A 57671-nucleotide genomic window follows, 5' to 3' on the forward strand; every position below is an offset into this window, starting at 1 on the left:
GTCGCGCCGGATGATCTCGTTGCCTCCGATCTGATCTATCCCAACCGAAGCGGCGAGACCTATTCGGTGAAATACAATCCGAACCATCGCTGGTTCTATTTCCCTGAAATGACGCCGGACGAGGCCCTGCTGCTCAAATGCTATGATTCCGCAACCGACGGCCGCACCCGCTTCGGGCCGCATACCGCCTTCGTCGATCCGACCACGCCGCAAGATGCTGCGCCGCGCGAAAGCATCGAGGTGCGCACGCTGGTCTTTCACAAACCGTAACAATGTGTGATGGCGCTGCCGGGTGCCGCCCGGCGGCGTTTGGAACCTTAGGGAACAAATCCACGTTTGCAGCGCCGGGCAGGGCAACCGGGAGCGGTGCCGTGCGCGCGCAGACCACGCTATTCTTTTCTCTTGCCAGTTTTTCTCTTTCCACTTTTTCCGTTGCCCAAGCTGAAAGCGGGCTCGCCTCCTATTACGGCTACGCGAAAGCCGGCAAGGGCGGTGAGCTGACCTGCGCGCACCGGACGCGCCCGTTCGGCAGCGTGCTCAGAGTGTCCTATGGCAGCCGTTCGATCCAGTGCCGCGTCAACGATCGCGGCCCCTTCATTCGCGGCCGCATCGTCGATCTCTCGGTGCCGGCCGCCCGCGCACTCGGCATGATGAGCGCCGGCGTCGTGCGAGTCTCCGTGGAATAGGCCAGCCCGCGCGCTATAGTGCCGCCGAAAGCAGGGGGGCGCTATGGCCAGGATCAGGGTGGGACTCGTCGGCTGCGGCTTCGTGTCGGAGCTGCACATGTATGCGTTCCGGCGCGTCTATGGCGTGGACGTCGAGGTCGCGGCGGTGGCCGCGCGCGGCGATCACGTCGTCGACTTCGCCGCACGCCATGGCATCCCGCACGTCTATCGCAGCTTCACCGAGCTGATCGCGGACGCGGATATCGACGTCGTCGACATCTGCACCCCGCCCAACCTCCATGCCGGGATGATCGTTGGCGCCATGCAGGCCGGCAAGCACGTCATCTGCGAAAAGCCCTTTGCAGGTTATTTCGGCCGCGAGGGCGATGCGCAGCCGATCGGCAAGCACGTGCCGAAGGCGCTGATGTATGAGCGCGTGCTCGAGGAGATGGACGCGACGCGAGCCGCGATCGAGCGGTCCGGAAAGCTCTTCATGTATGCCGAGGACTGGATCTACGCGCCCGCGGTGACCAAGACCGCCGAGATCCTGAGAGCGACCAGGGACAAGGTCCTGTTCATGAAGGGTGAGGAGAGCCATTCCGGCTCGCATGCCGCCCACGCCGCGCAATGGGCGATGACCGGCGGCGGCTCGCTGATCCGCATGGGCTGTCACCCGCTCTCGGCCGTGCTCTATCTCAAGCAGGTCGAGGCCAAGGCGCGCGGCGAGACCATCCGCGTCGCCAGCGTTACCTGCGATGTCGGCAACGTCACCGCCGGGCTGAAGCCGGAGGAGCGCACCTACATCAAGGCCAATCCGGTCGACGTCGAAGACTGGGGCACGCTCACCGCGACGTTCTCGGACGGCACCAAGGCGACCGTGTTCTCCGGCGACATGATCATGGGCGGCGTGCGCAATCTGGTCGAGACCTACACCAGCGGCGGCTCGCTGTTCGCAAACATCACCCCCAACAATCATCTGATGAGCTACCAGACCAGCGAGGAGAAGCTCGCCTCGGTCTACATCACCGAAAAGGTCGATCGCAAAACCGGCTGGCAATATGTCTGCCTCGAGGAGGAATGGACGCGCGGCTATTTGCAGGAGATCCAGGATTTCATGGAATGCGCGGCCACCGGCCGGCAACCGCTGTCGGACCTCGCGCTGGCCTACGAGACGATCAAGGTGAACTACGCGGGGTATTGGGCCGCGGAGGAGGGGAGACGGGTGGTGTTGTAAGGCAGACTGCTGCCGCAAGCACGCTGCAACCCTTCTCCCCTTTGGAAGAAGGTGGAGCGAAGCGCCGGATGAGGGGTTCTATCCGCCCGCAAGACTGCTCGTGAGGATGGAGACCCCTCGCCCGTCTCGCCGCTATCGCGCCGAGCCACCCTCTCCCGCAAGGGGAGAGGGTGCACTGTGCACTGCCTTCCCGGCGAGCAAAGCTGAGCTATGCCCCGTAGGTCGATCCCTTCGGCAGCGGAAACACCGGGTCCCGCGTGCGGATGTTGCTCGGCCACACCACCGAGATGTGCTCGCCGGCGTTCTGCATCACCACCGGCGTCGAGCGCTCGTTCTGGCCGGAGAGCGGCGTGCCGGGCGGGTAGAATCTCACGCCATAGCCCTGGATGGTGCCGCCGGAGGGGATGTCGACGTCGAGCGCCGCCTTGCGAATGGCCTCGGGGTCGAAGCTGCCGTACTTCTCCTTGGCGACCGGCAGCACGTTGTTCAGCAGTATCCAGGTCTGGTTGAAGCCCATCGAGCAATGCGGCGGCACGTCGGTAGCGCCGGTCTTGGCCTTGTAGCGCGTGACCATCGCATTGATCAGGTCGCCCATGCCAGGTGCGAGCTTGGAGGGATCCAGCAACTGCGCCGGCACCGGGTCGATGTTGCAGAAATTGTCGATGTCGGCACCGAAGGTGGCGCGCAGCTTGTCGAGCTGGCTGTAGCCGGCGCCTGCGCCGAACAGCATCTTGAACCGCAATCCGCTCTCGCGCGCCTGGCGCAGGAACAGGGTGATGTCGGGGTTGTAACCGGCATGCGAGATCACGTCGGCCTTGGCGCGCTTGATCTTCGTGACCAGCACCGAGAGATCGGGCGCCGATGCCGAATAGCCTTCACGCAGCACGACCTGAATGCCGGCTTCCTTGGCGTAGGCCTCGTCGGCGGAGGCCACGCCGACGCCATAGGGGCCGTCCTCGTGGATCAACGCGACCTTGACCTCCTTCGGGTCCATGCCGAGCTTGGCTTTGGCATGCTCGTTGATGAAGCTGGCGAAGGCCTGTCCGTACTGGTCGGAATGAATCTGCGCGCGGAAGACGTATTGCAGGTTCTTGTCCTTGAACACGGCGGTCGAGACCGCGGTCGTGATCCAGAGGATCTTTTTCTGCTGCTCGACCTTGGCGGCGAGCGGCACGGCGTGCGAGCTCGCATAGACGCCGTTGAGGATGTCGATCTTCTCCTGGCTGATCAGGCGTTCGGCCTCGTTGATCGCAACGTCGGGCTTGCTCTGCGAATCCGCGGCGAGCGGAGTAACCTTGTACTTGCCGCCGACACCGCCTTTCTCATTGACGAGATCGATGGCGATCTGCGCCCCGACCGAAGAGGCAACCGAGCCGCCGGCGGCGAAGGGGCCGGTGAGGTCGTAGATCAGGCCGATGCGTATGTTCTCGGCCTGCGCCTGGGCGCGTGTCCAATCGAGGCTGAGTGCGGCGGCGGCAGCCGCCGAGGTCTTCAGCAGCTGCCTGCGTGAAGTCGGCATCCTATCCTCCCTCAAAACCGTCGTTTGATCTTGTTGTTGTTCGCGAAGTATGGGGAGCGGGCCGGCGGAAAGTCAACATGGCGAAAGTCGAGGTCGGTCGTCCGCGGCATCGAACGCAAGTGCGAAATGAGCGCCAACGGACCCCGCTCGGCGATAATGCAGCGATGCGATTCCGCCCGTCACAGCTTCAAGCGGCGGGCCAGATAGCGCGCGGTCTTTCCGCCGGCTTTGGCGACCTGTTCCGGCGTTCCCGATGCGACGACACGGCCGCCTTCGTCTCCGGCGCCGGGTCCGAGATCGATGATCCAGTCGCTGTGGGCCACGACGTCCATGTCGTGCTCGACCACGATCACGCTGTTGCCGGTGTCCACGATCCGCTCGAGCTGCGCGATCAAGCGCTCGATGTCGCGCGGGTGAAGGCCGGTGGTCGGCTCGTCCAGGACATAGAGCGTATGCCCGCGCTGCGGTCGCATCAGCTCGGTCGCGAGCTTGATGCGCTGGGCTTCGCCGCCGGACAGTTCGGTGGCGGACTGGCCGAGGCGGATATAGCCGAGGCCGACCTCGCGCACGACCGACAGCGAGCGGTTCAGCGTTGCATCGCCCTCGAAGAACGCGAAGGCCTCGTCGACGCGCATCGCCAGCACGTCCGCGATCGATCGCCCGCGGATCTTCACCTCGAGCGTCTTGTCGTTGTAGCGCGCGCCCTTGCAGGTCGGGCAGGGGGCGTAGACGCTGGGCAGGAACAGCAGCTCGACGCAGACGAAGCCCTCGCCCTCGCAGGTCGCACAGCGGCCTTTGGCGACGTTGAAGGAGAAGCGTCCGGCATCGTAACGGCGGGATTTTGCCTGCGGCGTCGCCGCGAACAACCGCCGCACATGGTCGAACAGGCCGGTATAGGTCGCAAGGTTGGACCGCGGCGTGCGGCCGATCGGTTTCTGGTCGACCACGACGAGACGGTTCACCTGGTCGAGGCCGGCAACGATCCTGCCGCCCAATGTCTCGACCGTCGCGGCCAGACTGTCGTCGTCGGAATCGGCAGCAAGCGTGTGGCCGAGATGCGCGGCCACGGTCTCGACGAGGAATTGGCTGATCAGGCTCGATTTGCCGGAGCCCGACACGCCGGTGATGCTGGCGATGACGCCCAGCGGAATGTCGATGTCGAGGCCGCGGAGATTGTTGCGGACCGCACCCCTGATCTTCAGATGCCCTTTCGGCTCGCGACGAACGGCCGGCAGCGGCTTTCTCGGTCGCGAGAGATAATGGGCCGTTCGCGATTGCGCGATTTCACCGAGCCCTGCCGGCGGCCCGCTGTAGAGGACGAGGCCACCGCCTTCGCCGGCGTCGGGCCCGACGTCCACCAGCCAGTCGGCGTGCCGGATCACCTCGATCTCGTGCTCCACCACGAAGATCGAGTTGCCGGCGTGCTTCAGCCGGTCCAGCGCCCGCAGCAGCGCCTCGGTGTCGGCGGGATGAAGGCCTGCGGAGGGCTCGTCGAGCACGTAGACGACGCCGAACAGGTTGGAGCGGACCTGGGTCGCCAGGCGCAGCCGCTGCAGCTCGCCCGGCGACAGCGTCGGCGTGCTGCGTTCGCAGGCGAGATAGCCCAGGCCAAGGTCGAGCAGGACGGCGAGGCGTGCCGACAGGTCCTCGCAAATGCGCCGGGCAACGACGGTCTTCTCCGATCTGTCCGCCGAAGCTCTTGCGAATGGCTTGACCAGCTCTTGCAATTGCTTGAGCGGCAGATGCGACATTTCGGCGATGTTGAGGCCGGCGAACTTCACCTTCAGCGCTTCAGGCTTCAGCCTTGTGCCGTGGCAGGTCGGGCAATCCCGCGTGATCATGAATTGCGCGACGCGGCGTTTCATCATCGCGCTCTCGGACTTGGCGTAGGTCTGCATCACGTAGCGCTTGGCGCCGGTGAACGTGCCCTGATAGCTCGGCTCTTCCTTGCGGCGCAGGGCGCGCCTGACCTCGGCGGCGTCGTAGCCGGCATAAACAGGCACGGTCGGCTGCTCGTCGGTGAACAGAATCCAGTCGCGATCCTTCTTGGGCAGCTCCCGCCAGGGCTTGTCCACGTCGTAGCCGAGCGTCGTCAGGATATCCCGGAGGTTCTGTCCCTGCCAGGCGCTCGGCCAGGCCGCGACGGCGCGCTCGCGGATCGTCTTGGTGTCGTCGGGCACCATGGACTTCTCGGTGACGTCGAGCATCCGGCCGATGCCGTGACAGGTCGGGCAGGCTCCCTCCGGCGTATTGGGAGAGAACGCCTCGGCATAGAGCATCGGTTGCCCCCGCGGATAATCGCCGGCGCGGGAATAGAGCATCCTGAGCAGGTTCGAAATGGTCGTGACGCTGCCGACCGAGGACCGCGTCGTCGGCGCGCCGCGCTGCTGCTGGAGCGCCACGGCCGGCGGCAGGCCCTCGATGTCGTCGACTTCGGGGATTTGCATCTGGTGGAACAGGCGCCGCGCGTAGGGCGATACCGATTCCAGATAGCGCCGCTGCGCCTCGGCGTAGATCGTCCCGAAGGCGAGCGAGGATTTCCCTGAGCCCGACACGCCCGTGAACACGACCAGCGCATTGCGGGGAATGCGCACGTCGATATTCCTGAGATTGTGCTCGCGCGCGCCGCGCACCCGGACGAAGCCGTCGTCCTGCATCAGATCGGGTTGTCTTGGTCGATCGTCCATCTCGCCTCCTCCGGCTCCCCTGGGGGATCAACGGCAGGATCGCAGCATGGATCCCCGGATGCCAGTGGGCACGGGTGCAGTCTGCGCGGAGCGAAGGCCCGTCGCGGTGGCAGCGAAGGGCCTTGGAGCGAGTGCCGGATCGCTGGTGCCGGCCGGCGCCGACCCGAGCCTCAGACGATGAAGTCGCTCGCCTTGAGATCGGCAGCACGGACACCATCCAGCGTGATCGTGTCGTTGGCCGTCAGCTGGATCACCGCATGGCCAGCACCGTCGTCGCTGATCAGGCTCTTCAGATCGGTCCAGCCCGCAAAGCCGTAAGCGTGAAGGTCGATCACATCATGCTCCCGAACCGTACTGCCGACGGCCATATTGCCCTGATTGAAATCGTTGATCACATCTTGGCCCGAGCCTGTCCCGAATACGAAAAGATCGTTGTTCGGTCCGCCCCAGAGTTGATCGTTGCCGCCGCCGCCGTCGAGGAGATCGCGGCCGCCCGTGATAGAGCCGGGCGCGGTCGGGGCATAGATGCGTGCATCGCCATACAGCCAATCGCCGCGCTCGCCGCCGAGAAGGATATCGTTTCCGCCATGCGTATTGCCCGACATGTTCGAGGCGTCTCCGGTGAGCGCGATGGACGTCGAGTCGGGATTGCCATCGACGGTCGCGATCAGGATGTCATCGCCTCCCCGGGCGTTGTCGCTCATGTAATGCGTATCCCCCTCGAGGGAGGCTCCTCCCGAACGGGCTTCGACGCCGACGGTGTAGATGAGGATGTCGTTGCCGCCAAATGTGTTGCCGCTCATGGCGTAGAGCGCGTCCCCCGACATCGACGCTCCGCCATAGATGCCGGCCTGGGTCACGTTGAGGATATCGTTGCCGCCATGGGCATTGTCGCTCATGACGTAACCGGTGTCGCCGCCGAAGGAGCCAGACGCTCTGCTCCCCATCACTGCGATGATATCGTCATTGCCTCCCCTTGCATCGCCCGACATCGTGTTTCCAGCGTCGCCCAGTACAGAGAGGCTCGAATATCTCGTGTGCGAGGCATCGACGTAGATCGTGTCGTTGCCGCCACGGGAGTGACCGGACATCGTCTGCGCATCGCCGTCGATATACGTATAGGTGCCCTCGCCCTCGACGTCCGCGACGAGCAGGTCATTTCCCCCGCGAGAGCGCCCCTGGAGGTCTGCGTCGTCACCCAGCAAGGTCAAGACGCCGTGACCCGCACGGACCGTGGCTATCATTACATCGTTCCCGCCGTGGGCGTCGGTTGGCAGGCCCGGATCTCCAGAAGCGGTCACAACTTGCAGGTCGCCGACGCTGACGATGATCGTGTCGTTTGGCATGCGGCGCATCGCGCAACTCCCACTTGATGTTCGGGCGCGCTCGGAGAGAGCATCACGCTTCTCCCGCCACGCCACGGTCTGCTGCGTGACCTATCTTCGTTGCATTAATGGCGGAGATTTGCCCGAGGTTAGGAGAAATGCGATCAGCGTGTCGTCATGCTGTTTCAGAGCGCCAATGCAAGCACGCCGCGCATGTCGGCGTGCTTGCTCGTGCACGGTTCCGCTCAGCCCGGCCCCGCCCCCTGCGTCGCCGTGTACACGGCGTAGAGCGACTGGCTCGCGGCCATGAACAGGCGGTTGCGCTTGGGGCCGCCGAAGCAGACGTTGCCGCAGACTTCCGGCAGGCGGATGCGGCCGAGCAGCTTGCCCTCCGGCGACCACACGGTGACGCCGCTGTAGCCAACGGCGCGGCCGGCATTGCTGGAGGCCCAGAGATTGCCGTTGACGTCGCAGCGCAGGCCGTCCGGCCCGCATTTGACTCCGTCGACCACGCAATCGCTGAACTTCCTGTGGTTGGACAGCTTGTTGTCGCTGCCGACGTCGAACACGAAGATCTCGCCCTTGCCGCCGGGGCCGGTGTCGCCGGGTCCCTTGCCGGTCGAGGCGACGTAGAGCTTCTTGTAGTCGGGCGAGAAGCACAGCCCGTTCGGATCCGGCACCTGGTCCTCGGTGACGACGAGGTCGATGCGGCCCGAGGGATCGATGCGATAGCAATTGGTCGGCAGCTCGCGCTTGCCCGGCACGAAGCCGGCCGGCTGGCCGATCCTCGGGTTGAGCTTGCCGGCCGGATTGCTCGGGCCGCCCGCGACATCGGGCTCGCCTTCGTAAAGCTGGCCGCCATAGGGTGGATCGGTGAACCAATAGCTGCCGTCGGGATGCGCGGCGATGTCGTTCGGCGAGTTCAGCTTCTTGCCCTGATAGGAGTCGGCGAGCACGGTGGCGGTGCCGTCATGCTCGTACCGCGTCACCCGTCGCGTCAGGTGCTCGCAGGAGAGCTGGCGGCCCTGGAAGTCGAACGAGTTGCCGTTGGAATTGTTGGAAGGCGTGCGGAACACGCTGACGTGGCCGTCGTCCTCGGTCCAGCGCATCTGCCGGTTGTTGGGAATGTCGCTCCACAGCAGATATCGTCCCTGCGCGCTCCATGCCGGGCCTTCCGCCCACAGCAGGCCGGTGTGCAGACGCTTGATCGCGGTGTTGGGCTGCGCGAGATCGTTGAAGGAAGGGTCGACCGCGAGGATGTCGGGGTCCCAGAAATAAGTCGTCGGCGCGCCACGCGGGCTGAAATCGCGCGGCGGGGTGGTGATGGTGGTCGGCGGTGCGGCGGGGCCGGTCTGGGCCAGCGCAGGGCCGGCGACGGTGGCCGCGGCGCCAAGCGCAAGGCCCCGGACAAGTGTTCGTCGTGAAAGCGCAGCGTCCTGCTCACGCTGTTCTTGGCGTGTCATCGCGTCCTCCCAGTGATGTTCGGCTGGCCGGTTGATCCGGCCGAGCAACCGGAGGTTAATGCGGTCCAGCGCCGGTTGCGAGGGCGGAAATCGGATTCGCGCGATGTCGCGGCCGCAATCCCGTCATATTCGAATGCGCTCGAAAGGGACGCGCTTCGCGTCCGCCTTGTGACATTTGCAAGGCTCGAAAATGTTCCGCGGGCTTGAGCAAAAATTTGCTTGCGGCAAAGCGCAGCATGCAACGCATTCGGCCGGGTTCAAGTCATGATTTTGCGCGCATTGCCCCGCAGACCCCGTCCGGGGGCGATGAACGGAGTTAAACGTGGCTGGCGTCATCGTATTGATCGTGTTGCTGGGGATCGCATTCGCGGCCGGCTATTTCACGCGTGAATTCATCTCCAACAAACGACGTGCGGAAGCCCGCCGCTGGCGCGAGTATTCCGAGCCGGATTGGCTCCCGGCCAACGCGCCAGCCAATACCAACGAGATCGCGAGCGCCATCACGGCCGTACCCGTGGTCAACGGCGAGCTCGGCCAGATGCTGAACCGCTGGGAGACGAGGGCCCGCGCCCGCCGCGCGGGGTAGGGGCGGCTACGGCGCCTTGTCTGTGTCGGCCTCTGTCAACCCAGCGTCGCAAAAATATTCCACTTTACCGAAATTCGGTTCGGCGTATGTGTCGTGCATCCCGGCTCACTCAAGAGGGGCGATCATGAGGTCGTCATTTTCGCGAGCCGGGTCTGCGGTGGACGCGGCAGCGTCGGCGCGAGAGGTGCGGGCAGGGCGGGTAGTCCCTGTGAGCCCGTAACCGCGTGCGGACGACGGCGCTGCCAGGCTTCGTCTCGCTGTAAGTTTCCGGCTCCGTCGACAGGGCTGGGAATACTGCGGCGACATGGCGGGCCGCGCGTACGGCAAAACCGTGTGGTCCTGGCCGTCGTTGCCACGGTCAAGTTCTGCGGAGGTGCGAGCGAGCCCAACCGGGCGGACTGCATCATCCAATTCGCGGGGCGAGGGAGGCCAGAGGAAAGTTCGGCTCCCGGGAGAGCACGGCATAAGCCGTCCGACCATCGCGCAGGGAAGGCCGAGTGATCGGCACCACCTGTATGCTGCTGTGCGGTTCTTCCTGCGTGCGCATGTCGCGCAGCGGACCGCGGGTGCGAGCTGGCACCCGGCCTTCCCTGCGCCCTCTTGGTCTTGAGGGTGGAGTGATCAAGCAAAGCTCGGGCGAGTTCAGCCGCGAGAGCGATAAGGCGTGTCTGCAAGCGAGATGGTGCGGGAAGCGCGATGCGGTTGCGTCACACTCCGTCATTGCGAGCGCAGCGACCTGTCCGCCGAAGCCTTGGCGAAGGCGGAAGCAATCCAGAAATCCATCCGCGGAGGCAGTCTGGATTGCTTCGTCGCAAGGGCTCCTCGCAATGACGTGCAGGGCGCGCGTCCCTCTCCGTTCTCGTGCCCCGGACGCAGCGCAGCGCCCCCGGCGATGCGAAACATCGTCCGGGGTGGTGCGCTGCAGAGCCGGGGCCCATCTCGCCGTATTGTGGGTGTGGCCCTGGGTCCCGGCTCTGCGCCGCAGCGTAAGAACGGCGCAGCGTGTCCGGGACACGGAGACCAAGCCCCCAACCAGGTCAGCCCCCTTGACCATCTTTTGGCGTTGCAGTTGCTGCCATTTCTCGTCTAGAAACAGGCCACAGAGCCTCCCGGCAACCAACCGTCAACGGTTTTGACCGAGGATTTGTGGGCTCAAAAGGGTCTGGCAATGCTGATTCGCGGCCACATCGAGGGGATTTCGGGGGAGGTGGCTCTGGCCGCCGCCACGATCCCGGCCGCGCTGCTGCCCACCCTCCTTATTGGCGGCCTTCTTCTTACTTGCCCCTGAGGGCCGGCTGGGCGCTACGCGCCTGGGCACTCAGGGGTTGGTCGAGATCACCGGACACCTCAGGCGCCCAGACCATTGAACGGCGCAAAAGCTCAAAAGGAATTTGAAATGGCCACCGCGAACAAGTCCGACAAGGACCGCGTCATCATTTTCGACACCACGCTGCGCGACGGCGAGCAGTGCCCCGGCGCCACCATGACCTTCGAGGAAAAGCTCGAGGTCGCCGAGTTGCTGGACGATATGGGCGTGGACGTCATCGAAGCCGGCTTCCCCATCACCTCGGAAGGTGACTTCCAGGCCGTCAGCGAGATCGCCCGCCGCTCCAAGAACGCGGTTATTGCGGGCCTGTCCCGTGCGCACCCGGCCGATATCGACCGCTGCGCCGAGGCGGTGAAGTTTGCAAAACGCGGCCGCGTCCACACCGTGATCGCGACCTCGCCACTACACATGCGGGTGAAGCTGAACAAGACCCCGGAGCAGGTGATCGAGACCTCGGTCGCCATGGTCGCGCGCGCGCGCAACCAGATCGACGACGTCGAATGGTCGGCCGAGGACGGCACCCGCAGCGAGATGGATTTCCTGTGCCGCATCGTCGAGGCCGTGATCAAGGCCGGCGCGACCACGGTGAACATCCCCGACACCGTTGGCTACACGGTGCCGGAGGAATACACCCACTTCATGAAGACGCTGATCGAGCGCGTGCCGAATTCGGACAAGGCGATCTTCTCCGTGCACTGCCATAACGATCTCGGCATGGCGGTCGCCAACTCGCTGGCCGGCATCACCGGCGGCGCGCGTCAGGTCGAGTGCACCATCAACGGCATCGGCGAACGCGCCGGCAACGCCGCGCTCGAAGAGATCGTGATGGCGATCAACGTGCGCAACGACAAATTCCCCTATTGGAACAAGATCGACACCACCCAGCTCACTCGCGCCTCGAAGGTGGTCTCGGCGGCAACCTCGTTTCCCGTCCAGTACAACAAGGCCATCGTCGGCCGGAACGCGTTCGCCCATGAGAGCGGCATCCACCAGGACGGCGTGCTGAAGGACGCTTCGACCTACGAGATCATGCGTCCCGAGATGGTCGGCCTGAAGCAATCCTCGCTGGTGCTGGGCAAGCATTCCGGTCGCCATGCCTTCGTGCACAAGCTGGAGGAGATGGGCTACAAGCTCGGCCCGAACCAGCTGGAAGATGCGTTCACGCGGATGAAGGCTCTGGCCGATCGCAAGAAGGACATCTACGACGAGGACATCGAGGCGCTGGTCGACGAGAAGATGGCGGCCTCCCACGACCGCATCAAGCTGACCTCGCTGACCGTGATCGCCGGCACCCATGGCCCGCAGCGCGCGACCATGAAGCTCGACGTCGACGGCCAGATCAAGATCGAGGAGGCCGAGGGCAACGGTCCGGTGGACGCGGTGTTCAACTGCATCAAGCGCCTGGTCCCGCACGAGGCCAAGCTCGAGCTGTACCAGGTCCACGCGGTCACCGAAGGCACCGACGCGCAGGCGGAGGTATCGGTTCGCCTCTCGCAGGAGGGGCGTTCGATGACGGCCCGCGCGGCGGATCCGGATACGCTGGTGGCCTCGGCCAAGGCCTATCTCGGTGCGCTCAACAAGATCGTCATGAAGCGCCAGCGCGACACGGTGAGCACCGCGGCGGCGAGCTGACGAGCGAAGTTCGCCATTCCGGGGCGATGCGAAGCATCGAGCCCGGAATGACGAGATTCCGGGCTCGGTCCTGCGGACCGCCCCCGGAATGACGGCCAAGGTGATGCCTGCCCTGCTAACGGCCAATAGCAGCGGAAGCCGCCGGGCTGTATTGATACTGTCGGCATGAGGATAGGCCGCTCGGCACGCCGGCGGCTCAAATAAAACAACAGGGAGAGATTATGCGCACCTTCGCGATCGCTGCGTCCGTCGCGGCATTGGCATTTGGCCTGACCGGCCCCGCACTGGCCCAATCGCCGATCATCATCAAGTTCAGCCACGTCGTCGCCACCGACACGCCGAAGGGCAAGGGCGCGGAGAAATTCAAGGAGCTCGCCGAGAAGTACACCGGCGGCAAGGTCAAGGTCGAGGTCTATCCGAACTCGACGCTCTACAAGGACAAGGAAGAGCTCGAGGCGCTCCAGCTCGGCAGCGTGCAGATGCTGGCGCCGTCCAACTCGAAGTTCGGGCCGCTCGGCATCCGCGAGTTCGAGGTGTTCGATCTGCCCTACATCCTTCCCGACCTGAAGACGCTGCGGAAGGTGACGGAAGGCCCGCTCGGCACGAAGCTGCTCAAGCTGCTTGATGCCAAGGGCATCACGGGACTTGCCTATTGGGACAACGGCTTCAAGCAGATGAGCGCCAACAAGAAGCTGGTGACGCCTGCCGACTATCAGGGCCTGAAATTCCGCATCCAGTCCTCGCGGGTGATCCAGGCCCAGTTCAAGGCGCTGAGCTCCCTGCCGCAGGTCATGGCGTTCTCGGAAGTCTACCAGGCGCTCCAGACGGGCGTGGTCGACGGCCAGGAGAACACCTGGTCGAACATCTATACCCAGAAGATGCACGAGGTGCAGAAGTACATCACCGAGACCAATCACGGCTATATCGGCTACGTCGTGATCGTGAACAAGAAGTTCTGGGACGATCTGCCGGCCGACATCCGCGACCCGCTCACCAAGGCGATGAAGGAAGCGACCGACTTCAGCAACACGCAGTCGCAGAAGGAAAACGACGACGCGCTGGCCGAGATCAAGAAGAGCGGCAAGAGCGAGATCGTCAAGCTCACGCCGGAGCAGGACGAGGCGCTGCGCAAGGCAATGGAGCCGGTCTACAAGGACGCCGCGGGCCGTATCGGCCAGCCGCTGATCGACGAATTCCTTAAAGAGGCCAAGACCACGACGAACTGATCCATCCGAACGATCAACGAAAGGCTTCCGTGCGGTCTGCACGGAAGCCTTTCTGATGCGAATGATTTCCGATCGCGGTTGGAGGTAAAATCGGCCGTTACATCCCGGTAAAGAAGCGCTCCCTGTCCAAGTTGTAATTTGCGTGTCAGCCGCACCGAGCCCATCTTGATGGACATCCTTCCAGAGGAGGTTCGGATGAGGAAGTTCACCATCGCCGCCATCGCCGTGCTCAGCATTGCCGGCTCGGGCGCGGTCTATGCCCAATATCATCGCCCGTGGATGGAGCACGTCCGCCACATCCGCATGAACCCGGAAGACCGGGCCGCCTTCGTCGACGCGCGGATCGCCGCCGTCCATGCCGGGCTGAAGCTCACCGCCGATCAGGAGAAGCTGTGGCCGCCGGTCGAGGCCGCCGTGCGGGAGTTCGCCAAGCTGCGCATCGACCGCGCCAATGCGCGGATGAATGCCGGGCCGGGCGACGCCGACAAGCCCGAGGATCCGATCGCCCGCCTGCGCCAGCGCGCCGAGGACATGGGCGCCAGCTCCGCGGCCCTGAAGAAGATCGCCGATGCCGCCGACCCGCTGTACAAGACCCTGGACGAGGGCCAGAAACGGCGCCTCGCCGTGCTGACCCGCCACCGCGGCCCGTTCGGCGGCGGCGAGGACGGCCCGCGGCACCGCCACCACTTCATGGAACGCGGCATGGACCGCATGATGGAGCGGGGCATGGGCCACCATGACCGTTTCGACCGCGACGGGGGTTCGGACCGGGACCGCGAGGGCCGACTCTAAGCCATCGGGGATTCTGCGACGATTAACCTTGGCGAAGCCGCTGGAATCCAGCGGCTTTTCGCTTTTGTGGGGATGTTGGCGAACCCTCGTTGAACCCCTTGGAAAACTTGCGTCCGGTCGCTTGCCAGACCCGGATCGCTTTGCTAAACGACCGGCCTCGCAAGGCAATTGACCGCCTTTCGGGCGCATAGCTCAGTTGGTAGAGCAGCTGACTCTTAATCAGCGGGTCCCAGGTTCGAGCCCTGGTGCGCCCACCACCCTTAAGCGATTGGCCCGCAAGGGCTTTTTTAAATTCCGCGACAGAACAAACTGGGTCTCGTGCGACGCTTTTGATGGTCGTACGTCGCACGCCGTGCGACGAGCCGGATCATTAGGGCCGAAGCTCATCCACCGCTGAAACGCGCAGCAAAATGAGACCTACTGGTCTGCGTTCAGCTCCTCATGCCTTCCTTCCGCACCTGCAATTCAAGCCTGTCGATACCGGAATCGGCACGAGCCGCATCGCGGGCGCGGTAGTGCTTCACGATAGTCTGCGCGCTTCGGTATGAATGCCCGGCGCCGTTGACGAACATCAGGGCCGGGCAAGGCTTAGACGCCATGCTGTCTCATGGCCATTGCTGTCGCGAGCGGTCTGCGCATCCAGCCATTCCGCTAATGCGCGCTTGCGCTGATCGACCGCTCGAGCGCGCTGCGCCTTATTCTCCTCATCGAGAGGAAAGGGGCGAACAGCTTGTCGACGTTGGCGGTCGACACCCAATGGCGATAGGTAGTCTCGTCGTAAGGCTCACCATTGTCCTCGTTGACCACGAGTTCGGTGGGACCTTATCCAGTTGAAGCCGAAGCTTGAGTTCCTTTATTCGTGCATGCGAGGCGTTTAGCCGTGCGCTGAGAAACGACCTCAGTCGCGAAAACATCCTGCGGCAGGCGCTGTCGATCAAAGACTTGGAATTGCCGATGCTACTGCCATGTGTGCTCGACTAACATTCAGGGCTTCAGGCTGTCCGGCTTCGTGCTCGGTGCCGAGTGGCGCCTGCGAACGCGCGCGACTTCGGCCGGGTCGGAAGCAGGCAGAGCTGACCGAGAAACGTTTTCCCGAAGCTCAATCGCTGTCTGACAGGTTACGACTCGCGCACTTGTGCCAATAAGATGGTCTCTTCAATCGTAACGCAATCCGTGCGGGTCGGAGGGGGACGCTCAGGATATTAGCCAATGTCAGTGTCGACCTGTATTTTGATCTGCTGGCAGCTCTTAGAAGTCGCCGTCAGATCGCGTACAACGTGGCGTTCGAGGACAACCAGAGCAGCAGGGAACCTCACCGCGCTCTTGCTTCCAGGACAACGCCGGATCGGCAGCTTCAGTCGTGGCTACGGCCGGCATTGGAAAGCAGCAGGCGGACGCGAAGACCCCTCGGTTCGTTGTCGAGCAGCAGCAGCGTTCCTCCATGCGCGGTCACGATTGCCTGCGTGATCGCGAGGCCGAGGCCAAATCCCGCCGTTTCGTCCATGGTGCGGGCTTCTTCTCCTCGCACGAAGGGTTCCAGCATCGCCGCCTTCTTCTCATTGGGTATTCCAGGGCCGTCGTCGACGACGTCGATGATAATCTGATCTCCGGCGATCAAGAGCTCGACGCGGACTTCGGTTCCGAAGCGCGTGGCGTTTTCGACCAGGTTTGTGACCGCGCGAATGATCTCGTCCGGCCGGACGATGAATGCGGCTCTGTCCGGACCGAGATAATGCACCGCGTGGCCGCTATCGGAAAACTGGTCGCAAACCATCTGGAGCAGCGCGGCAACGTCGACCAGTGTCGGTCTGGCAGCGCTTTCACTGCGCAACAAGGAGAGCACCGACTCCAGCATCGACTGCATCTGATCGAGATCGCGTACGGTCTGCATGCGCTGGGCCGCGTCCTCGATATATTCCGAGCGCAGCCGCAATCGCGTGATCGGGGTGCGCAGGTCATGGCTGATGGCGGCGAGCATGCGGTTTCGCTCGTTCATCAGCGCCGTGATGCGCTCGCGCATCCGGTTCAACGCCCTGGCTGCGGACTTGATCTCCTCCGGCCCGTTTTCCGGCAACGGCGGCGAGGACCGGTTCAGGCTGAAATTCTCCGCGGCGCGCGCGAAGGCCAACAGAGGCGAGGACAGGGCGCGGCCGGCCCATATGCCGAGCAGCGTGACGCTCGCCACCAGGAACAGCAGCGTGGAGGTCCAGAGGCCGCTGACGAAGGCCGGCATCTTGGACGATCCGATCGTTGCCTCGAGCACGTCGTCGCCCGCCAGGTAGAACCACACCCGGTCCTGCTGCGCGCCGGTGCCGGGAATGAACTCGGCCCGACCGCCAAGCGCTGACGGGATGGACATGGGCGTCCGCGCCGGCAGCGGCGTCGCGGACGTGGAAACACTTTCCCGCAGTTGCAGCTTGAGGGCTGGAAAGGTCCGGCTGATGCTATCGAGGACGACCGCGCGCTCGGCCTTGGGCGTATTGCCGATGATCTGGGCGATCAGCTCGAACTGCTCGACCGGCGCATCGGTCAAGAGCTTCGGACGGCTGAGCAGGAAATACCCGGCAATCAAGACGTGGATCAGGACCAGCGAGACCAGTACCAGGGCCGCGATCTGGCCGCTGATCCGCCTGAAGCTGAACAGCGCCAGGATGCCGGCGGTGCGGCTCATGCTTCCTCCACCACCGGGGTGAAGACGTAGCCGCCGGTGCGGACGGTCTTGATGATGGATGTCTCTTCCGTGCGGTCGAGCTTGCGGCGCAGCCGGCTGACCAGCACGTCGATGCTGCGGCCAAAGCTGCCGCCGGGACGGCCGCGCGTTATGCTCAGGAGATTGTCACGGGTCAGGATGCGGCCGGCCCGTTCGCAGAAAGCCTGCAGCAGATCGAACTCGGCGCTGGTCAGCGGCACCTGAGCGCCCTCGGGGTCGCGTAGCTCCCGCAGGCGAAGATCGATCGTCCACCCCTGGAATTTGAGCCGCGTCGCCGTGGAACTGGTCGTACGCTCGCTCGATTGCCGGCGCAGAACGGCGTTGATCCTGGCAACCAGCTCGCGCGGGTTGAACGGTTTCGGCAGATAATCGTCGGCACCCATCTCGAGGCCGAGGATCCGGTCGAGGTCCTCGCCCTTCGCCGTGAGGATGATGATCGGCGTCATGGATTCCATGCGCACGCGGCGACACAGGCTGAGGCCGTCTTCTCCCGGCAGCATCAGGTCGAGCACGATCAGATCGACCTTGTTCTGCGAGAGGTAGCGGTCCATCTCCTTGCCGTTGGTGACCGCGCCCGCCGAAAACGAATGCTCGCGCAGATAGCGCGAGATGAGGTCGCGGGTCTGCCGGTCGTCTTCGACGATCAGGATGTTCTGCGTGCCGTTGGTCATGACTGATATCGCATCGGGTGTCCCGATCGTTGGTCGATTTGCGGACGATTGTCTCGTCCGAAGAACTACGGTCATGTTGCAATCCTAGAATTAGTCACGGCTCAAAGCCACTACGGGGTCGAGGAAAGCGGCGCGGCGGGCGGGGAAGAAGCCGAAGGCAACCCCGATACCGGTCGAGGTCAGGAACGCCGCCGCGATCGAGAACATCGAATAGGTGACCTGAAACCCCGGGATCGCGAAATTGATCGCCGTGCCGAGCAGGAGCGCGATCAGAATGCCGGCGATGCCGCCGATCGACGAGATCAGCGTCGCCTCCACCAGGAACTGCTGGAGAATGTCGCTGCGCCTTGCGCCCACCGCCATGCGCACGCCGATCTCGCCGATCCGCTCCGAGACCGACACCAGCATGATGTTCATCACGCCGATGCCGCCGACGACCAGCGAGATCACCGCGATCGCGGCCACGAGGAAGGCCAGCGTCTGCGTCGTGCTGGTGATGGTGCGGCGGATGTCGTCGGTGTTGAGGATGACGAAGTCCCTGGTGTTGTGCCGCTGCGTCAGCAGCGTGGTGACCGCATCCTGTGCCAGCGCGGTCGAGATCTCGTCGCTGATCCGGAGCAGGATGCTGCGAAGCGAGCGGTCGCCCGTGAACTGCGCCTGCACGGTGGTGTAGGGAAGATAGACCGAGAGGTTCTGGTTCGAGCCGAACCCGCCCTGCTGCTGGGCAATGACGCCGACGATGCGACAGGGCACCTTGCCGAGCCAGATGACGCGACCGATCCCTGCGGTCTGGTCGTCGGCGAAGAAGGTCTTGCGGGTGTTGTCGTCGATGACGACCTGCCGCTCGATGTTGCGAACCGCATCGGCGTCGAACAGGCGTCCTTTCGCGAGCTTGGCGCCCTTGACCAGGAAGTAGCTCTCGCCGACGCCGTTGACCAGCACGTTCGATTCGTTGCCGCGGTAGCGGATCGTCGTGCTGGTTGAGACCGTCGGCGTGACCCCGGCAATGAAACTCTGCTGACCGAGCGCGCGGGCATCGCCGAGGACGAGCGTCTTGATCTTGCCGGCGCGCGCGTCGCCGAAATCCTTTCCCGGAAACACCTCGATCGTGTTGGTACCGAGGCTCGAAATGTCGGACAGCACCTTGCGCTGGGAGGCGTTGCCGAGCGCGACCACGGACGACACCGCGGCGATGCCGATGATGATTCCGAGCATGGTCAGGAACGCGCGCAGCCGGTGTGCGGCCATCGCCACCAGCGCCATCCGCGAGGCTTCCCGCAGGCGCCGCAATGCACCCGGCCAGCCGTGACCGCTCTCCCACGAACTCCGGGAGGCCGGTGGCGACAGTTCGGAAATATCTGCGGTTTCGGTTCGGCGGTCGGCTGCGATCCTGCCGTCCCGCAGTTCGATGATGCGCTCCGCCCTTGCCGCGACGTCGGCATCATGGGTGACGATGATGATCGTCCGCCCCTCGCGGTGCAGCTCCTTCAGAATCTTGAGAACCTCCTCGCCGCTGCGGCGGTCGAGCGCGCCGGTCGGCTCGTCTGCCAGGATGACCTCCGCGCCGTTGATCAGCGCGCGTGCGATCGAGACGCGCTGCTGCTGGCCGCCCGACAGCTGGTTCGGGCGATGGCCGCGGCGGTCGTTCACGCCCAACCTCGCCAGCAGCTTTTCGGCGCGCGCGCGGCGCTCCCTGGCCTTCATCCCGGCATAGATGGCGGGGATCTCGACGTTTTCGGCGGCCGAGAGGTCGCCGAGCAGATGATAGCGCTGGAAGATGAAGCCGAAATGCTCGCGGCGCAGCGCTGCCAGCGCGTCCGCGTCGAGCTCCGAGACGGTCTTGCCGGCGACGCGATAGGTGCCGGAAGTCGGGCGGTCGAGGCAGCCGAGGATGTTGAGCAGCGTCGATTTGCCGGAGCCCGACGAGCCGATGATCGCCACCATCTCGCCGGGCTGGATGTCCAGCGAGAGATCGTCGAGCGCGACCACGCTGCTGTCGCCGGCCCTGAACTCCCGCCGGACGTTCTCGAGCGCAATGATGGGGTCGGCCATCTCAGGGACCTCCGGACGGGCCGCCGGGCATGCCGCGCGATGCGGTCTGCTCGCTGGCTTCTCCGGTGACGACCCGGTCGCCTTCATCGAGGCCGGACCTGATCTCGACCGTCGTGCGGTCATTGAGTCCGGTCTTGACCTCGCGCTCGTGCACGTCACCCGACGCATCGAGAGTGCGGACGGTGCTGCGGCCGTCGGATTTGCGCATCAGCGCGAGCGCGGGGATGACCTTCACGCGCTTGGCCTCACCGGTGATGATGTGCACCTCGGCGGTCATGTAGGTCCGCAGCGAAAGATCCTTGTTGGGGACGTTGAAGACGCCGATGTAGTAGATGGCGGTGCTGGTGGAGCTCGACGAACTCGTGCTCGAGCTCGACGTGGTGGTCGAAGAGAAGCTGGCGTCGCTTTTGATCGATTCGGGGGCCGGCTCGATCTGCTCCAGCCTGGCCTCGTAGCGGTGATCCTGGTCGCCCAGGATGGTGAAGTAGAGGGGTTGTCCCGGCTTGACCTTGACGATGTCGGCCTCGGAGATCTCCGCCCGCACCGTCATGGTCTCGAGTTGGCCGAGCACGACGATGGTCGGCGCGGACTGCACCGCGTTGACTGTCTGCCCCTCCTGCACCACGGTGGCGAGCACCGTGCCGTCGATCGGCGCGGTGATCCTGGTGTAGTCGAGGTTGACCCTGGCCGTCTCGACGCTGGCTTCGGCTCCCACGATCAGAGCTTCGAGCGCGGCAATCTGGGCACGGGTCTGCCTCACCGTCGAATCCGCGCTGTCGAAATCGCTGCGCGAGGTGGCACGCTGCGCCAGCGTCGCCTGCTGGCGCGCGAGGTTGGCTTCCGCCAGCACCAACGCGGCTTCCTTCTCGAGCTTCTGAGCCCGGTAGTTCTTGAGCGAAGCTTCCGAATTGCGCAGATCGTTCTGCTTGGTGACAGGGTCGATCTGGGCGATGACGTCGCCGGCCTTGACCGTGTCGCCGACGCGGACATTGAGGGCGGTAATCCGGCCCGACACCTGCGCGCCGACGGCGGTCAGGCGCGCCGGCTTGAGCGTGCCGCTCGCGAGCACCTCCTCGCGCAGATCGCTGACGGTGACCAGCGCAGTGATGTAGGACTGCGTCTTGCTCGACGTCGCCGGAAAGCGCATGGCGGCCACCACCCCGGTTGCCACGACGGCAACCACCGCGGCGGCAATCTTCACGCGCCTGGCGGTGATGATATCGGTCACTTTGCCGTCTCCCGGAAGTGTGGTCCTGTGTTGGTGTCCACGATGATCGGCGTCGATGTGTCGACCGGATCGGACCAACCGCCACCGAGGGCCTTCGCCAGGGAAATGTAGTCCTTGGCCGCGGATACCTTGCTCTGGATCAGCGAATCCTCGGCCGAATAGAGCGAGCGTTCGGCGTCCAGCACGTCGATGAAGCTCGCGCTACCGGTCTCGAACAGCGATCGCGACAGCCGGGCGGCCTCGCGATAGTTCTTCGCCGCCTCGGCCAACTTGACCCCGCGAACACGCTCCTGCGAAATCGACACCAGCGCGTTCTCGACGTCTTCAAGCGCGGTGAGCAGCGTCGAATGGAACGTCGCGAACGCCTGGTCGCGTTGCGCCTCCGCGATCTTGACCGTCGCCAGGCGCTTGCCCGCGTCAAAGACCGGCACTGTGACCGAGGGGCCCACCGACCAGCTCACGCTGGAATATTTTGCGAGATCGCCGGCACGCAGGGCAGAAGTGCCGACGGAGCCGGTGAGCGACACCGCAGGATAGCGGTCCGCTTCGGCCGCGCCGATCTTGGCGGTTGCCTCCGCCAGCTTGCGCTCGGCGCTGGCGACGTCGGGGCGACTCTTGAGGAGATCGGCGGGCAACCGCGTGGGCAACGGCATGCGCGGAGCAGGCACGGGCGCGGACCGTGCCATCAGCAAAGCGACGCCGTCGGGCGGCCTTCCGAGCAAGATGCCGAGCCGATGAATATCGGCCGCAAGCGCCGCCTGATAGGTCGGAACGTTCGCTTCCGTGCTCGCCGCTTGTGCCGTCGCCCTGGCGAGATCGACGGCGTTGCCGCTGCCGGCCTCGTATTTGCTGCGGGTGAGCTTTTCGGTGTCGCGCTGCGAGATCGATGTTCGCCGCGCCAGCGCGATCCGCGCCTGGTAGCCGCGCGCCTCCACGTAATAGGCGGCAACGTCGCCGATCAGCGTGACGAGGCTGTCGCGCAGATCCTCCTCGGCGGATTCCTGCCCCCGGACCGCCGCCTCGACGGTCCGCTGCGTGCCGCCGAACAGGTCGAGCTCCCAGCTCGAATCGAAGCTCGCTTGGTGCAGCGTGTAGGGCGCTGTGTCGACGATGGCCGAGGCGGAGCCCGCGCTGCTCTTGTTGTCGGTCACCGAGGCCGAGCCGCTGACGGAGGGAAACAGGCCTGCGCCGGTCTGCTGAACCGTTGCGCGCGCCTCGCGCACGACCGCCTTGGCTTTGGCAACATTGGGGTTGGCTTCGACGGCCTGTTCGATCAACTGGTTGAGCAGGGGATCGCGCAGGCGCATCCACCAGCGACCCAGCGTGCCGGATTGACGCCGGGAAGTTGGTTGTGCGCTCCAGTGCGACGGCATGACCAGCCCGGGCGGCCCGGCATAATCCGGCCCGACGGCGCAGCCAGCCAGTGCGGCAGCCAACATCAGCGCGACGCAAGCCGATCCGGTGCGCGACAGGGCGGCGCGCAACGGGGACGGCGTCGAGTGATGGTTCTCCTCTGCGGATAGCGCGGGAACGGCGACGAACAAGTGTGACGGCATCAAATCGGCTGAGATCCATGAGCCTTGCCGCGGGACGTGCGGTGGCCCATTGGCCTTCGGAAGGGTAGGATGTACAGGCCCCCAGTAGCCGCGCGATCGTGGCCTTTCGGCAGCCGGAATGTTGCTGGATGTAAACAGATGTTGCGGGGCATCTCGCGCCGCCGCACGGTGCCTGTCAGGCAAGACATCGATCCTGTTTCGCCGCTGCGTCAATCGCTCTCTGCAAAAACATTCCTATTTACCGAAATGCGGTGGACGCGGCAGCGTCAGCATGAGGTGCGGGCAGGGCGGGTAGTCCCTGTGAGCCCGTGGCCGCGTGCGGACGAACGGCGCTGCCAGGCCTCGTCTCGTTTGTAAGTTTCCGGCTCCGTCGACAGGGCCGGGAAAACTGCGGCGAAATGGCGGGCCGTGCGTACGGCAAAACCGTGTGGTCCTGGCCGTCGTTGCTACGGTCAAGCTGTTTGCGGAGGTGCGAGCGAGCCCAACCGGGCGGACTAAATCATTCAAATTCGCGGGGCGAGGGAGGCCAGAAGGAAAGTTCGGCTCCCGGGAGGGCGCGGCATAAGCCGTTCGACCATCGCGCAGGGAAGGCCGTGTGTTGGGCTTCACCTGTATGCTGCTGTGCGGTCACCACGAGATCGGAACTCTCTGCGTAAATCCACCCAGGTCCGAGTCCGGGTTCAGGGGTTGACGGTCGAGCGGCCGGTTGCCGTTCTCGCGTGCGAACGATGTGCCGGGTGGCAAGGCGTAGTCGGTGAATTTGCGCTCTCCCGGAAGCACTTCGGTCCCGCCATCGAGCCACGAGCGTTTGCTCACGTAGACGCGCGTATGCGGGCCGGACTGGTACGACCGGTTGGGGCCGTGCGGACCATACTCGTACACGACCTCGTGCGACGCTTGTCGTTGCTCGCGCTTGCGGGTGCTTGCGGCCTGGACGGAGAGGGTCGAGGAAAGGAGGACGACCAGCATCGTCCTGGTTACGACAAGCGCGTTCATCTGCAAATGCCCCATGCGAATTCTCGATGCGTCGCCTCTCGCACCGGCGTGAGAGGCTGTAAAGAACTCTGCCGTTGCGCGATGTTGCTGCACGTGCGGATGGTGGCGCTCCCTGCGCGGGCATCGGCATGCCGGTCGTTCGCCGATGAAGCCTCGTGCGCTCGTCATGATGGACGCACTCGAGCGACTGATCCGCAAATCAATCTCAACGACTGGAAACAATCCAGAAATCTCAAAGCCACATCTCGGCCACAGCGGTCTCGTCTCAGAGCAGGAGGTGCTCTTGAGGTGTGGAATGTCGGTGTTGCGGGCCTTGCTGATTGCAGTGATGACGAGTGGCGTATGCGTTGCGAGCTCAATTTCGCTCGTGCTATTAGCGCAGCCGGCGGCCGCGCAGGGGGTGGAGACTATCGTGGTGGAGGGCAATCGCCGCGTCGAGGCCGCGACGATCCGCTCCTATTTCAGGTCCGGACCGGGCGGCCGCCTCGATCAAGCCGCCGTCGATGACGGACTCAAGGCGTTGATCGGGACGGGCCTGTTCCAGGACGTGAAGATCGGTCAGTCCGGCGGCCGTCTCGTGGTCGCGGTGGTGGAAAATGCCGTGATCGGGCGTGTCGCCTTCGAGGGCAACAAGAAGATCAAGGACGAGCAGCTCTCGGCCGAGATCCAGTCCAAGCCGCGCGGGACCTTCTCGCGGGCGCTGGTGCAATCCGACACGCTGCGCATCGCCGAGATCTACCGACGTTCGGGTCGGTACGACGTGCGCGTCACGCCCGAAATCATCGAGCAGCCGAACAACCGCGTCGATCTCGTCTTCACGGTCGAGGAGGGCGCCAAGACCCCGGTCAAGTCCGTCGAGTTCATCGGCAACAGCGCCTTCTCGGCCTCGCGATTGCGCGACGTCATCAAGACCCGTGAGAGCAACCTGCTCAGCTTTCTGGGCAACAACGACGTCTATGATCCCGACCGCGTCGAGGCCGATCGCGACCTGATCCGCCGCTTCTATCTCAAGAACGGCTTTGCCGACGTCCAGGTCGTCGGCGCACTCACCGAATACGATCCGGAGAAGAAGGGCTTCCTCGTCAGCTTCAGGATCGAGGAGGGGCAGCAATATCGGGTCGAATCGGTGAGCTTCCGTTCCAGCATCGTCAATTTCGACGCGGGCGCGCTGCGCACCTACTCGCGCGTCAATGTCGGCTCGCTCTACAACGTCGAATCGATCGAGAAATCGACCGAGGAGATGCAGATCGAAGCCTCGCGCCGCGGTTATGCCTTTGCCGTAGTTCGTCCCGCCGGCGACCGCAATTTCGAGGCGCACACCGTCTCTGTCGTGTTCAATGTCGATGAGGGGCCGCGGACCTATATCGAGCGCATCAACCTGCGCGGCAACACCCGCACGCGCGATTACGTGATCCGCCGCGAGTTCGACCTCTCGGAAGGCGACGCCTACAATCGTGCCCTGGTCGACCGTGCCGAGCGGCGCCTCAAGAATCTGGACTACTTCAAGAACGTCAAGATCGTCACCGAGCCGGGCTCCTCCAGCGATCGCGTGATCCTGATCGTCGATCTCGAGGAAAAGTCGACCGGCGACTTCTCGGTTTCGGGCGGCTATTCGACCACCGACGGCGCGCTGGCCGAAGTCTCGATCTCAGAGCGCAACCTGCTCGGTCGCGGCTTTTACGGCAAGGCCTCGGTCACCTACGGTCAATATTCCCGCGGAATATCGCTGTCCTTCGTCGAGCCGTATCTGCTCGACTACAGGCTGGCTCTGGGCTTGGACACCTATTGGCGTGAGCAGAAGTCCAACAGCTACACGAGCTACGGGGTGACAACCCTGGGATTCTCGCCGCGCATCGGTCTTGCCTTGCGCGAGGACCTGTCACTCCAGCTGCGCTATTCGCTCTATCGGCAGACCATCTCACTCGCCAGCGCCTACAACAATTGCAACAACAACGCGGCGAATTCCTCGCTGGCCTTCAACCCGACGCCGGCCTACATCCAGAATGTGCTGGGCGGTGTGGACCCGACCAATTCCACGGATTCCGGCGTTTATGGATACGGCTGTTATGGCGACGGGGAGTCGAGCCTGCCGGTTCGCAAAGAGCTGGCGAACGGCGCGACCTGGACGTCGGCGCTCGGCTATACGCTGACCTACAACACGCTCGACAACACCAAGAACCCGACGGACGGCTTGCTGATCGACTTCAAGCAGGACTTCGCCGGCGTCGGCGGAGACGTAGCTTACCTGAAGACCGCGTTCGACACCAAATATTACACGCCTCTAGTGTCCGAGATCGTCAGCGTTATCCATCTGCAGGGCGGCCTGTTGAACAAGATCGGCGACAAGGATCTGCGCATGCTGGATCATTTCCAGATGGGGCCGAACCTCGTGCGAGGCTTCGCTTCCAACGGCATCGGTCCGCGCGACATCAGCTATTGGAGCTTGGGCGCGAGCGGCGATGCGATTGGCGGCACGAAATACTGGGGCGCGTCGATGGAGGTGCAGATGCCGTTCTGGTTCCTGCCCAAGGAAGTCGGCCTGAAGGGCGCGCTCTACGCCGATGCCGGATCGCTCTGGGGCTACCAGGGCCCGACCTCGTGGTCGGCCACGGGCGAAGTCAATACCAAGGCCTGCCCGACCTGCGGACTGCAATATGACGACAGCAGCGTGGTGCGATCGTCGGTCGGCGTCGGCCTGATCTGGGCCTCGCCGTTCGGGCCGCTGCGCTTCGACTACGCCGTGCCGCTGACGAAGGGCAAGTACGATACGGTTCAGGAGTTCAGGTTTGGGGGTGGCACTTCGTTCTAGCTGGACGCCCGCCGCTGCATGTCGAGAGAGGACTAGGAGAGAGCCGCGAGCATTGGCAGGCCAAGGAGATCCCGCGAAAGCGAATCACTCATATGGGCGTGGCGGAGCTCGAAGGCAGTCCAGGCCATGATCGTCCTTGTCGATGGTCATCGTGGAAGGTCATCGCCCCGTCGAACGCCAAGTTCGCATGAGCAGGCGGCGCAGCATCGATGCGGATGTTGGTGTCGGAGAAATTGGACACGCGGAGCTGCGCGACTGCGGCCTTGCCGTGCGGGGGCTGGACGATCGCGTTCGCGGTGCCGGAGCATCGCCTGGCGCTCCGCGCAGCCTCGCACCGCGCTGGCGGCCCTTAGTTCATCATCGCAAGCGCCGGACGCCGGCCTTCGCTGGGCTCGATGATGCCGGGGAGATCGGTGGCCTCGCCGGCGATCAGACCCGACATCTGCCAGAACAGGTACGCAAGGCGAGATAACACCATCCGCTCGCGCTCGGCAGCAACGGTCCCGTCAGGAATCGTCACGGTCTCCAGGCCGACTATTTTCTTGAAATCCGGCCAGATCATCATTGATTGTGCGATCACGGAATAGCAGCGTGGATCGTCGTCGCTCTCGTCGGGCGCCGGTGGCAAGCCCGGATATTGCGCCGGCGCGGCGTAGAACTTGTAGGCGCCATAGCCGAGCTGGAGCAGGAGCTTTTCCGGAACTGCGACATCGGCCGCAAAGGATATCAGCCGTGCTTCGTTCAACACGTCAGGCTCGATCGCGCTGAGGTCCGGTGCGCGGAGCGCCGAACAGAAGGAGAGATCGCGATTGTGCTCGCGGAGCAGATTGGCCAGCGGCTGCTGTTGTTGCACGGTGTCGGTGAGCAGGATGATGGTCTTGAGCATCGTGAGGTGTCCGTCAGAGGAGGAGGTGGCGAGCGGTCATGAGCGCTTCGTCGGAAGCGTGGCAGCGAAGAAGTCGTTGGCGATGCGCTGTCCCGGCGCGATCTCCAGGACGCGGCAGCGCGCTTGGGCGGCGGCCTCGCGCGCGGCACCGACGTCTTCCTGCCAGGCGCAGAGCGACAGCTCGAGCCGGCTGTACCCGCCGCAATCGGCGGCATAGGCGCCGGTCACGGCCTCCACAGTCGCGGCCACCGCGCCGGCATCGCTGGCCGAGACGTTGCGCAGGATTACGGCGATGCCGTTGCCGGTCCCGGCTTTCGAGGTCATCACCATGAAGGCGTCGCGGGCGCCGGTGCGGCCGGCGCGACGGGCGACACGCACTATGCTCGCAAAGCCGGGATCGGGACCGAGCTCCAGCGTCGTCGTCTGCTGGTCATGCAGGATCGTGGCGCGCGAGGCGCCGAGGTCGCCTTTCAGTGCGTGATAGGATCGCGGCAGCCATACGGTGTCGAGCGGCACCTGCGACGACGTCAGGCTCCAGGCCTGATCGAGCAGATAGCCCTCCCAGATCGCAGGATAGGACGCGGCGAGTTGCTGCCACGTGCGCAGCATCATCTCCGCAGCTTTGGTGCGGCCGAGATAGAGCGTGCGCGCCGACATCTCCCAGCGACTCCACTTGTGCAAGGCCAGGTCGCAGCCGAGGAAGGACGGCAGCAGCGGCGCCTCGCGCAGCACCGCGCCGGCTTCGACGAACAGCAGCGGCTCGCGATATTTGTTCCACATCCGCATCATGAACTCGGCCTTTTCGAAGCAGAGGATGCGGTCGCCGAGCTGGGCTTCGACCGGCTCGATGTGACAGGCGAGGTCAAGCCGTTCGAGCGAATGCTGGAGCGCGAAGACCGCGGTTGCGTCGCCGCCGCGCGGATAGCAGGAGACGATCCGCGGACGCAGGGTCGATGAATCGACGGCGGAGAGGAATTTCGACCAGCCGATACCGCCCCACCACATCTCGTGCGGTCCGTCCGCGCCGCAGGGGCCGACAGTGCCGAACTCGGTCAGCTTGGACTTGAGGAAGTCGAAGCCGGGGTTCTCGCCTCTGGGAATGACGACGGCGCAGCCGGGATTGAGCGAGCGGTAGATCAACTCGGCGGCCGCGCCGCTTGGCGGCTCCCGCAGAATGACGACGCCGTTGCGCCGCCCCTCGCTGACGCCATCCAGCGTCGGTGCACCGTACCGGCTGACCAGCCAGGCCAGACGGTCGTGCTGCGCCTCGCCGAGCCGGATGCCGCCGGATTGCAGTAGCCGATCAAGATTCGCGTGCGTCCCGTCCGTCAATTCCGTGCCCCTCGTGCCAACCCCTTGGACTTCAACGGTCCTGACGGCGCGATCAGGCGCACTATTTGGGGCCGGATCGGAGCGGCGTAATCGCCACGGAGTAGATCGCAATGTCCTGCGCCATCGCGGCGACCGGGATCAGGAGGCATCCGTCCTCGGTCTTGGTGCTATAATGGCTGCCGGTCCGCTGCAGACCGGCGAAGATCAGGCTGTCCTCCGCAAGGCCGGTGACGTCCTGGCTCTCGGCTGCGTCGCGAGAGTCGTCGCCCTGCTGCACTGTCACGCCGTGAAGAAGGCCATCGGGCGCGAATGTGGCCAGCGGCAGTGCGATCATGGTCACCACCATGCTCCGCGACAGGGCAATGCGCAGGCGCAACTCGCCGAGGCCGTTGTGGTGAAGCGTCACCGTCTCCAGTGTCGCTTCGCCATTCCCGCGAAACAGTCCGACCTGGACCTGGCCGCAGGGCCTGTCCTCGAAGACGTCGGCCGGCAGGCGGTTGGCGCCAAACAGCGTGTAGAGATAGGAGTGGGACGCCGATAGCCGCGCAAAGCAGCCTGCGAGCCACATCGGCGGTGCCGATGCCGTGCAGGCGGCTGAGAGGCCGCGGGCGGTGATCTGCCGACGGATGAAGTCGCCGTCGATCATTGGTGCCAGCGCACGGGTGCCGAGATTGACGTCGTGCTTCAGTTCGCCCAGCAGCGCCAGTTCGTCATCGTCGGGCAGCAGCAAGAGGCGCCCCAAGGTTGCCGCGCACCAGCGTGCGGCGACGTCGGGTGTCGCATAGGGGCTCAGACCAAAATCGAGGGCGGCGTCTTCGGCGGTTACTGCAAAGGCGAGAGCGCCGGCCTGGATCTCGGCGGCCAGCGCGATCTGGCTTTCGGGGCGCGGATTGATCTCGCGCAGAACCTGGTTGCCGTCATAGTCGCGCACCGAGCCGTCGGCGGAGCAGCAGATCTGCTCCAACAGCGCCACGTTGCGGATCAGCATGCGCTTGGCGTGAGGGGTGACCACGAGGTCGGAGATGAATCCTTCGGCGCTGTCCTCCTCGGCGAGGTCGTCGAAGGCGTCGTCGAGCGACATCAGATAGGCGCCGTGGAGGCGGATGCCGATGCCTTCGAGGTCGAAGATGCGACGCAGGGCCTTCTGCACGCTGCCGGAATAGCCGAGATCGGCGAGGACGAGATCGGTGCAGTCATCGAACCCAGGTACGGCTTGACGCAGATAGGCGAGCAGCCGCGCGCGCAAGTCTGCGGCAAGCTCGACGATTTCGGCTGGATTCATCAGTTCCGGAAGCGCCTCGGCGAGTTCCTCGCCGGAAGCGATCCCGTCCGGGAAGCCGGCAAAGAACGCGGCGACGCTCGCCGGCATGACCTTGAGCATCTCGCCGAATGTCCGCGCGTCGATCTTGAAGACCTTGCTGAGGAGATCGATGAGCGGCTGCATCGTGTCCGCCGAGGCGATCAGGCTGACGCGGCGGTTGATCTCGATATAGGCCGAGGTCATGCCGTGCAGCCGCTGCCAGATCTGGTGCGACAGAAAGCCGTCCCGGCCGAGGAAGCCGAGGGCGAACTTTCGGCCGGGACCTGTGACCTCTTCGCAGCGCCGCGCAACAAAGACATCGAATGCCTTCATCACCGGGCCGAGCACTGTCACTCCCAGATGGAACGCCGGCGACCTCTCGGCGCTGCGCGCGGCGACCATGCGCCGCAGCGTACGTGCGCCGTGATCGAGTCGAGACGGCGCACCCGTGCACAACAGCTCGAACAGCGCGGTCTCGCGCTGAAACTTCGCAGCAAGCTGGGCGGTGGCCTGCGGATAGTAGCGCGGGCGAATGCCGTGGCGCGTCGCGCCCCTGATGTCGGCCCTTTCATTGTCGCCGACGTGGAAGGAGGCGCTGGGGTCGATGTTCTGCTCGAACAGATACGTCGCGAACAGCGACCCGCTCTTGCTGCTGCCGTGGTCGCAGGATGCGTAAAGAAAGTCCCAGCTCAGCCCGGGATGAGAAGCCCGCAGCAATCGCGCCATCCGGTCGGAATCCCAATAGGTGTCGGAGATGAAGCCGACACGGTAGCCCGCGCGCTTCATGTCCCGATATTGCCGAAGCATGTCCGGATTTGCGTGGCAAAGCTCGATCTCCGCCGCAAACTCTGACTCGACCAGATCTATCAGATCGCCGCGCGCCCGACCGAAGAGCTTGAACGGGAAACAGGAATAGATCTCTTCGATGTGCACTTCGCCCACGCCGCGTTTCTCCTTCGCGATCCGGCGTGCACGCGCTTCGGCCTGGATGCGATGCTGAACGAAACTCGCGGAAGCATTGGGACATGATCGTGAAATGCTCGAAAGCTCGTAAGTCCTTTCAAACACACCATCTGGAGTCGTGCAGGCGCGAAGTAGAAACGTATCGAAAACATCGAACGACCAAGCAGAAACAATTTGCGCGCGGCGCGCTGCGCCAGTCGTTGCGATCGTCATGCCAGCAATCTCCGCCAATCAGAGCGATTAACGTGCGTGTGCGTGAGGTCAGGCGCCACACGCGCGAAAAAAGTTCACGCGCGATTCGAAATCGTGCTCGTCGCGACTGACAAGTTCAAAAAAATCGCTAGGTTCGAAAATGGTGATTCGGAAAAAATTGCCGGGTGCAGAAGTCGTCTCGCGTTCATTCACACTCGGAAACAATTGTCTCTTCATGCATCAAGTGCGTGTCGCGTCTGATCACCTAGGGCCGCGTAATGTCAGCGTTCTTCTCTCGACGACATCTGCTCAGGATGAGCGATCCGCCATGGCCCGAGACGATGTGATGATTGCGCGTACGACGCCCAAGATGATCGCGCGACCGGCAATAGCTGCCCGGTACTCGGCAAAAAAGACCCAGGTAACATTTTGAAAAACAACGGAAATTTATCGCCTGGATTGCTTTCGCCCCGCGTTCAACGCGTGGAAGCCGTGTGGCATTGGCGCCGCCGGCATTGCGGGTTGGAGGTTGCGGGATGAGTTACGCTGCTGAGGTCTGGGCTCCTGCCGAGGCCGAGATTGCGACGACGGTGCCGGCTGAAGCGCCGGTGCCGATGATGCCGTCCGCGCCGCTCGCGCCGGATGGCGCGCCCGATGCCGATGTCGTCTACGACGAGGACAGCGAACTCCTGGACAAGCTCGCCACCGGCGACGAAGTCGCATTCCGCATGCTGGTCGAGCGTCACATCGATCGCGCTTATGCCATTGCGCTGCGTATCGTCGGCAACGCCGCGGACGCCGAGGACGTGGTGCAGGATTCCATGCTCAAGATCTGGAGCCATCGCGGACGCTGGCAGCACGGCCGCGCCAAATTCTCGACCTGGCTCTACCGTGTCATCTCCAATCGCTGCATCGATCTGCGTCGCAAGCCGCGCACCGAGAACGTCGAGGCCGTGCCGGAAGTCGCCGACAATCAGCCCGGCGCCGTCGAGCTCATCGAGCGTAGCGAGCTGAACGACATGCTGGAGCTCGCGATGCAGCGCTTGCCCGAGCAACAGCGCGTCGCGGTAATCCTGTCCTACCACGAAAACATGAGCAACGGCGAAATTGCCCAGGTTATGGATACAACCGTCGCCGCCGTCGAGTCGCTGCTCAAGCGCGGCCGCCAGCAGCTTCGCCAGCTCCTGCGCAAGCACGAGCGGGACATCCGCACCGCGTTTACCGACTGCTAACCATAAAAATCGCCTCGCCAAGTTTTTCGCGCCTGATCTCATTGCGCTCCGCCGTTTGAGCGAACGGACGGGGCTGCGGTCCGCGTCGTCGTCAGTCGATTTCAACGATGTGGCACGCCATGCCCATCAGCACAGGAGCTCTCAATGCCCGTAATCAGCACCAATACCGCCGCCAATGCGGCGGTCCGCTATCTCAACATCAACGCCGCGCAGGAGAGCAGCTCGCTCTCGAAGCTGTCGAGCGGATCGCGCATCACCTCGGCATCTGACGACGCTGCGGGCCTTGCGATCTCCACGCGCATCTCTTCGGACGTCACCACGCTTCAGCAGGCTGCGACCAACGCCTCGCAGGCGACCGCGATTCTCCAGACCGCCGACGGCGGCGCATCGAACATCTCGGACATTCTCGCCCGCATGAAGTCGCTGGCGTCCGAATCCGCGTCGGGCACCGTGACCGACTCCAGTCGCGCCTATATCCAATCGGAATTCTCGCAGCTCAACGCCCAAATCGACTCGATCGCGACCGGTACCCGCTATTCCGGCCAGAGCTTGCTCGATGGATCCAGCGTGTTCTCGTCCGGTGTGTCCGTGCTGGTCGGCTCGGACGGCTCTGACACGATCGACATCCAGTTGACCAGCCTGACAGCGTCCTCTCTCGCTGTCTCCACGCTCGACGTCAGCACTCAGTCCGGCGCGACATCGGCGCTCGATGCCATCGATACTGCGATCGACACCGTTTCTGCCGCGCGCGCCTCGATCGGCGCTCAGGAATCGCGGTTCAACTTCTCGTCGGATTCGATCTCGACCCAGACGCAGAACCTCCAGGCGGCAAACTCCGCGATCGAGGACGTGGATATTGCGTCCGAGCAATCCAAGCTGTCTTCGGCCGAAGTGAAGACACAGGCTGCCGTGTCGGCGCTCGCCGCGGCGAATCAGATGCCCCAGTACTTGCTCCAGCTGCTGAACTGATGACGATCCGAGCGGGCCGGCATGAGGCCGGCCCGCTCACTGCCAGGGAATAGGCAACCAAAGTGGCCAGCGTCAGCTCAACCAGCAGCGCAAGCTCGGGTGTCACCGTCACCACGAGCGGGTCGACCAATTCGAGCAGTATCGACTGGTCAGCGCTGATACAGTCCGCCGTGGACGCGAAGACCGCGCAGGCGGATACGATCTCGACCACGATCACGAACAACGAGGCCAAGATCTCGGCCTATCAGACGCTTCAGAGCGATCTGGAGACGCTGTATTCCGGCTTGTCTTCACTATCCACGGCGGTGGTCAATTCGCTCTCCACCAGCGCATTCGCGACGCGCGCGGCGAGCATCAGCTCGACCGGAGACGTGAGTGCCTCCTCGGCGCTTTCCATGACGATCAAGAACGGGGCGGCGATCGGCGACCATACATTGTCGATCAGTCAGCTCGCGGCCGCACAGAAGGTGGTCGGCACCTCGCAATCGAGCCAGACCGACGAGCTCGGCTATTCCGGCACGTTTTCCATCGGTTTGGACGGCGGGGCTACGTCCGACATCACCGTCACCAGCACGATGTCGCTCCAGGACATTGTCGATGCCATCAATGCGCAGACCTCGACCACCAACGTCCAGGCCTCCATCGTGCAGGTATCCAGCACGTCATTCCAGATGGTGCTGACCGGCACCGCGGATGCGGTGGACATCACCTATTCCAGCACATCCGGCGACGACATCATGAACGAGCTCGGCGTGACCGACGGCTCGGGCAGCTTTACCAACGTGATCCAGGAGGCGCAGTCGGCCGAATTCACGTTGGACGGCATTTCGATGACGCGCGACACCAACGACATCACCGACGTTCTCAGCGGGGTCACTTTCAGCCTGCTCCAGGCGACCCCGGACGGAACCTCGCTGAACATCAGTATCGAGACCGACACCAGCCAGATCCAAGCGGCGCTCGAGACCTTCGTCACCAACTACAATGCCTTTCGCGACGAGGTCATCGCCCAGCAGACGACCACGACCGACGGCACCGCAGATTCGAGCGCGGTCCTGTTCGGCGACGGAACCATGCGCAACATCATGGATGCGCTCCAGAACGCCTTGAACAGCACCGTGGGCGGCATGACGATGGCCGATCTCGGCCTATCCTTCAACGAGAAGAACGAGCTCGAGCTCGACACCAGCACGTTGTCGGAGATCCTGAGCACTAACCTGAGCGGCGTGACCAAGCTGCTGTCGGCGCAAACCACGACATCGTCGAGCCAGCTCAGCGTCGTCAACACCGGGACGTCGCCGCAATCCTTCACCCTGGAGCTGACCGTCGATTCCGACGGCAACCTGTCCTCGGCCTCTGTCGGCGGCGACTCCTCGCTGTTTACGGTCAGCGGCACCACGATCATCGGCGCGTCCGGTTCGATCTATGCCGGCATGGCCTTCACCTATAGCGGCTCGACTTCGCAGTCGATCACGGTCACCTCGAGCACCGGGATTGCATCGCAGATCTACCAGCTTGCGAAGGACTATTCGTCATCGACTGGCGCGCTGCAAACGCAGATCACCAGTCTGACGACGCGCGACGAGGAGCTCCAGCAAAAGGTCGATGACATCAACAGCGCCGCGGCGACGCTGCAATCGCAGCTGCAGACGCAGTACGCGAAGTACCAAGCCGCGATCGAGAGTGCGAGCAGCACGCTCGATTATCTCAAGGCCCTGCTCAACTCGAGTGATTGACGATGCATAATCCGATGGCGTACATGGCCAACCAGGCCTATCGGGGGACGGCAACGACCGTGCCGCCGCTCAAGGCGGTCTCCATGCTGCTCGGCGGCACGATCATCTCTCTCCAGAGATCGCTCGCCGCCCAGGAGGCAAGGCGTTTCGAGGAAGGGCACGAGCACCTGATGAAGGCGACCTCGATCCTGCGTGGGCTCAGCCACAACCTCGATTTCGCCAGAGGCGGCGACGTGGCGGAGCGGCTGTTCCAGACCTACCACGCGATGATCCTGGCGAGCCACCGGGCCTTTGGCCGTCCGCACGCCCGGCAAAATTTCGGCCGCATCATCGTCGGGCTGACCGAACTGCGGGAGGCCTGGGAGTTCGTCGACACGACCGTGCGGAGCAGCAAGCCTGGACCGGTCGATTCGGCCCGCAAGGGCTGAAGCCGCCTGCTCCCCCGCGACGCGGGGAGGGCGGGCACCGGAACGGTCGCCGTTTCCACCGCTTCCGTAGTGCTGCGGGCACATTTCGCGCGCGAAGCCGCTGAAATCCGGTTTTCGGAGCGCTTGCAATGCTCTATGACAGCCTGACCGAGGCGGGATCGGCGGGCGATGGACGTCATCGAGTTTGAGGAACTGATCGATCGGCTGGGCGAGGATCTCTCCCTCTGGCCCGACGATCGGCGTTTGCCCGCCGAAGAGCTGCTGTCACGATCGTCGGCCGCGCAAGCCCTGCTGGAAGAGGCGCGCGCCCTGCGCCTCGCGCTCGCGGCACCGCCGGTGCGCGCGCCGGCAGGCCTCGCCGACCGCATTGTCGCTGCGGCCGCGAGAATGAAAGATGACGCCGCCGAGCCGCGCACCGAAGGCGAGACGGCGGGGAGCTGAGCGCTCTGCTCTGAATCGTCGCTTCCTTCACCTCGCCCCGCTTGCGGCAGGGTAATCGCATTTGGGAGTTTTTTTCCGCGGCCATCCTTCCAGACGCCCCCTTTGGGCGGGCTCCTCAGGATGAGGGCGGAGTGCGCGGCAGCAGTTTCAACGAGCACTAATGCTGATTAGCCTCATCCTGAGGAGGCGCGTAAGCGTCGTCTCGAAGGACGAGGCGTGCGCGCAGGCCGCCGCCACAAGTCATATGCGATAGCCCTGCCTCTCCCCGCGAGTGGAGCGAGGCAGTGCACTGCCACCGCCGCGCCAAATCAACTCGAACTCAGCGCTCGTTTAAGACGCGCACACGGCAGATTTTGCCGTGTCGAATGCCGTTCTCGCGCGCGTGAATCGGCGCCTGAATCCGCGCGGTCAGCCGTTTCATCAGCACACAGATTTCAAGCGCCGCGAGCCGACACTGGTCGCCGGGAGCAAGAGAAGGCCGGAGTTTCCGATGACCGTTTCCACCGTGAGTTCTGCAACGACTGCGACCACCACGACATCGTCATCGTCGAGCACGTCGTCCAACTCGACGCTGACATCCAGCGATTTTCTGAGCATTCTGGTCAGCGAGCTGCAGAACCAGAATCCGCTGGATGCGACCTCGACCACCGACCTCGTCAATCAGCTCACGTCCTACGCCAACTTCACCTCGCAGCAGTCGATCAACTCCAACTTGTCGTCGCTGGCGAGTTCGTTCTCGAGCCTCGTGACGCTGAACTCGGTGAACTACATCGGCCACACTGTCGAGGCGAAGTCCGATACGGCGACCTTGAGCAACGGTTCGGCGACCTATGGCTACTCGCTGTCGTCGACCGCTTCGGACGTCTCGATCAGCATCTCGGATTCCTCCGGCAACGTCGTCTACACCGGCGCCGGGACGGGAAACTCGGGTTCGAACACCTTCACCTGGGACGGCAAGGATTCCAGCGGCAATCAGCTCTCCGATGGCGGCCAGTACAGCATATCGGTGACGGCGACGGACACCGCCGGCAACTCGGTGCTCAACTACACCACCGTCACCGGCACGGTGACCGGCATCGACACTTCGACGTCCACGCCCTCGCTCACGGTGAACGGCGTCGCGGTCAGCGCCGCCAACATCCTCGGCGTCACATCCTGATCTCACATCCTGATTTCCTCGGAGCTTCATCATGAGTCTCACCGGCGCATTGTCATCGGCGATCTCGGCGCTCAGTGCCCAGAGCCAGTCCCTGTCGATGATCAGCGACAACATCGCCAATTCCGACACGACTGCCTACAAGACCACGTCGGGAATGTTCGACGCGCTCGTGACCGCCTCCAGCAATACGACCTCCTACGCTTCTGGCGGCGTCACCGTCTCGGGCCGCGCCAACATCACCCAGCAGGGCCTGCTCGCCGCGACCTCCAACGCCACGGACGTCGCGATCCAGGGCTCGGGTTTTTTCGTGGTGACCGACGCCAAGTCAGGCGGCACGGTCGCCTACACCCGTAACGGCGCCTTCACCACCGACAATGCCGGCTATCTCCAGAACAACGGCTACTACCTCGAGGGCTGGCGCACCGACGCGGACGGCGACGTCGTCGGCAGCGAGTCGGCGAGCAATCTGGAGGCCATCAACACCCAGGTCGCCTCGACCAGCGGCAGCGCCACCACAAAGACCACCATCGCGGCGAACCTGCCGTCGGATGCCGCGACCGGCGCCACCTACACCAGCTCGATGACGGTCTACGATTCGCTCGGCGCCTCGAATTCGATGCAGGTCACCTGGACCAAGACGGGCACCAACACCTGGAGCGCGAGCTTCGCCAATCCGACCTCGACCTCGGACACCACGACCGCAACAGGCACGGCCTCGGGCACGATCGACATCACCTTCAACAGCGACGGTTCGCTCGCCAGTACCAGCCCGAATCCGGCCACCGTCTCGATCACCGGCTGGACCGACGGTGCGGCGAACAGCACCATCACCATGAATCTCGGAACCGCCGGCAAGACCGACGGCCTCACGCAATATGCGTCGGGCGAAACCACGCCATCAGTCAACGTCACCAGCATCGATTCGGATGGCCTGTCCTACGGCAAGCTGTCGAGCATCTCGATCGGTGACGATGGCCTCGTCAACGCGACCTATTCCAACGGCCAGAGCATCGCGATCTACAAGATCGCGGTGGCGACCTTCGCCGATCCGAGCGGACTCGCCGCCTCCAGCAACGGCATCTATTCAGCGACCGTGACGTCGGGCAATGCCGCGCTGCAGGGCTCTGGGGAGAACGGCGCGGGCACGATCTACGGCAGCGAGCTGGAATCATCGACCACCGACACCTCCAGCCAGTTCTCGGACATGATCTCGGCGCAGCAGGCCTATTCCGCTGCGTCCCAGATCATCTCCACCGTCAACGAGATGTACGACACCCTGATCTCGGCGATGAGGTGAACGATGCGCGGTGAGCAAGCGAACGCCGTTGGGGAGGCGCTGCTGCGCCGGCTCAAGCGGCTGATGGCACGGGTCGCAACCGTCAAGGGCAGCGACCGCAAGCAGTTGCTCGTGCTGCTCGACGACGTGGAAACGACGCGGCGTGGCCTCGTGCGGGAAGCCGCGGAGATCGACGGTGAGATGCGGCAAACGACTGCCAGGACGGCCGCGATCGGCGCTTACCTGCGCAACTCGCAAGGCGGCCGCGGCAAACGGAATAACTAGAAGAAGGCGATGACCATGACTGTAGCCCAAGCCACAAGGACGAGCGCCGTGAACGGCGATGCCCGAATCAAGTCGCTGATCACGCTGATCGACACCCTGACTGCATTGATCGCGGAGGAGAACGCGGAGCTTGCAAAGGGCCTGCCGGCCTCGCGCCTGAAGCAGGTCGACGAGAAGAACAAGCTGGCGGAGATCTTCGAGCGAACCGTTGCCGAGTGCGCGGCAGGAACGACCAGCCTGACGGTGCGGGACCGGATCCTGCGCGAGCAGCTGCTGGAGCGGATCCTGAGGCTGCGGGCGGAGATGGACGAGAATCTGGTGCGTCTGCGCGCTGCGATCGAGGCCAGCAACCGCCGGATCGAGGCCGTCATGCAGGCGATCCGCGAGCAGATCGTCGCCGTTTCGCCCTACGGTGCATCCGGCCGCGTCGCTGCTGCCCGTGCGGTGTCCAGCGGCACCAGCCGCAGCGCCTGACGGAACGGGGGAAGCCGCCGTGTCGCTCGATATCGCTCGATCGGTTGCATTCACCGGGCTGTCTGCGACGTCCGTGCAGATCAGCGTGACGTCGTCGAACATCTCGAACGCCGACACGACGGGCTATACCAGGAAGTCCGCGACCCAGTCGAGCAGCGTCACCAACGGCGTCGGCACCGGCGTCACGGTGACCGGCATCACCTCGACCGTCGACAAGCTGCTGTTGAAGTCGCTGGTCAGCGCGGATTCCGAGCTCGGCGCGGCCGACACCACCAACACCTACCTGACGTCGCTCCAGCAGCTCTACGGCTCGATCAGCAGCAGCGATGATTCCTCGTCCGGGACCTCGCTCGCCAACAGCATCGCCTCGCTGGAATCGGCGCTGTCGTCGCTGGCGAGCACGCCCAGCAGCGCCTCGCTGCAATCCAACGCCGTCAGCGCGCTCGACGACGTCGCGAGCCAGTTGCGGGAGACCTCCAGCGGGATCCAGAAGCTGCGGTCGGACGCCGATCTGGACATCGCGTCCTCGATCGACGACGTCAACGCGGACCTGCAGCAGATCGCGGATCTGAATACCCAGATCAAGCAGACGGCCGCCTCCGGCCAGTCCACCGCCGACCTCGAGGACCAGCGCAACACCGCGCTTCAGGACCTCGCCTCGAAGATGAACATCAATTACTTCACCGCTTCGAACGGCGACATACAGATCTACACCAAATCAGGCCAGGCACTGGTCGACAGTTCCGCGCATACGATCAGCTATACGGCTGCGTCCAATGTGACGGCGTCAACGACCTACACCGCCGGCTCCTCGTCGAGCGGCTTCAGCGCGATCACCGTGAACGGGGTGGACATCACCTCCCAGATCACCGGTGGGGATATCGGCGCACTCATCACGCTCCGTGACGACACTCTGCCGGACGCGCAGTCCCAGCTCGACCAGCTGGCGCAGCAGCTGGCGTCCGTGATGAACAACGTCTCGAACAGCGCCTCTTCGGTGCCGGCGCCGACCAGCCTGACGGGGACGACGGCCGTCACCAGCAGTTCTGCCCTGTCCGCCTCTGGCTCGGTGCGCATCGCGGCCACCGACCAGAGCGGCAACCTGGTCTCCTACGCCGATCTCGACCTGTCGTCCTACGCGACGGTCGGCGATCTCGTCACCGCCATCAACGGCATCTCCGGCTTGTCCGCCTCGATCGATTCGGATGGCCATCTCTCGATCACGGCGACCGGCTCCGGCAACGGCGTCGCCATCAACGAGATGACGAGCTCGGTCGGAAGCTCCAGCGAGGGATTCTCCGAATATTTCGGCCTCAACGATCTGGTGACGGGAACGAGCGCTTCGGACATCGCGGTCGACAGCAAGATTCTGTCCGGCACGAACGAGCTCCAGCTTGCGACGCTGGACTCGTCGTCGAGCCTGACTGTCGGAAGTTCGGTGCTGTCGTCCGGTTCCGCCACCGTGATCAATGCCTTCTACGATGCGTTGACGGCCTCGCAGACGTTTGCATCGACGGGCGGGCTCGCCGCCAGCACCGGGTCGCTCGCCGACTACGCCTCGGCCATCGTCTCCCACGTCTCGAGCAAGGCTTCGCAGGCCTCCACGGATTATACCGCCAAGGAGACCGCGCAGTCGACCTATGCGAATTCGCTGTCGTCGCAGTCTGGCGTCAATCTGGACGAGGAAACGGCCAATTTGAGCACGCTCCAGAACAAATATTCGGCGGCGTCGGCGCTGATCCAGGCCATCAACTCCATGTATTCGGCGCTGCTCACCGCCGTGCAGTCGACGTAAGGGGGTACGGTTATGGTCGCGATGAGGGTGGCCACCTTCGCCCAGTCGAACAGGATGATCGCCGACGTCATGCGCGTGGAATCGGTCATGGCCACCAACCAGATCCAGGAATCGACGGGCGTCGTCTCGACGGATTTCGGCGGCTATGGCGCGGACGCCCAGCACGTCATCAACCTTCAGGTCTCGGTGACGCGCGCGCAATCCTATATCGACGCGGCTACGCTCGCCGGCAGCAAGGTCCAGGTGATGTATTCGGCGGTCGGCTCGGTGACCGACATCCTCACGCAGCTGCGCTCCCAGCTCAGCGCCGCCTCGACCGGGAGCTCGACCGAGGTGAACTCGGCGATCAGCTCAGCCCAGCAGATGCTGGAGCAGATGGGCTCGCTGATGAACACGCAGTATGATGGCCAATACGTGTTTGCCGGCGGCAAGACCGATACGGCTCCGGTCGATCTCACGAGCTTTTCGTCTGGTACTGGTTCGACCACGACTGCGGACACCAGCTACTACAAAGGCGACAGCGAGATCGCCTCGGTACGGGTTGACGCCAATGAAACCGTATCATACGGCGTCACCGCGGATAATTCGGCGTTCGAGGAGGTGATGCGCGTCCTGAAGTTCGTGGCCAACAGCACGACGCTGTCGTCTGCGGATATCACCAGCGCGCTGGATCTCGCCAGCACGGCGCTCGACGACACCGCTGCCGTGCAGGCAAAGCTGTCCGGCGCCGCGTCATCGATCGAGACCGCGAGCGCTCGCCAGGCCGACTACAAGAGTTACGCGGAGACCTTGTCGAATGACCTGACCAGCGTCGACGTCGCCGCCATTACGGCGCAGCTTTCGACTTACGAGACGCAACTCACGGCGTCCTATTCTGCTCTCGGGAAGATCTTGAGCCTGAATCTTGCGAGTTATCTGAAGTGAACAAGGGCCGGGTTCGTTCGGTAATAGAGGGAGTCGCTGGGGCTCGACCGGATGGTCCGGAACCCTTCCAGGGGAGTCAGATCGAATACCCGATGAGCAAATGGGAATCCAAATGAAAAATGTAAGCCGATCCGCTCGGGCCGGAGGCTGATCAAAAAAGAAGGCTCTCTCGACCAGAAACTGGTCGATCGCACATTGGCGCTGATGTGGAGTTCTGCTGCTTCACAGGCAGTTGCATCCGCACGATTAACCCATGCGGCTTGCGGTCGTGCAGCGACAGCTCGCCGCCATGGGCGATCGCGATCGCACGCGCGATCGAGAGGCCGAGCCCGAAGCCGGTGGAGTCGTCCATGGTGCGCGCATTGTCGCCGCGCACGAACGGCTCCAGCATCTCCTGCTTGCGTGCATCCGAAATGCCGGGACCGTCGTCCTCGACGTCGATGACGAGCCCTGTGCCCGATATCTTGAGACGGATCTTCACTTCTGCGCCGAATCGGACCGCGTTCTCGACGAGGTTGGTGACGGCGCGATGCAAGTCGTCGGCCCGTACGACGACGCTCGCGGAAGCTGGCCCGTCATAATACACGACATGGCCCATGTCGCCGAACTGGTCGGCGACGAGCTGCAGTGTGCTCGCGATATCGACTAGCGTCACGGCTTCGATCTTGCGGTCGTCGCGCAAGAGCGAAAGGACCGATTCGAGCATTGAGCGCATCTGGTCGAGGTCGATCAGCATGTGCTTGCGGTTGCCCTCGTCCTCGATGAATTCGGCGCGCAGGCGCAGCCGCGTGATCGGCGTACGCAGGTCGTGGCTGATCGCGGCCAGCATCCGCGTGCGATCCGACATCAGCCGCGCGATCCGTTCCTGCATGCGGTTGAGTGCGCGCGCCACCGCGCGGATCTCCTCTGGGCCGCGCTCGGGCAGCGGTTCGGCGGTGCCGTCGAGGCTGAAATTCTCCGCCGCCTCGGCAAAGGACGACAGCGGCCGCGTCAGCGCGCGCGCCGCCCACAGGCCGAGCACGGTGACGCAGATGAAGGTGCTCATCAGCGCCATCAGCCAGGGTCCGCCCCAGAACCGCGGTCGCGGGCCGCCATCGGCATGGCCCGCAATCACGGTACCGTCGGGCAGTTGCACGCCGATACGGGGCTCGATGCCGCCTGAAGCCAGCAGTCCCGTATTGTAGGCGCGGCCGAGATGGCGATGCATCGCGCGCAGCGGCAGGCTGTCGCTCTCCTCGAGATTTGCCGTGGCGGGCGCCAGCATCTCGATGCCGAGCCCGGGGAAGGCGCGCGCAAGATCGGCAAGCAGGCGCGGACGCTCGCTCGCCTCCGCGGCACCAAGCAGCAGTGCGGCATCGGCCAGTTGATGCGCCCCTTCAGGCGAGGCGTCAGGGCGGTCCGGCCGGCTGATCAGAAAGGCGGTGGTGACGACGAGATGGAGCGCGACGGTCGAGGCCAGCACCAGCGCGGCGATCTGCCCGCCGATGCCCTTGAGGTGGAGGAACGAGAACGGCTTCATCGTCTCCCCGTCAGCTGCTCAGGGGCCTTGCGACCGCCTCGGGGCTTGCTGCCTCAGTTCCCGCGAGCTCGATTCGTGGTGTGAACAGATAACCGCCCGAGCGCACCGTCTTGATGATGGTAGGATCGGCCGGATTGGGCTCGATCTTGCGCCGGATGCGGCTGACCAGCACGTCGATGGAGCGCTCGAACGAGCCGGCGTTGCGGCCCTGCGTGAGGTCGAGCAGGCTGTCGCGTGATAGCACGCGGCCGGGCCGTTCGCAGAACGTCCTGAGCAGATCGAACTCGGCGCTGGTTACCGCGACGCGCGCGCCGTCCGGATTGCGCAATTCGCGCAGCCGCAGATCGATGCGCCAGCCTTCGAAGGCAAGCGTGCTTGCGCCTTGGACCGCGCTGGCCGCTTGCGCGGCGGCTTGGCGGCGAAGCACTGCGTTGATGCGGGCGAGCAGCTCCCGCGGGTTAAAGGGTTTGGGCAGATAGTCGTCCGCGCCCATCTCGAGACCAACGATGCGATCGACGTCTTCGCCGCGCGCGGTCAGCATGATGATCGGCGTCTGCGATTCGGCGCGAACCCTGCGGCAAAGGCTAAGGCCGTCCTCCCCCGGCAGCATGACATCGAGGATGATGAGGTCGACGCGGTGATCGGTCATGGCGCGGGACATCTCGCGGCCGTCGCTCACGGCTGTGACGTTGCAGGCGTTGTTGCGCAGGTACTTCGCAATCAACGTCCGGGTTTCGCGGTCGTCCTCGACGACGAGGATGTTGGGATTGAGAATGGCCATGTGACTTGTTTGTCCAAGATTCGGACCAAATGGCGGAGATTTTTGTTTCAGATTGTTTCTGGACGCGATCTCGACAGGCCCGGCAATGCCGGGCCGTGGAACGGCAAGGTGTCGTTGAGAGGCCTAACGATACGGTGCCGCTATCGACCAAGAAACGCCGCATACCCAATAGCGCCCATCATGACTTCGATTCCGGCGGCTTCCGCCGGTTTGGGCTGTCGGGAGAAGCTCATGATGTCTAGTGGATGAAAGTGCCGCCGAGGTGGTAGGCGTGATCGGCCTGGAGTTCGCCTTCGACCTACCGTGCAAGGGCTTTCTTCAACGTTGCGCCAATGTACTACAACCGGAACGCATCTGGCGATGCGTCCAACCTCTTCCCGCACGCGGAGCGAACTGCAATAGGTAACGCGATCCGCTTCAGCGGCGTGGTGTTGGCGGTCTTGGCATTGAAGTCCGCGCCGCGGCCGGGAACGAAGGCGGTGTCGACCACGCCGGGCGCGACCGCGAGCACCCGCACCTCGGGCCCAGCACGCGAGCGCGCGACTTCGTCATGCTGGCATTGCCCGGTGCACCGCCGCAGAAATTGTGGCAGCAAAATCAACGGGCGCGTCGTAGTTGTGACATTGTAGAATCGCCTCTCACCGCGGGGTACGCCGCCGGCCTACTGGAATAGCCGAGCGCAGCGCCGATGGCTCTGGCTGCCTCCATCACGTGAACCGAATATTCCTTGATCTGCTTGCGCTTGATGCGGCTGTCGGGGCCCGACATGCCGATCGCTCCGACGAGTTCGCCCGAACGGCCGAGGATCGCGCAAGCGCAGGCCGCGATGCCCTCGCGCCATTCGCCGTGCAGCACGGAAGAATAGCCCTGCGCGCGCGCCAGATCGATGTCCTCCCGCAGTTCCTCGATCGTTGTTCGCGTCGATTCCGTGTAACGCCTGAGATGCGGGCGAAATCGTTCCAGATAGTCATCGGGCATATGCGCGAGCATCGCCTTTCCGGTCGCCATGGTGAAGGCGGGGGCGCGCATCCCCACGCTCGTATGAGCGCGGATGTGGTGAGCGCTTTCGATCTTGTCGACGTAGACGACGTCGGTGTCCTCGAGCACCGACAGATGGATGGTTTCGCCGGTGATCTCGGCAAGCTTCGTCATTGCCGGTCGCGCGATGTTGATGAGATCCATCCGGTGGATGACGTGGCTGCCGAGCGCCCAGATCTTGGTCGTGAGCTCGTAGGTGCTATGCGGGGGGATCTGGCGCACATAGCCCTGGGACTGCAACGTCATCAACAGCCGATGCACGTTGCTCTTGGTGAGCTTCAGCTCGCTCGCGAGATCCGTGACCCCGCGGGGCTGCTCGCTCAGAGCAAGTGCTTCCAGGAGACGCAGCCCTTTAGTAAAAGCCTTATCCATCCACCAGCCAAAGTAGAATGATCTTTCACAGCGTCTAGCATGGTCGCGCGATCCGCAACAGCCCGCGTGTGGGGATCGGCCCCGGTCCGTTCGGATCGGGGCCGATCAGCCTGCCTACTGGGCCAGCAAGGCGTTCAGCTTCTCCTGCCCGTACTCTTCATTGGTGGATTTTCCGGCCGGCGAAGCCGCGCCCCAATAATCCGGGCTCCATTCGATCGCCTTCGAGACGTTGTCCGGGTTGTTGGCCCAGTAGCGCGCGAGCTTCTTGTCGGTCGCGGCCTCGAACACGACCTGGGAGGGAAGGGCGACCGGGAAGGTCGAGGTGAGTTGCGCCGCGCGCTTGGGTTCGAGCCGCCAGGACAACAGCTTCAGCGCGTTATCATAGTTCGGCGCTCCCTTTGGGATCGAGAAGAAGTCGTAGTAGATGAAGCCCTGATTGAAGGTCAGCTCGATCGGGGCGCCCTCCAGGGCGAGCTTGCTCATCGAGCCGGTGTAGGCCATGCACATGTCGGCCTCGCCATCGAGCAGGAGCTGCGGCGGCTGAGCGGACGTCGTCCACCATTTGGCGATGTGCGGCTTGATTTCCTTGACCTTCTTCAACGCCCGCTCCATGTCGATCGGATAGAGCTTGCTCTTCTCCACGCCGTCGGCCATCAGCGCCGCCTCGAATACGAAACGCGGCCAGGCGGGCATGCAGCGCCGGCCGGGAAACTTCTTCACATCCCAGAAGTCGGCCCAGCTGGTCGGTACGTTCTCGCCCTTGTACTTGTCCTTGTTGTAGACGAGGCCGACGCCAATCACCTGCAAGGCCACGCCCTTCTTGCGCTTCAAATTGTCCGGCATTGCCGCCAGCGTCTGCTTCGCCGCGTCGGACAGCTTGGAATAGTCGATGTCGGCCAGACAGCAATCGCCGAGCAGCTTGGTCTCCTGGTCGAAGATGAACGTCAGGTCCCATTGCGCCTTGCCGGCTTCGGCCTGGGCCTTGATGCGTGGGCCGCTGCGGGCCTCCTGGACGGTGACCACCTTGATGCCGGTCTCCTTCTCGAAGGGGTCGTACATGACCTTGCGCAATGCATCGCCATAACCGCCGCCCGGGTCCTGCATGATCACGACGTTGCTCTGCGCTTGAGCCAGACCTGTCCCCATCGCGACGAACAGGGCCGAGGCCAGCACGGAAGCCGATAGTCGCAAGCGTTTCATTCCCAGCATTTTCTCTTCCTCCAGTTGAAACTTGATCTGCGTCACGTTGCCTTCCGCGACGTGGCGAGAACCGGTCGTGCAAGAGCTAGCCCGGCGACCACCAGCAGCACCTCCAGCGTCGAGACCACGGCCAGCACCGGATTGAGCCGATAATTGACGTCACCCCACAGCATGAGTGGGAGCGTCTTCAGCTCCGCGCTCGACAGGAACAGCGTCAGCACCAACTCGTCGAACGAATGCAGGAAGGCGAAGAATGTCGCCGCAGCCAGGCCCGGCATGATGGCCGGCAGAGTCACCAGGCGGAACACCGTCAGGGACGACGCGCCATGGACGGAAGCCGCCTGTTCGAGCCTGGTATCGACGCCTTGAAGCGATGCGGACAGGATCACCACGACGAGGGGAAGGCCGCCGATCGCATGTGCCGCGGCAAGGCCGAAGACGGAGCCGACCAGGTCGAAACGCAGGAACAGGCTATAGAGCGACAGGCCGAGCACGACCGGAGGCACGATGATCGGACTTACGAGCAGCAGCATGATGGTGGACTTGCCGCGAATGCTGCTCCTGACGATGCCGAGGGCGGCCGACGCGCCCAGCACGATCGCGATTCCCGCCGACATCGCCGCAACCACCAACGAGGTCCAGAACGCCCGCATCCAGTTCGAATCGGAAAAGAACTGATCGTACCAGCGCAAAGAGAAGCCCGGCGGCGGAAAGGTCAGATAGCTTGCGCTGCTGAAGGAAATGATCATCACCACGATGATCGGCAGGATGAGAATGGCAATGACCAGTCCGCCCATGAGGCGGACAGTCCAGGTCCCGAAGCTCGCCGGCAACCGCCCGAACAGCCTCAGAAGCGGCCAACCGATCACGTCGGCAGCTGAGGCGCCGAGACTGCGGCGGCTGGCATCGATAGCGTGGCGGTCTGTCGTCCTCGGTGTGGCCTCCGTCAGCTTGCGGCCGCCCCAGATGAACTCGAATCCGAGGAAGCGTCCGGCCACCGCGACCACGGCCAAAGTGATCGTCAGCAGCACCACACCCAACGCCTGCAGGAATCCCTCCGAGGTGACCGAGTCCGCCTGCTGGGTGATATGCATGGCAAACATCTGGTCGCCGGGACCACCGAGCAGGGTCGGCGTAATGAAGAATCCGATGGCGGCGACGAAGACGAGCAGGAAGCCGGCACCCATGCCGGGCAAGGTCAGGGGCAACATCACGCGCCAGAAAGCCGCAATGGGCCCGGCGCCGCTGGCCAGTGCCGCGCGCGTCAGGCTTTGATCGAGCCGCGCCACGCTGGAATAGATCGTCAGCACCATCAACGGCAGAAGCACCGCCGTCATGCCAAGAAGCACCGTGCCGCGATTGAACAGAAGCTGCACGGGCTCGCTCAATATGCCGATCGACACCAGCATCTTGTTGACCGGCCCGTTGCGGCCGAGCAGGACCATCCAGGCGTAGGTCCGGATCAGGATGGCGATGAAATAGGGCAGCACGATCGCGGTCGCGATCATGACCTGCGCTATGCCGCGACTGCGGTGAATGAGCAGCGCCGTCGGATATCCGAACAGCAGGCACAGGCACGCAACGGTGACTGAGATCTGCATCGTGCGGACGAGCGAATCCCAATAGAGTGGTATCGCGAACACCCGCTCGAAGTAGGACGTCCAAGACGGCCCGCTCACGCTGATACGCATGAGATCGATCAGCGGCAGCAAGTAGATGAAGGCCAGGAAGGCGAGCGCAGGTAGGAGCAGCAGCGCCGGGTCCTTCAACTTCCTCACGAGATCGAGATTCGCGGGACGGTCTGCCTGGAGGCCGATCGATGCCGAGTTCATGCAAGCACCCAGCAGTCCGCGGCGCCCCAGCTCACATGCAGACGATCCCCGACGTTCGGCAATGGCCGGTCGGCCATGTCGGTGCACCGGATCAGGAGCGGATCTCCACCCTCCATTTGCGCCTCGATCCGCAGGATCTCGCCGAGGAAGATCGCAGACGTGACGCTGACGGGCGTCGAGTTGGCACTCGGCTCGTTCGACACGGCGATGCGTTCCGGACGCACGAGCACCGTTGCGCGCCCAACGTCGATCGTGTCCCGGCTTTCGGCGCTGAACACGTATCCTGCGCGATTCTTCATCGTCAGCGTCGAGCCGCGCTTCTGCAGAATCTCGGCCTCGATCAGATTGCTCTCGCCGACGAACGAGGCGACGAAACGATCGGTCGGATGCCGGTAGATGTCCACCGGGCGGCCGATTTGAACGATCCTGCCGGCGTTGAGTACCGCGATGCGGTCGCTCATCGTCAGGGCTTCGCCCTGGTCATGGGTGACGAACAGGATCGTGCTGCCGATGGTCCGGTGAAGGTCGCGGATCTCGATCTGGATCTGCTCGCGCAACCGCCGGTCCAGGGCGCTGAGGGGCTCGTCCATCAGCACGACCTTGGGCCTCTTGACGATCGCGCGGGCGATTGCGACGCGCTGCTGCTGCCCGCCGGACATTTGCGAAGGAGACTTCGTCGCATGCTCCGTCAGCCGCATGATCTCCAGCGTTTCGGCGACGCGTCGCTCCGCAGTCGCCCGATCGACACCGGCCATGCGAAGCGGAAACGCGACGTTCTGGCTGACCGTCATGTTCGGAAACAGCGCGTAGCTCTGGAACACCATGCCGAAGCCGCGCTTGTGCGTCGGAACGTTGTGGACAGGCTTGCCGTCGACGAGGATCTCGCCGCTGTCGAGGCTCTGGAAGCCCGCCACGAGGTTCAGCAGCGTCGTCTTTCCGCTGCCGGAAGGGCCAAGAAGCGTGATGAATTCGCCCGGCTCGATGTCGATGCTGATGCGGTCGACCGCGTGGAAGCTGCCGTATCTTTTCACTGCCTCGCGAACTGCGATGCTCGATCCGATGGCGTCGCGTTCCCGGCGGCGGCCGGTCGGCGACGTCCCAACGTTCGCATCGCCGGAGCGCATTGCGCGCAGAGCCGCGGGCTCACCCATTCTCTCCTCCCAGATTGTTCTATATTGTAGAACACTATTCCAATTATTGTTGGCGCAGCGCGCCGTCTTGTCAAGTCGAGCCGACCGCTCGCGGAACAATGGCGCCCCGCTGCGGCCCATGCGGAGGCGAGATCCCCTGTAGCCAAAGGCTTCGCCGACCAAGTCAGATTGACAGTGTCGTCCGGATCCGCCTAACATAAACGTGGAATAGCGTTCTACAATATAGAACAAGACGGGAGGATTATGGTGTTGAGCGAGCCTCGCGCAATGGCGAAGCACATCGAGCCGGGCATGCGTGTAGCGCTCCCGGTCGACTACGCCGGCGTCTCCATGGCGATGACGCGGCCCATCATCGAGCATGGTGCGGGCAATCTCGATCTCGTCTGCGTGCCAACCGGCGGATTGCAGGTGGACCAGCTTGTCGGCGCCGGTCTTGTCCGGACCGTGGAAACCAGCGCCGTGTCGCTGGGTGAAGCCGGTGCAGCGCCCCGGTTCAACGCTGCGGTCAAGGAGGGTGCCGTTCGACTGAAGGACGCAACGTGTCCTGCCATCCATGCCGGCCTGATGGCGGCGCAGAAGGGCAGCCCCTTCATGCCGCTCCGGGGGCTGATCGGAACGGATCTGCTCCGCCATCGCGACGATTGGCGCGTCGTCGACAATCCGCTGGCGGATGGAGGCGATCCGATCGTGCTGATTCCTGCCATCAAGCCGGACCTCACGATCTTCCACGTGCCCATGGCTGATCGCTTCGGCAATGTCTGGATCGGCCGTCGACGCGAGCTCGCCGCAATGGCCTACGCTTCTCGCACCGTTCTGGTCACGGTGGAGCGAATCGTCGAGCAAAATCTGCTTGCCGACGAGATGAGCGCTGCCGGCGTGCTGCCGGCACTCTACGTCACGGCAGTTGCGCGCGCCCCGAAGGGGGCGTGGCCCTACGGTCTGTGGGGTGAATATCCGGCCGACAGCGCGGAGATCGCGCGCTATGCCAAGGCCGCGCGAACGGCGGACGGCTTCTCTGCCTATATGGCGCAGGCCCAGATGGAACCCGCGTGATGGCCGAAGTCCTCCCCCGCGAAGTGCTGATTTGCACGATCGCGCGGCTGCTCGACGGGGTCAGGCACGTCGCCGTAGGCGCCTCCTCTCCGATTCCTGCCGCCGGCGCGATGCTGCTGCGTGCCATGAAGGAAGCGGGCGGCGCTGTCGGTCCACGCATCTCCATTCTCGGCTCTGTCGAGCATAATTTCTTCACCAACGGTTCGGCGGAGCTGTTCGATTGTGCCGGTCAGGGCCGGATCGATGCGTTCTTCCTCGGTGGCGGACAGATCGACGGCTTCGGCAACGTGAACCTCGTCGGCACCGGTGATTATCCGCGCTCCAGCGTGCGCTGGCCCGGCTCGTTCGGGTCGGCCTATCTCTACTTCGTCGTGCCGCGGGTCATTCTCTTCCGCGAGGAGCATACGCCCCGTGTCTTCGTCGAGCACGTGGACTTCATCAGCGCGCCGGGCGTCAGTCCCGAGGGGGTCTTCCGGAGCGGCGGCCCCATTGCCCTCCTGACCGGCAAGGGACTCTTCCGCTTCGACAAGACGCGGCCGGGGTTCGACCTGGAGAGCGTCCATCCCGGGCACGATCTCGCGGAGATCAAGCAAGCGACAGGATTCCGGTTTGGCCATGATGCCGAGCCGCGGCAGACCCCGCTGCCCGATCGATCGACGCTCGACCTGCTCCGCGGCCGTGTGTTCGACGAACTCGCCGAGACCTATCCCGAATTCGCCGCGCAGATGCGGCGCGATCTCGCGGCGGTCGACGCATGAGCAGGATCAAGCGGATTCCGCATTGCAGCCATTGGGGTGCGTACACGATTCTCGTCGAGGACGATCGCATCGTCGGTGTCGAGCCGTTCGAGCACGATCCGGCACCTTCCCCGATCATCCATTCCATTGCCGAATGGGCCAATCCCGAGCGGCGCGTGCTGCGACCGATGGTTCGCTCGGGCTGGCTCGACAAGCGCGAAAAGAGCGATCGCCGCGGACGCGGCCGGGAGAAATTCGTCGCGGTCAGCTGGAACGAGGCGACGACGCTGGTCGCCGACGAAGTGCGCCGCGTTGCCGGTACGTTCGGCAACGCGTCGATCTTCGCGGGTTCCTATGGTTGGACCAATTCCGGCCGCCTGCATCATGCTTCCTCGCTTCTGAAGCGCATGCTCAATCTGGTGGGCGGCTTCACCAGGCACGTCGACACCTATTCGATCGCGGCAGGTCCCGTGATCCTGCGCCACACGCTCGGCAGCGACGACGCATGCGGCGGCCACGCCAATACGCTCGACACGATCGCGCAGCACACCGAGACGCTGGTGGTGTTCGGTGCTCTCTCGCCGCGAACCGCGCAAAACGAGGCCGGAGGAATTGGCAGCCATCGCCTCGAGACTTATCTCAGGAAAATCGTCGGACGCGGCGTCAAGGTCATCCACGTCTCGCCGCTGAAGGACGACCTGCCGGAGTGGGTCGATGCCGAATGGTGGCCGATCCGGCCGAACACGGATGCTGCGCTGATGCTCGGGCTTGCCGGCGAGATCGTGAAGGCGGGCCGGCACGATGCGGATTTCCTGGCGCGCTGCACCAGCGGCGCGGATCGTCTGCTTGGCTACCTGGAAGGCAAGCCGGATGGCGTGCGCAAGGAGGCTGCGTGGGCCGCGAACATCTGCGGCCTCGATGCGGACAGGATCGCGGCGCTGGCTAGCCGCCTGGTCGACACGCGGAGCATGCTGACGGTGAGCTGGAGCCTGCAGCGTGCACATCACGGCGAACAGCCGTTCTGGGCGGCGCTCGGACTTGCATCGGTTGTCGGCCAGATCGGGTTGCCGGGCGGCGGCGTCGGCTACGGCTACGCCTCCCTGGGCGGCGTCGGGGCACCGCTCAACCTTGGTCGCTCTCCTGCCATTTCACAGCTGACGAGACCGATCGACAGCTTCATTCCGGTGGCGCGGATCAGCGACATGCTGCTCAATCCCGGCAAGCCGTTCAGCTACGAAGGCGAGATCCGCACCTATCCGGATACGAGGCTGGTGTATTGGGCGGGCGGCAATCCCTACCATCATCACCAGGACCTCAATCGCCTGTCGGAAGCCTGGACGAGGCCCGAAACGATCATCGTGCAGGACCCGATGTTCACGGCGACGGCCCAGCGGGCCGACATCGTGCTGCCGGCAACCACATCGATCGAGCGCAACGATCTTGCCGGCAATAGGCGCTCGGATTTCATCCTGGCGATGAAGAAGGCGATCGAGCCGCTGGGCCAATCCCGCTCCGACTTCGAGATCTTCAATGCGATCGCAGGCAGGCTCGGGGTGGCCGATCGGTTCAACGAAGGCCGGGACGAAATGGGCTGGGTCCGCCATCTCTATGAAGCCTGCCGCAGCGACGCCTCGCAGCGCTTCGGCTTCGCGATGCCGGATTTCGATGCGTTCTGGGAGGCCGGCTATGCCCGCTGCCCGGTCAAAGCAGGGCATACGTTCCTGTCCGACTTCCGCAACGAGCCCGAGGCGCATCCACTCAGAACCGAGAGTGGAAAGATCGTCCTCGGCAGCGAGACGTTGGCCAGGCTGGACTATGCCGATTGCCGCCCGCATCCCGCGTGGATCGAGCCGGCTGAATGGCTGGGCAACGCCGCCGAGGCGGGCCAGATGCACCTCATCTCGCACCAGCCGGCCGGCCGTCTTCACAGCCAGCTCGAAACCGGCGCATCGAGCCGGGCCATGAAACGCAATGGCCGTGAACAGGCTCGCCTTCATCCTGACGACGCGGCCGCACTCGGCATCGCCGACGGCCGGACGATCCGCATCTGGAACCGCCGTGGCGAGTGCCTCGCGACGGCAGAGGTCACCGACAAGGTCCGTCAAGGCGTGCTGGTGCTTCCGACCGGCGCCTGGTTCACGCCGACCGGCAATAGCGGTCTGGAGGTCGCGGGCAATCCGAACGTGCTCACGCTCGATATCGGCACATCCCAATTCGGCCAGGGCTGCTCGGCCCATACCTGCCTGGTGCGGGTCGAGCCCTACGCCGCCGATCGGCGCGATGCGTTCGAGGCCTATCAAGAAACGCTCGTCGCGCTTGCGGCAGTCTAACAGGAGCTTGCAACATGTCTGCGCCCGCCATCAGTCGCTTTCCCGTTCCCGACATCGCGACGCTGCCGGAGGATATCCGCTCGCGGATCGAGGCGGTTCAGGAGAAGTCCGGCTTCGTCCCCAACGTCTTTCTGACGCTCGCGCATCGTCCTGACGAGTTCCGGGCCTTCTTCGCCTATCACGACGCTCTGATGGACAAGCCCGGGCCGATCACCAAGGCCGAGCGCGAGATGATCGTGGTCGCGACCAGCAGCGCCAATCAATGCCAGTATTGTGTCGTCGCACACGGCGCCATCCTGCGCGTACGCGCGAAGAATCCGCTGATCGCGGATCAGGTCGCCGCCAATTATCGCAAGGCCGATATCACCGCGCGGCAACGGGCGATGCTCGATTTCGCGATGAAGGTCTCGGCGCGCGCCTATGAGGTGGACGACTCTGACGTCCGGGATCTCAAAGGACACGGATTCACCGAGGAGGACGTCTGGGACATCGCGGCCATCGCTGCCTTCTTCGGCATGTCGAACCGTCTCGCCAACGTCACCAGCATGCGTCCGAACGACGAATTCTTTGCGATGGGCCGCTGAGCGCCGCGAACGAGAACTGCAATGGTATCGCTGGTCATCGACAGGCGCTTCCGGGGCCCGCCCAATTCCGGCAACGGAGGCTATGTGTGCGGATGTCTCGCAAGGCACGTTGCCGGAGACGCCGAAGTGACGTTGCGCGCGCCGCCGCCGCTGGAGCGGCCGCTCGACGTGCGGACGGGAAGCGACGGCGGGATCGAGCTGTATGACAACGGCAGGCTGCTCGCGGCGGCGCATGCCGGGGGCGTCGATGTGACGGATGTTCCCAGGGTGAGCTATGCGGCGGCCGAAGAAGCGGTTGGCAGAACACCCTATGACGAGCGGACCCACAACCTTCCGGGATGTTTCGTCTGCGGCCCCGCACGTGGCCATGGCGACGGTCTCCGGATCTTCGCAGGTCCGCTGCAGGCGGGGGCAGTGCCGGGCAAGCCCGTCGTGTTCGCGGCCTCCTGGGTACCTCACGGCAGTCTGTCCGGCGAGGACGGCTATGTCGCGTCCGAATTCGTCTGGGCCGCCCTCGATTGCCCGACCGGCTATTGCAGCGTGGGCGCCCGTCATCTCGGATTGAATGGTGACGAAACGGTCCTGCTCGGACGCATGGCCGCACGGATCAAGCGCCGGCCGCGCCCGGAAGATCGATGTGTGGTGGTGGCGTGGCCGACCGGGCGGGAAGGCCGCAAGCTCTTTGCTAAGAGCGCTTTGTTGAGCCCGGAACAGGAAGTGTTGGCGATGGCACGAACCACGTGGCTGCTGGTCGACCGCCAGGTTCAGCTCGGAGCAACGACATGAACGAGAGTCGGAACAGCGCATGACCAGTCGCGAAACAGAGCTCGAGCTTCGTCAGTCCGTCATCGACGCATGTCGTGAGATGGCGGCGCAAGGTATCAACCAGGGAACGTCCGGAAACATCAGCGTCCGAACCGACGACGGCATGCTGTTGACGCCGTCCGGTCTTCCCTACGACCGCATGAGGCCCGAGGACATCGTGGCCATGAAGTGGGACGGCTCGTGGAGCGCGCCGGCCGGCAACGTTCCGTCGACGGAATGGCGTTTTCACCTCGACATCCTGAAGTCGAAACCGGAGGTCGGCGCCGTCGTCCACGCACATCCGATCTTCTGCACCGTCATCGCGATCATGAATCGCGCGATCCCCGCGATTCACTACATGATCGCCGCTGCTGGCGGAAACGACATTCCCTGCGCGCCCTATGCCCAATACGGCACGGCCGAACTGTCGCAGGCGGCCCTGGACGCGCTTCGCTATCGACGCGCCTGCCTGCTCGCACATCACGGGCTGATCGCCGTCGGTCCTAATTTGCGCAAGGCCTTGTGGCTCGCCGTGGAGGTCGAGGTGCTCGCCAAGCAATATCACGGCTGTCTTCAACTTGGCTCTCCTCCGCTGCTGCCGGACGAGGAGATCGACAGCATCCTGAAGCGATGGGGGCAGTACGGCCTGCGCGATAGCGACGGCGGGCCCAAGATCCCCCAGCGTCCGAGTTAGATCACGTCACAGCACCATCTGCGAGAAAACATGGCTCACTCTCACGACGTCAGCGTCTGCGGTACTTATATTCTGGATATTCTTGGCGTCCCGGTGACGGAGATTCCGCCGGGCGGCGGCCGCTTGCTGATCGAAGAAATTCGGCTCGCGGTCGCGGGCACCGCCGGCGGAACGGTCGTCCCTTGCGCGCGTCTCGGTCTGAAGGCGCTCGCGGTAGGCGCCGTCGGCTCCGACGAGAAGGCCGACTGGATGCTGAACGCGCTGGAGCGTGAAGGCATCGACATCTCTCTCATGGAGCGGATGGCCGGCAGTCCGACCTCGGCCACGATCCTGCCGATCCGGCCCGACGGCTCGCGTCCGGTCATGCACGCAAGGGGCGCTTCCGCCCGCTGGCGCATCGCACCCGAAACGCAAAGCGCCGCTTGCCGGAGCAAGATTCTGCATCTCGGCGGGGTTGGCTCCCTGCTGGCGATGGATGGAGCGCCGTCCGTCGCATTGCTGCGCGAGGCGAAGGCGGCCGGCTGCACGACGACGCTCGACCTGATCCAGGCTCGCGGCGAGACGTTGGCACTGGTCGAACCTCTGATGCCTTATGTCGACTTCTTCATGCCAAGCATTGACGAGACCCATGCGATGGTTGGGACCGCGGATCCGGCCGCATGCGCGCGCTTCTTCATCGAGAAGGGAGCCGGAGCCTGCGCTATCTCCATGGGCGCCGACGGCTCGTTCGTGATGACGCGCGACGGACGTCAGTTCACCGTACCTGCCTTCGAGGTGAAGGTTCGTGATACGTCGGGATGCGGCGATTCCTACACCGGCGGCTTCATCGCGGGTCTCGTGCGCGACTGGGATTTGCTGGACTGCGCCAGGCTTGCGACGGCGACATCCGCAATTGTCGCGACGGGTCTCGGCTCCGGCGCCAACCTCGTGTCATTTGAGGAGACCGCGAAGGCGATGAACTCGCTCCCCGTGCGCAAGCCCGCTCAGGCGTGAGCCAACCACTCATCAATACGTCAATCCGACCAATAGGGGAAAATAACATGGCCCGACATGCAATCGTTACGGGAGCAAGCCGCGGAATTGGCCGAGCAATCGCCATGGGTCTTGCCAGGCGCGGCTATGATCTCGCGCTGACCGACATCGCACCTCAGGAGAAAGTCCTGCTCGAGACCGTCGCCGATATCGCCGCGCTCGGGGGTCGTTGCATCCCGGTGCTTGGCGACGTCAGCGATCTCGGGGATTGTAAGCGGGCCATGGCGGAAGCCGTGCAGGGGCTGGGACACATCGACGTCCTCGTCAACAACGCCGGCATCCTCCGACTGGCGACGATCGACGAGCTGACCACCGAGACATGGGATCAGACATTCGCCGTGAACACGCGGGGCGTCTTCCAGATGACCCAATCCGTGGTGCCGCACATGAAGGAGCGCAAATACGGACGGATCGTCAACATCGCCTCGCTCGCGGCACGAACGGGCGGTCCGGGACAGTCCCACTACGCCGCGTCGAAGTCGGCCGTGGTCGGCTTCACCCGGGTTTCGTCCATGGAGTTCGGAGGCTTCGGCATCACGGTCAATGCCGTATGCCCGGGCATCATCGTGACCGAGATGGGGATGAACAATCTCCGTGATCCCGAGCGCGTCGCCTATTTCGAGAAGGTCACGGACTTGCACCGGCTTGGGCAGCCGGAGGACGTCGTCGGGCCC

48 protein-coding genes and 1 tRNA gene (2 of these 49 only partly in view) are annotated in these 57671 nt (G+C 64.1%); 28 read left to right on the top strand and 21 right to left on the bottom strand.

Annotated features, from left to right (window positions below; all coding sequences use genetic code 11):
* From RX330_RS07815 to RX330_RS07825, 3 genes are all read left to right on the top strand, one after another.
* Positions 1 to 270, top strand: partial view of a CmcJ/NvfI family oxidoreductase gene (locus RX330_RS07815; protein WP_317242610.1) — the 3' end only. 576 nt of this gene lie to the left of the window's left edge; the window shows 270 of its 846 coding nt (coding positions 577–846); the start codon falls outside the window, past its left edge; the stop codon is at positions 268 to 270.
* A gap of 101 nt (positions 271 to 371) precedes the next feature.
* Positions 372 to 686, top strand: coding sequence for a septal ring lytic transglycosylase RlpA family protein (locus RX330_RS07820; RefSeq protein ID WP_317242611.1), 315 nt, complete (start codon positions 372 to 374; stop codon positions 684 to 686).
* Between the two features lie 43 nt (positions 687 to 729).
* Positions 730 to 1899 (top strand): Gfo/Idh/MocA family protein, encoded by a 1170-nt coding sequence (locus tag RX330_RS07825; RefSeq protein WP_317242612.1) that lies wholly within the window; start codon positions 730 to 732, stop codon positions 1897 to 1899.
* A 208-nt stretch (positions 1900 to 2107) separates the two neighbouring features.
* On the opposite strand, the gene RX330_RS07830 is transcribed toward RX330_RS07825, so the two are convergent.
* The 4 genes from RX330_RS07830 to RX330_RS07845 all read right to left on the bottom strand — a co-directional run bounded on the left by RX330_RS07830 (position 2108) and on the right by RX330_RS07845 (position 8893).
* The gene (locus RX330_RS07830) at positions 2108 to 3418 is read right to left on the bottom strand and encodes an ABC transporter substrate-binding protein (RefSeq protein WP_212080743.1); all 1311 of its coding nucleotides are present in this window, start codon (positions 3416 to 3418) and stop codon (positions 2108 to 2110) included.
* Between the two features lie 179 nt (positions 3419 to 3597).
* Complete coding sequence (gene uvrA / locus RX330_RS07835; protein ID WP_317242613.1) at positions 3598 to 6105, bottom strand: excinuclease ABC subunit UvrA; 2508 nt, start codon at positions 6103 to 6105, stop codon at positions 3598 to 3600.
* A 170-nt stretch (positions 6106 to 6275) separates the two neighbouring features.
* Complete coding sequence (locus RX330_RS07840) at positions 6276 to 7526, bottom strand: hypothetical protein (protein WP_317242614.1); 1251 nt, start codon at positions 7524 to 7526, stop codon at positions 6276 to 6278.
* Positions 7527 to 7675: 149 nt separating this feature from the next.
* Positions 7676 to 8893 carry an SMP-30/gluconolactonase/LRE family protein gene (locus tag RX330_RS07845; RefSeq protein WP_317242615.1) on the bottom strand — a complete coding sequence of 406 codons (1218 nt, stop codon included), beginning with the start codon at positions 8891 to 8893 and terminating at the stop codon, positions 7676 to 7678.
* Positions 8894 to 9215: 322 nt separating this feature from the next.
* On the opposite strand from RX330_RS07845, the gene RX330_RS07850 reads away from it, so the two are divergent.
* From RX330_RS07850 to RX330_RS07870, 5 genes are all read left to right on the top strand, one after another.
* A complete protein-coding gene (locus tag RX330_RS07850) occupies positions 9216 to 9479 on the top strand; it encodes a hypothetical protein (protein ID WP_212080747.1) in 264 nt (87 codons plus the stop codon).
* A 1396-nt stretch (positions 9480 to 10875) separates the two neighbouring features.
* Positions 10876 to 12438 (top strand): 2-isopropylmalate synthase, encoded by a 1563-nt coding sequence (locus RX330_RS07855; RefSeq protein ID WP_212091680.1) that lies wholly within the window; start codon positions 10876 to 10878, stop codon positions 12436 to 12438.
* A 221-nt stretch (positions 12439 to 12659) separates the two neighbouring features.
* Positions 12660 to 13664, top strand: coding sequence for a TRAP transporter substrate-binding protein (locus tag RX330_RS07860; protein ID WP_317242616.1), 1005 nt, complete (start codon positions 12660 to 12662; stop codon positions 13662 to 13664).
* A gap of 195 nt (positions 13665 to 13859) precedes the next feature.
* A complete protein-coding gene (locus RX330_RS07865) occupies positions 13860 to 14456 on the top strand; it encodes a Spy/CpxP family protein refolding chaperone (RefSeq protein ID WP_212091685.1) in 597 nt (198 codons plus the stop codon).
* Between the two features lie 181 nt (positions 14457 to 14637).
* Positions 14638 to 14713: transfer RNA gene (locus RX330_RS07870), tRNA-Lys, on the top strand.
* Between the two features lie 174 nt (positions 14714 to 14887).
* On the opposite strand, the gene RX330_RS07875 is transcribed toward RX330_RS07870, so the two are convergent.
* The 7 genes from RX330_RS07875 to RX330_RS07905 form a co-directional block, all read right to left on the bottom strand.
* Positions 14888 to 15055, bottom strand: coding sequence for a hypothetical protein (locus RX330_RS07875; RefSeq protein WP_317242617.1), 168 nt, complete (start codon positions 15053 to 15055; stop codon positions 14888 to 14890).
* Between the two features lie 755 nt (positions 15056 to 15810).
* Positions 15811 to 17127, bottom strand: a complete 1317-nt coding sequence (locus tag RX330_RS07880; RefSeq protein WP_212091703.1) for an ATP-binding protein — start codon at positions 17125 to 17127, stop codon at positions 15811 to 15813.
* The gene (locus RX330_RS07885; protein WP_317242618.1) at positions 17124 to 17837 is read right to left on the bottom strand and encodes a response regulator; all 714 of its coding nucleotides are present in this window, start codon (positions 17835 to 17837) and stop codon (positions 17124 to 17126) included. The genes RX330_RS07880 and RX330_RS07885 overlap by 4 nt, the downstream gene beginning before the upstream one ends.
* 90 nt (positions 17838 to 17927) lie before the next feature.
* Positions 17928 to 19889: a MacB family efflux pump subunit gene (locus RX330_RS07890; protein ID WP_317242619.1), complete on the bottom strand. Its 1962-nt coding sequence runs from the start codon at positions 19887 to 19889 to the stop codon at positions 17928 to 17930.
* Between the two features lies 1 nt (position 19890).
* Complete coding sequence (locus RX330_RS07895; RefSeq protein WP_317242620.1) at positions 19891 to 21117, bottom strand: efflux RND transporter periplasmic adaptor subunit; 1227 nt, start codon at positions 21115 to 21117, stop codon at positions 19891 to 19893.
* Entirely contained in the window at positions 21114 to 22673 is a 1560-nt protein-coding gene (locus RX330_RS07900) for an efflux transporter outer membrane subunit (protein WP_317242621.1), read from the bottom strand. Before RX330_RS07900 ends, RX330_RS07895 begins: the two co-directional genes overlap by 4 nt.
* 627 nt (positions 22674 to 23300) lie before the next feature.
* Positions 23301 to 23684: a hypothetical protein gene (locus RX330_RS07905; protein WP_317242622.1), complete on the bottom strand. Its 384-nt coding sequence runs from the start codon at positions 23682 to 23684 to the stop codon at positions 23301 to 23303.
* Positions 23685 to 23997: 313 nt separating this feature from the next.
* On the opposite strand from RX330_RS07905, the gene bamA reads away from it, so the two are divergent.
* Positions 23998 to 26478 (top strand): outer membrane protein assembly factor BamA, encoded by a 2481-nt coding sequence (gene bamA / locus RX330_RS07910; protein ID WP_375848922.1) that lies wholly within the window; start codon positions 23998 to 24000, stop codon positions 26476 to 26478.
* 349 nt (positions 26479 to 26827) lie between these two features.
* Here bamA and RX330_RS07915 read toward each other — a convergent pair whose 3' ends face one another.
* The 3 genes from RX330_RS07915 to RX330_RS07925 all read right to left on the bottom strand — a co-directional run bounded on the left by RX330_RS07915 (position 26828) and on the right by RX330_RS07925 (position 30938).
* Positions 26828 to 27364: a hypothetical protein gene (locus tag RX330_RS07915; protein ID WP_317242624.1), complete on the bottom strand. Its 537-nt coding sequence runs from the start codon at positions 27362 to 27364 to the stop codon at positions 26828 to 26830.
* Between the two features lie 36 nt (positions 27365 to 27400).
* Positions 27401 to 28696 (bottom strand): hypothetical protein, encoded by a 1296-nt coding sequence (locus RX330_RS07920; protein ID WP_317242625.1) that lies wholly within the window; start codon positions 28694 to 28696, stop codon positions 27401 to 27403.
* A 61-nt stretch (positions 28697 to 28757) separates the two neighbouring features.
* Positions 28758 to 30938: a hypothetical protein gene (locus tag RX330_RS07925; RefSeq protein WP_317242626.1), complete on the bottom strand. Its 2181-nt coding sequence runs from the start codon at positions 30936 to 30938 to the stop codon at positions 28758 to 28760.
* A gap of 749 nt (positions 30939 to 31687) precedes the next feature.
* Here RX330_RS07925 and RX330_RS07930 point away from each other — a divergent pair.
* The 11 genes from RX330_RS07930 (at position 31688) to RX330_RS07980 (ending at position 41870) form a co-directional block, all read left to right on the top strand.
* Positions 31688 to 32383, top strand: coding sequence for an RNA polymerase sigma factor (locus RX330_RS07930; RefSeq protein ID WP_317242627.1), 696 nt, complete (start codon positions 31688 to 31690; stop codon positions 32381 to 32383).
* 144 nt (positions 32384 to 32527) lie between these two features.
* Complete coding sequence (locus RX330_RS07935) at positions 32528 to 33352, top strand: flagellin (RefSeq protein WP_212091736.1); 825 nt, start codon at positions 32528 to 32530, stop codon at positions 33350 to 33352.
* Between the two features lie 62 nt (positions 33353 to 33414).
* Complete coding sequence (gene fliD / locus RX330_RS07940; RefSeq protein WP_317242628.1) at positions 33415 to 35088, top strand: flagellar filament capping protein FliD; 1674 nt, start codon at positions 33415 to 33417, stop codon at positions 35086 to 35088.
* A gap of 14 nt (positions 35089 to 35102) precedes the next feature.
* On the top strand, positions 35103 to 35516 hold the full coding sequence (locus tag RX330_RS07945) for a flagellar export chaperone FliS (protein WP_317242629.1): 414 nt from the start codon (positions 35103 to 35105) through the stop codon (positions 35514 to 35516).
* Positions 35517 to 35684: 168 nt separating this feature from the next.
* Positions 35685 to 35957, top strand: coding sequence for a hypothetical protein (locus RX330_RS07950; RefSeq protein ID WP_212469918.1), 273 nt, complete (start codon positions 35685 to 35687; stop codon positions 35955 to 35957).
* A gap of 490 nt (positions 35958 to 36447) precedes the next feature.
* Positions 36448 to 37116, top strand: coding sequence for a flagellar hook assembly protein FlgD (locus RX330_RS07955; RefSeq protein WP_317242630.1), 669 nt, complete (start codon positions 36448 to 36450; stop codon positions 37114 to 37116).
* Positions 37117 to 37147: 31 nt separating this feature from the next.
* On the top strand, positions 37148 to 38413 hold the full coding sequence (flgE, locus tag RX330_RS07960) for a flagellar hook protein FlgE (RefSeq protein ID WP_317242631.1): 1266 nt from the start codon (positions 37148 to 37150) through the stop codon (positions 38411 to 38413).
* Positions 38414 to 38416: 3 nt separating this feature from the next.
* Positions 38417 to 38677, top strand: a complete 261-nt coding sequence (locus tag RX330_RS07965; protein ID WP_317242632.1) for a hypothetical protein — start codon at positions 38417 to 38419, stop codon at positions 38675 to 38677.
* Positions 38678 to 38686: 9 nt separating this feature from the next.
* On the top strand, positions 38687 to 39151 hold the full coding sequence (locus RX330_RS07970; RefSeq protein WP_135168687.1) for a flagellar protein FlgN: 465 nt from the start codon (positions 38687 to 38689) through the stop codon (positions 39149 to 39151).
* A gap of 19 nt (positions 39152 to 39170) precedes the next feature.
* Positions 39171 to 40946 carry a flagellar hook-associated protein FlgK gene (flgK, locus tag RX330_RS07975; RefSeq protein ID WP_317242633.1) on the top strand — a complete coding sequence of 592 codons (1776 nt, stop codon included), beginning with the start codon at positions 39171 to 39173 and terminating at the stop codon, positions 40944 to 40946.
* A 12-nt stretch (positions 40947 to 40958) separates the two neighbouring features.
* Entirely contained in the window at positions 40959 to 41870 is a 912-nt protein-coding gene (locus RX330_RS07980; protein ID WP_317242634.1) for a flagellin, read from the top strand.
* Positions 41871 to 42021: 151 nt separating this feature from the next.
* On the opposite strand, the gene RX330_RS07985 is transcribed toward RX330_RS07980, so the two are convergent.
* From RX330_RS07985 to RX330_RS08015, 7 genes are all read right to left on the bottom strand, one after another.
* Complete coding sequence (locus RX330_RS07985; RefSeq protein WP_317242635.1) at positions 42022 to 43389, bottom strand: ATP-binding protein; 1368 nt, start codon at positions 43387 to 43389, stop codon at positions 42022 to 42024.
* Between the two features lie 10 nt (positions 43390 to 43399).
* Positions 43400 to 44170, bottom strand: a complete 771-nt coding sequence (locus RX330_RS07990) for a response regulator (RefSeq protein ID WP_212091763.1) — start codon at positions 44168 to 44170, stop codon at positions 43400 to 43402.
* A gap of 337 nt (positions 44171 to 44507) precedes the next feature.
* The gene (locus tag RX330_RS07995) at positions 44508 to 44771 is read right to left on the bottom strand and encodes a hypothetical protein (RefSeq protein ID WP_317242636.1); all 264 of its coding nucleotides are present in this window, start codon (positions 44769 to 44771) and stop codon (positions 44508 to 44510) included.
* Positions 44768 to 45580, bottom strand: coding sequence for an IclR family transcriptional regulator (locus tag RX330_RS08000; RefSeq protein WP_317242637.1), 813 nt, complete (start codon positions 45578 to 45580; stop codon positions 44768 to 44770). The genes RX330_RS07995 and RX330_RS08000 overlap by 4 nt, the downstream gene beginning before the upstream one ends.
* Before the next feature lie 114 nt (positions 45581 to 45694).
* Entirely contained in the window at positions 45695 to 46825 is a 1131-nt protein-coding gene (locus RX330_RS08005) for an extracellular solute-binding protein (protein WP_317242638.1), read from the bottom strand.
* Complete coding sequence (locus RX330_RS08010) at positions 46822 to 48612, bottom strand: ABC transporter permease subunit (RefSeq protein WP_317242639.1); 1791 nt, start codon at positions 48610 to 48612, stop codon at positions 46822 to 46824. Before RX330_RS08010 ends, RX330_RS08005 begins: the two co-directional genes overlap by 4 nt.
* The gene (locus RX330_RS08015; RefSeq protein ID WP_317242640.1) at positions 48609 to 49763 is read right to left on the bottom strand and encodes an ABC transporter ATP-binding protein; all 1155 of its coding nucleotides are present in this window, start codon (positions 49761 to 49763) and stop codon (positions 48609 to 48611) included. The genes RX330_RS08010 and RX330_RS08015 overlap by 4 nt, the downstream gene beginning before the upstream one ends.
* 243 nt (positions 49764 to 50006) lie before the next feature.
* Here RX330_RS08015 and RX330_RS08020 point away from each other — a divergent pair, with 243 nt between their 5' ends.
* The 8 genes from RX330_RS08020 to RX330_RS08055 all read left to right on the top strand — a co-directional run.
* Positions 50007 to 50816 (top strand): CoA transferase subunit A, encoded by an 810-nt coding sequence (locus tag RX330_RS08020; RefSeq protein WP_317242641.1) that lies wholly within the window; start codon positions 50007 to 50009, stop codon positions 50814 to 50816.
* Positions 50816 to 51574 (top strand): CoA transferase, encoded by a 759-nt coding sequence (locus RX330_RS08025; RefSeq protein WP_317242642.1) that lies wholly within the window; start codon positions 50816 to 50818, stop codon positions 51572 to 51574. Before RX330_RS08020 ends, RX330_RS08025 begins: the two co-directional genes overlap by 1 nt.
* Complete coding sequence (locus RX330_RS08030) at positions 51571 to 53883, top strand: molybdopterin-dependent oxidoreductase (RefSeq protein ID WP_317242643.1); 2313 nt, start codon at positions 51571 to 51573, stop codon at positions 53881 to 53883. Before RX330_RS08025 ends, RX330_RS08030 begins: the two co-directional genes overlap by 4 nt.
* Before the next feature lie 14 nt (positions 53884 to 53897).
* On the top strand, positions 53898 to 54467 hold the full coding sequence (locus RX330_RS08035; RefSeq protein ID WP_212091779.1) for a peroxidase-related enzyme: 570 nt from the start codon (positions 53898 to 53900) through the stop codon (positions 54465 to 54467).
* Between the two features lie 126 nt (positions 54468 to 54593).
* On the top strand, positions 54594 to 55253 hold the full coding sequence (locus RX330_RS08040) for a hypothetical protein (RefSeq protein ID WP_317242644.1): 660 nt from the start codon (positions 54594 to 54596) through the stop codon (positions 55251 to 55253).
* A gap of 19 nt (positions 55254 to 55272) precedes the next feature.
* On the top strand, positions 55273 to 55965 hold the full coding sequence (locus RX330_RS08045; protein ID WP_317242645.1) for an L-fuculose-phosphate aldolase: 693 nt from the start codon (positions 55273 to 55275) through the stop codon (positions 55963 to 55965).
* A 30-nt stretch (positions 55966 to 55995) separates the two neighbouring features.
* On the top strand, positions 55996 to 56958 hold the full coding sequence (locus RX330_RS08050) for a carbohydrate kinase family protein (RefSeq protein ID WP_212091785.1): 963 nt from the start codon (positions 55996 to 55998) through the stop codon (positions 56956 to 56958).
* Positions 56959 to 57005: 47 nt separating this feature from the next.
* Positions 57006 to 57671: the 5' portion of an SDR family NAD(P)-dependent oxidoreductase gene (locus RX330_RS08055; RefSeq protein WP_212091787.1), read on the top strand. The gene runs 81 nt beyond the window's last position; only the first 666 of its 747 coding nucleotides appear in the window; the start codon lies at positions 57006 to 57008; its stop codon lies off the right edge, out of view.

Origin of the sequence: Bradyrhizobium sp. NDS-1, assembly GCF_032918005.1 — a bacterium.
In the GTDB taxonomy this organism is placed as follows: domain Bacteria; phylum Pseudomonadota; class Alphaproteobacteria; order Rhizobiales; family Xanthobacteraceae; genus Bradyrhizobium; species Bradyrhizobium tunisiense.

Excerpts from the sequence above, each read along its gene's own strand:
- RX330_RS08045 (WP_317242645.1), top strand. The coding sequence starts at position 55,273 with ATGACCAGTCGCGAAACAGAGCTCGAGCTTCGTCAGTCCGTCATCGAC.
- RX330_RS07880 (WP_212091703.1), bottom strand. The coding sequence starts at position 17,127 with ATGAGCCGCACCGCCGGCATCCTGGCGCTGTTCAGCTTCAGGCGGATC.
- RX330_RS08030 (WP_317242643.1), top strand. The coding sequence starts at position 51,571 with ATGAGCAGGATCAAGCGGATTCCGCATTGCAGCCATTGGGGTGCGTAC.
- RX330_RS07825 (WP_317242612.1), top strand. The coding sequence starts at position 730 with ATGGCCAGGATCAGGGTGGGACTCGTCGGCTGCGGCTTCGTGTCGGAG.
- RX330_RS07985 (WP_317242635.1), bottom strand. The coding sequence starts at position 43,389 with ATGAAGCCGTTCTCGTTCCTCCACCTCAAGGGCATCGGCGGGCAGATC.
- RX330_RS07885 (WP_317242618.1), bottom strand. The coding sequence starts at position 17,837 with ATGACCAACGGCACGCAGAACATCCTGATCGTCGAAGACGACCGGCAG.
- RX330_RS07955 (WP_317242630.1), top strand. The coding sequence starts at position 36,448 with ATGACCGTTTCCACCGTGAGTTCTGCAACGACTGCGACCACCACGACA.
- flgE (WP_317242631.1), top strand. The coding sequence starts at position 37,148 with ATGAGTCTCACCGGCGCATTGTCATCGGCGATCTCGGCGCTCAGTGCC.
- RX330_RS07930 (WP_317242627.1), top strand. The coding sequence starts at position 31,688 with ATGAGTTACGCTGCTGAGGTCTGGGCTCCTGCCGAGGCCGAGATTGCG.
- RX330_RS07845 (WP_317242615.1), bottom strand. The coding sequence starts at position 8,893 with ATGACACGCCAAGAACAGCGTGAGCAGGACGCTGCGCTTTCACGACGA.
- RX330_RS08050 (WP_212091785.1), top strand. The coding sequence starts at position 55,996 with ATGGCTCACTCTCACGACGTCAGCGTCTGCGGTACTTATATTCTGGAT.
- RX330_RS07865 (WP_212091685.1), top strand. The coding sequence starts at position 13,860 with ATGAGGAAGTTCACCATCGCCGCCATCGCCGTGCTCAGCATTGCCGGC.
- RX330_RS07980 (WP_317242634.1), top strand. The coding sequence starts at position 40,959 with ATGGTCGCGATGAGGGTGGCCACCTTCGCCCAGTCGAACAGGATGATC.
- RX330_RS07830 (WP_212080743.1), bottom strand. The coding sequence starts at position 3,418 with ATGCCGACTTCACGCAGGCAGCTGCTGAAGACCTCGGCGGCTGCCGCC.
- RX330_RS08035 (WP_212091779.1), top strand. The coding sequence starts at position 53,898 with ATGTCTGCGCCCGCCATCAGTCGCTTTCCCGTTCCCGACATCGCGACG.
- RX330_RS07970 (WP_135168687.1), top strand. The coding sequence starts at position 38,687 with ATGACCATGACTGTAGCCCAAGCCACAAGGACGAGCGCCGTGAACGGC.
- RX330_RS08010 (WP_317242639.1), bottom strand. The coding sequence starts at position 48,612 with ATGAACTCGGCATCGATCGGCCTCCAGGCAGACCGTCCCGCGAATCTC.
- RX330_RS07915 (WP_317242624.1), bottom strand. The coding sequence starts at position 27,364 with ATGCTCAAGACCATCATCCTGCTCACCGACACCGTGCAACAACAGCAG.
- RX330_RS07890 (WP_317242619.1), bottom strand. The coding sequence starts at position 19,889 with ATGGCCGACCCCATCATTGCGCTCGAGAACGTCCGGCGGGAGTTCAGG.
- uvrA (WP_317242613.1), bottom strand. The coding sequence starts at position 6,105 with ATGGACGATCGACCAAGACAACCCGATCTGATGCAGGACGACGGCTTC.
- RX330_RS07905 (WP_317242622.1), bottom strand. The coding sequence starts at position 23,684 with ATGGGGCATTTGCAGATGAACGCGCTTGTCGTAACCAGGACGATGCTG.
- RX330_RS07990 (WP_212091763.1), bottom strand. The coding sequence starts at position 44,170 with ATGGCCATTCTCAATCCCAACATCCTCGTCGTCGAGGACGACCGCGAA.
- RX330_RS07860 (WP_317242616.1), top strand. The coding sequence starts at position 12,660 with ATGCGCACCTTCGCGATCGCTGCGTCCGTCGCGGCATTGGCATTTGGC.
- RX330_RS08015 (WP_317242640.1), bottom strand. The coding sequence starts at position 49,763 with ATGGGTGAGCCCGCGGCTCTGCGCGCAATGCGCTCCGGCGATGCGAAC.
- RX330_RS07875 (WP_317242617.1), bottom strand. The coding sequence starts at position 15,055 with ATGGCGTCTAAGCCTTGCCCGGCCCTGATGTTCGTCAACGGCGCCGGG.
- RX330_RS07950 (WP_212469918.1), top strand. The coding sequence starts at position 35,685 with ATGGACGTCATCGAGTTTGAGGAACTGATCGATCGGCTGGGCGAGGAT.
- RX330_RS07855 (WP_212091680.1), top strand. The coding sequence starts at position 10,876 with ATGGCCACCGCGAACAAGTCCGACAAGGACCGCGTCATCATTTTCGAC.
- RX330_RS08000 (WP_317242637.1), bottom strand. The coding sequence starts at position 45,580 with ATGGATAAGGCTTTTACTAAAGGGCTGCGTCTCCTGGAAGCACTTGCT.
- RX330_RS07965 (WP_317242632.1), top strand. The coding sequence starts at position 38,417 with ATGCGCGGTGAGCAAGCGAACGCCGTTGGGGAGGCGCTGCTGCGCCGG.
- RX330_RS08025 (WP_317242642.1), top strand. The coding sequence starts at position 50,816 with ATGGCCGAAGTCCTCCCCCGCGAAGTGCTGATTTGCACGATCGCGCGG.
- RX330_RS08020 (WP_317242641.1), top strand. The coding sequence starts at position 50,007 with ATGGTGTTGAGCGAGCCTCGCGCAATGGCGAAGCACATCGAGCCGGGC.
- bamA (WP_375848922.1), top strand. The coding sequence starts at position 23,998 with ATGACGAGTGGCGTATGCGTTGCGAGCTCAATTTCGCTCGTGCTATTA.
- RX330_RS07935 (WP_212091736.1), top strand. The coding sequence starts at position 32,528 with ATGCCCGTAATCAGCACCAATACCGCCGCCAATGCGGCGGTCCGCTAT.
- RX330_RS07945 (WP_317242629.1), top strand. The coding sequence starts at position 35,103 with ATGGCGTACATGGCCAACCAGGCCTATCGGGGGACGGCAACGACCGTG.
- RX330_RS07900 (WP_317242621.1), bottom strand. The coding sequence starts at position 22,673 with ATGCCGTCACACTTGTTCGTCGCCGTTCCCGCGCTATCCGCAGAGGAG.